Origin of the sequence: Flexivirga sp. (genome assembly GCF_035551235.1) — a bacterium.
Lineage (GTDB): Bacteria > Actinomycetota > Actinomycetes > Actinomycetales > Dermatophilaceae > Flexivirga.
The window spans coordinates 1-53,854 of record NZ_DASZNO010000003.1 but is presented as its reverse complement, the minus strand read 5'-3'; the positions used below and the strand labels follow the sequence as shown (position 1 = coordinate 53,854).

The 53,854-nt window shown below is 67.4% G+C and carries 46 protein-coding genes and 2 tRNA genes; 25 read left to right on the top strand and 23 right to left on the bottom strand.

Features of this window, described 5'->3' with window-relative positions; genetic code table 11:
• Positions 1-127 precede the first annotated feature (127 nt).
• Positions 128-1,447, bottom strand: coding sequence for an NADP-specific glutamate dehydrogenase (gene gdhA, locus VG502_RS00300; protein ID WP_325547623.1), 1,320 nt, complete (start codon positions 1,445-1,447; stop codon positions 128-130).
• Between the two features lie 160 nt (positions 1,448-1,607).
• Here gdhA and VG502_RS00295 point away from each other — a divergent pair, with 160 nt between their 5' ends.
• From VG502_RS00295 to VG502_RS00280, 4 genes are read left to right on the top strand one after another with little or no spacing between them, the layout of a single operon-like run.
• Positions 1,608-2,780, top strand: coding sequence for a sensor histidine kinase (locus tag VG502_RS00295; RefSeq protein WP_325547619.1), 1,173 nt, complete (start codon positions 1,608-1,610; stop codon positions 2,778-2,780).
• On the top strand, positions 2,777-3,439 hold the full coding sequence (locus tag VG502_RS00290) for a response regulator transcription factor (protein WP_325547618.1): 663 nt from the start codon (positions 2,777-2,779) through the stop codon (positions 3,437-3,439). Before VG502_RS00295 ends, VG502_RS00290 begins: the two co-directional genes overlap by 4 nt.
• On the top strand, positions 3,436-4,398 hold the full coding sequence (locus VG502_RS00285; protein WP_325547617.1) for a lanthionine synthetase LanC family protein: 963 nt from the start codon (positions 3,436-3,438) through the stop codon (positions 4,396-4,398). Before VG502_RS00290 ends, VG502_RS00285 begins: the two co-directional genes overlap by 4 nt.
• Complete coding sequence (locus tag VG502_RS00280) at positions 4,365-4,622, top strand: hypothetical protein (RefSeq protein ID WP_325547615.1); 258 nt, start codon at positions 4,365-4,367, stop codon at positions 4,620-4,622. Before VG502_RS00285 ends, VG502_RS00280 begins: the two co-directional genes overlap by 34 nt.
• A 305-nt stretch (positions 4,623-4,927) precedes the next feature.
• Here VG502_RS00280 and VG502_RS00275 read toward each other — a convergent pair whose 3' ends face one another.
• The 3 genes from VG502_RS00275 to rpsO all read right to left on the bottom strand — a co-directional run bounded on the left by VG502_RS00275 (position 4,928) and on the right by rpsO (position 8,933).
• Positions 4,928-5,878 carry a TRM11 family SAM-dependent methyltransferase gene (locus tag VG502_RS00275; protein WP_325547613.1) on the bottom strand — a complete coding sequence of 317 codons (951 nt, stop codon included), beginning with the start codon at positions 5,876-5,878 and terminating at the stop codon, positions 4,928-4,930.
• A gap of 161 nt (positions 5,879-6,039) precedes the next feature.
• Positions 6,040-8,487, bottom strand: coding sequence for a polyribonucleotide nucleotidyltransferase (locus VG502_RS00270; RefSeq protein WP_325547611.1), 2,448 nt, complete (start codon positions 8,485-8,487; stop codon positions 6,040-6,042).
• A 176-nt stretch (positions 8,488-8,663) separates the two neighbouring features.
• The gene (gene rpsO, locus VG502_RS00265) at positions 8,664-8,933 is read right to left on the bottom strand and encodes a 30S ribosomal protein S15 (protein ID WP_325547609.1); all 270 of its coding nucleotides are present in this window, start codon (positions 8,931-8,933) and stop codon (positions 8,664-8,666) included.
• 189 nt (positions 8,934-9,122) lie between these two features.
• Between rpsO and VG502_RS00260 the strand changes: the two genes are divergently transcribed.
• Positions 9,123-9,635, top strand: coding sequence for a MarR family winged helix-turn-helix transcriptional regulator (locus VG502_RS00260; RefSeq protein WP_325547607.1), 513 nt, complete (start codon positions 9,123-9,125; stop codon positions 9,633-9,635).
• Between the two features lie 86 nt (positions 9,636-9,721).
• Here the strand turns inward: VG502_RS00260 and VG502_RS00255 are convergent, their stop codons facing one another.
• The 7 genes from VG502_RS00255 to ileS all read right to left on the bottom strand — a co-directional run bounded on the left by VG502_RS00255 (position 9,722) and on the right by ileS (position 18,582).
• Positions 9,722-10,963, bottom strand: a complete 1,242-nt coding sequence (locus VG502_RS00255; RefSeq protein WP_325547605.1) for a prenyltransferase/squalene oxidase repeat-containing protein — start codon at positions 10,961-10,963, stop codon at positions 9,722-9,724.
• 307 nt (positions 10,964-11,270) lie between these two features.
• On the bottom strand, positions 11,271-11,687 hold the full coding sequence (gene ndk / locus VG502_RS00250) for a nucleoside-diphosphate kinase (protein WP_325547604.1): 417 nt from the start codon (positions 11,685-11,687) through the stop codon (positions 11,271-11,273).
• Positions 11,688-11,830: 143 nt separating this feature from the next.
• The gene (locus VG502_RS00245) at positions 11,831-12,670 is read right to left on the bottom strand and encodes an undecaprenyl-diphosphate phosphatase (protein WP_325547603.1); all 840 of its coding nucleotides are present in this window, start codon (positions 12,668-12,670) and stop codon (positions 11,831-11,833) included.
• Positions 12,667-13,089 (bottom strand): DUF4233 domain-containing protein, encoded by a 423-nt coding sequence (locus tag VG502_RS00240; RefSeq protein ID WP_325547601.1) that lies wholly within the window; start codon positions 13,087-13,089, stop codon positions 12,667-12,669. The genes VG502_RS00245 and VG502_RS00240 overlap by 4 nt, the downstream gene beginning before the upstream one ends.
• Positions 13,086-14,486: a bifunctional folylpolyglutamate synthase/dihydrofolate synthase gene (locus tag VG502_RS00235; RefSeq protein ID WP_325547599.1), complete on the bottom strand. Its 1,401-nt coding sequence runs from the start codon at positions 14,484-14,486 to the stop codon at positions 13,086-13,088. The genes VG502_RS00240 and VG502_RS00235 overlap by 4 nt, the downstream gene beginning before the upstream one ends.
• 69 nt (positions 14,487-14,555) lie before the next feature.
• Entirely contained in the window at positions 14,556-15,065 is a 510-nt protein-coding gene (locus VG502_RS00230) for a GNAT family N-acetyltransferase (protein ID WP_325547597.1), read from the bottom strand.
• 73 nt (positions 15,066-15,138) lie between these two features.
• On the bottom strand, positions 15,139-18,582 hold the full coding sequence (gene ileS, locus VG502_RS00225; protein WP_325547595.1) for an isoleucine--tRNA ligase: 3,444 nt from the start codon (positions 18,580-18,582) through the stop codon (positions 15,139-15,141).
• Positions 18,583-19,155: 573 nt separating this feature from the next.
• Between ileS and VG502_RS00220 the strand changes: the two genes are divergently transcribed.
• Together VG502_RS00220 and VG502_RS00215 are read left to right on the top strand one after the other, a co-directional pair.
• Positions 19,156-19,590, top strand: coding sequence for a hypothetical protein (locus VG502_RS00220; RefSeq protein WP_325547593.1), 435 nt, complete (start codon positions 19,156-19,158; stop codon positions 19,588-19,590).
• Positions 19,587-20,009 carry a hypothetical protein gene (locus VG502_RS00215; protein ID WP_325547591.1) on the top strand — a complete coding sequence of 141 codons (423 nt, stop codon included), beginning with the start codon at positions 19,587-19,589 and terminating at the stop codon, positions 20,007-20,009. The genes VG502_RS00220 and VG502_RS00215 overlap by 4 nt, the downstream gene beginning before the upstream one ends.
• A gap of 111 nt (positions 20,010-20,120) precedes the next feature.
• On the opposite strand, the gene VG502_RS00210 is transcribed toward VG502_RS00215, so the two are convergent.
• Positions 20,121-20,606: a hypothetical protein gene (locus VG502_RS00210; RefSeq protein WP_325547589.1), complete on the bottom strand. Its 486-nt coding sequence runs from the start codon at positions 20,604-20,606 to the stop codon at positions 20,121-20,123.
• 339 nt (positions 20,607-20,945) lie between these two features.
• On the opposite strand from VG502_RS00210, the gene VG502_RS00205 reads away from it, so the two are divergent.
• A complete protein-coding gene (locus VG502_RS00205) occupies positions 20,946-21,395 on the top strand; it encodes a GNAT family N-acetyltransferase (protein ID WP_325547587.1) in 450 nt (149 codons plus the stop codon).
• Between the two features lie 82 nt (positions 21,396-21,477).
• On the opposite strand, the gene VG502_RS00200 is transcribed toward VG502_RS00205, so the two are convergent.
• On the bottom strand, positions 21,478-22,236 hold the full coding sequence (locus tag VG502_RS00200; RefSeq protein ID WP_325547586.1) for a phosphotransferase: 759 nt from the start codon (positions 22,234-22,236) through the stop codon (positions 21,478-21,480).
• A gap of 130 nt (positions 22,237-22,366) precedes the next feature.
• Positions 22,367-23,929 (bottom strand): HNH endonuclease signature motif containing protein, encoded by a 1,563-nt coding sequence (locus VG502_RS00195; RefSeq protein ID WP_325547584.1) that lies wholly within the window; start codon positions 23,927-23,929, stop codon positions 22,367-22,369.
• A gap of 335 nt (positions 23,930-24,264) precedes the next feature.
• On the opposite strand from VG502_RS00195, the gene VG502_RS00190 reads away from it, so the two are divergent.
• Positions 24,265-25,107 carry a nitrilase-related carbon-nitrogen hydrolase gene (locus VG502_RS00190; protein WP_325547582.1) on the top strand — a complete coding sequence of 281 codons (843 nt, stop codon included), beginning with the start codon at positions 24,265-24,267 and terminating at the stop codon, positions 25,105-25,107.
• Positions 25,108-25,177: 70 nt separating this feature from the next.
• Here VG502_RS00190 and VG502_RS00185 read toward each other — a convergent pair whose 3' ends face one another.
• Positions 25,178-26,746 (bottom strand): PucR family transcriptional regulator, encoded by a 1,569-nt coding sequence (locus VG502_RS00185; protein ID WP_325547580.1) that lies wholly within the window; start codon positions 26,744-26,746, stop codon positions 25,178-25,180.
• 232 nt (positions 26,747-26,978) lie between these two features.
• Between VG502_RS00185 and VG502_RS00180 the strand changes: the two genes are divergently transcribed.
• The 3 genes from VG502_RS00180 to VG502_RS00170 are packed head-to-tail and all read left to right on the top strand — an operon-like array spanning position 26,979 to position 30,993.
• Entirely contained in the window at positions 26,979-28,568 is a 1,590-nt protein-coding gene (locus tag VG502_RS00180) for an NCS1 family nucleobase:cation symporter-1 (protein ID WP_325547578.1), read from the top strand.
• Positions 28,565-29,965, top strand: coding sequence for a dihydropyrimidinase (gene hydA / locus VG502_RS00175; RefSeq protein ID WP_325547576.1), 1,401 nt, complete (start codon positions 28,565-28,567; stop codon positions 29,963-29,965). The genes VG502_RS00180 and hydA overlap by 4 nt, the downstream gene beginning before the upstream one ends.
• On the top strand, positions 29,965-30,993 hold the full coding sequence (locus VG502_RS00170) for a TIGR03842 family LLM class F420-dependent oxidoreductase (protein ID WP_325547574.1): 1,029 nt from the start codon (positions 29,965-29,967) through the stop codon (positions 30,991-30,993). Before hydA ends, VG502_RS00170 begins: the two co-directional genes overlap by 1 nt.
• Here the strand turns inward: VG502_RS00170 and VG502_RS00165 are convergent, their stop codons facing one another.
• Positions 30,994-32,178 carry a sigma-54-dependent transcriptional regulator family protein gene (locus VG502_RS00165; protein WP_325547572.1) on the bottom strand — a complete coding sequence of 395 codons (1,185 nt, stop codon included), beginning with the start codon at positions 32,176-32,178 and terminating at the stop codon, positions 30,994-30,996.
• Positions 32,179-32,292: 114 nt separating this feature from the next.
• Between VG502_RS00165 and VG502_RS00160 the strand changes: the two genes are divergently transcribed.
• Positions 32,293-34,140, top strand: a complete 1,848-nt coding sequence (locus VG502_RS00160) for an NAD(P)/FAD-dependent oxidoreductase (protein ID WP_325547571.1) — start codon at positions 32,293-32,295, stop codon at positions 34,138-34,140.
• A gap of 152 nt (positions 34,141-34,292) precedes the next feature.
• Here the strand turns inward: VG502_RS00160 and VG502_RS00155 are convergent, their stop codons facing one another.
• Both VG502_RS00155 and VG502_RS00150 read right to left on the bottom strand, forming a co-directional pair.
• Complete coding sequence (locus tag VG502_RS00155) at positions 34,293-34,880, bottom strand: T6SS immunity protein Tdi1 domain-containing protein (RefSeq protein WP_325547569.1); 588 nt, start codon at positions 34,878-34,880, stop codon at positions 34,293-34,295.
• Positions 34,881-34,974: 94 nt separating this feature from the next.
• A complete protein-coding gene (locus VG502_RS00150) occupies positions 34,975-35,349 on the bottom strand; it encodes a nuclear transport factor 2 family protein (RefSeq protein ID WP_325547567.1) in 375 nt (124 codons plus the stop codon).
• A gap of 226 nt (positions 35,350-35,575) precedes the next feature.
• Between VG502_RS00150 and VG502_RS00145 the strand changes: the two genes are divergently transcribed.
• The 9 genes from VG502_RS00145 (at position 35,576) to VG502_RS00105 (ending at position 47,370) form a co-directional block, all read left to right on the top strand.
• A complete protein-coding gene (locus VG502_RS00145; protein WP_325547566.1) occupies positions 35,576-37,408 on the top strand; it encodes a lysophospholipid acyltransferase in 1,833 nt (610 codons plus the stop codon).
• Complete coding sequence (locus VG502_RS00140) at positions 37,405-38,850, top strand: HAD-IB family hydrolase (RefSeq protein ID WP_325547564.1); 1,446 nt, start codon at positions 37,405-37,407, stop codon at positions 38,848-38,850. Before VG502_RS00145 ends, VG502_RS00140 begins: the two co-directional genes overlap by 4 nt.
• The gene (locus VG502_RS00135; protein WP_325547562.1) at positions 38,850-40,292 is read left to right on the top strand and encodes a wax ester/triacylglycerol synthase domain-containing protein; all 1,443 of its coding nucleotides are present in this window, start codon (positions 38,850-38,852) and stop codon (positions 40,290-40,292) included. The genes VG502_RS00140 and VG502_RS00135 overlap by 1 nt, the downstream gene beginning before the upstream one ends.
• 201 nt (positions 40,293-40,493) lie before the next feature.
• Entirely contained in the window at positions 40,494-43,136 is a 2,643-nt protein-coding gene (gene valS / locus VG502_RS00130) for a valine--tRNA ligase (RefSeq protein WP_325547560.1), read from the top strand.
• 122 nt (positions 43,137-43,258) lie between these two features.
• Positions 43,259-43,987, top strand: a complete 729-nt coding sequence (locus tag VG502_RS00125) for a DUF4129 domain-containing protein (RefSeq protein WP_325547558.1) — start codon at positions 43,259-43,261, stop codon at positions 43,985-43,987.
• Positions 43,984-44,526: a hypothetical protein gene (locus tag VG502_RS00120; protein WP_325547556.1), complete on the top strand. Its 543-nt coding sequence runs from the start codon at positions 43,984-43,986 to the stop codon at positions 44,524-44,526. Before VG502_RS00125 ends, VG502_RS00120 begins: the two co-directional genes overlap by 4 nt.
• Positions 44,523-45,503 (top strand): AAA family ATPase, encoded by a 981-nt coding sequence (locus tag VG502_RS00115; RefSeq protein WP_325547554.1) that lies wholly within the window; start codon positions 44,523-44,525, stop codon positions 45,501-45,503. The genes VG502_RS00120 and VG502_RS00115 overlap by 4 nt, the downstream gene beginning before the upstream one ends.
• 8 nt (positions 45,504-45,511) lie before the next feature.
• A complete protein-coding gene (locus tag VG502_RS00110; protein WP_325547552.1) occupies positions 45,512-46,816 on the top strand; it encodes a DUF58 domain-containing protein in 1,305 nt (434 codons plus the stop codon).
• Positions 46,813-47,370, top strand: a complete 558-nt coding sequence (locus VG502_RS00105) for a hypothetical protein (RefSeq protein WP_325547550.1) — start codon at positions 46,813-46,815, stop codon at positions 47,368-47,370. The genes VG502_RS00110 and VG502_RS00105 overlap by 4 nt, the downstream gene beginning before the upstream one ends.
• Before the next feature lie 37 nt (positions 47,371-47,407).
• Here VG502_RS00105 and clpX read toward each other — a convergent pair whose 3' ends face one another.
• Positions 47,408-48,697, bottom strand: coding sequence for an ATP-dependent Clp protease ATP-binding subunit ClpX (gene clpX / locus VG502_RS00100; protein WP_325547548.1), 1,290 nt, complete (start codon positions 48,695-48,697; stop codon positions 47,408-47,410).
• A 250-nt stretch (positions 48,698-48,947) separates the two neighbouring features.
• Between clpX and VG502_RS00095 the strand changes: the two genes are divergently transcribed.
• Together VG502_RS00095 and VG502_RS00090 are read left to right on the top strand one after the other, a co-directional pair.
• On the top strand, positions 48,948-49,529 hold the full coding sequence (locus VG502_RS00095) for a TetR/AcrR family transcriptional regulator (protein WP_325547546.1): 582 nt from the start codon (positions 48,948-48,950) through the stop codon (positions 49,527-49,529).
• Between the two features lie 35 nt (positions 49,530-49,564).
• Complete coding sequence (locus VG502_RS00090) at positions 49,565-50,500, top strand: SDR family NAD(P)-dependent oxidoreductase (protein WP_325547545.1); 936 nt, start codon at positions 49,565-49,567, stop codon at positions 50,498-50,500.
• Positions 50,501-50,604: 104 nt separating this feature from the next.
• On the opposite strand, the gene VG502_RS00085 is transcribed toward VG502_RS00090, so the two are convergent.
• The 4 genes from VG502_RS00085 to VG502_RS00070 form a co-directional block, all read right to left on the bottom strand.
• On the bottom strand, positions 50,605-51,249 hold the full coding sequence (locus VG502_RS00085; protein WP_325547543.1) for an ATP-dependent Clp protease proteolytic subunit: 645 nt from the start codon (positions 51,247-51,249) through the stop codon (positions 50,605-50,607).
• A 20-nt stretch (positions 51,250-51,269) separates the two neighbouring features.
• Positions 51,270-51,857 (bottom strand): ATP-dependent Clp protease proteolytic subunit, encoded by a 588-nt coding sequence (locus VG502_RS00080; RefSeq protein WP_325547621.1) that lies wholly within the window; start codon positions 51,855-51,857, stop codon positions 51,270-51,272.
• 229 nt (positions 51,858-52,086) lie between these two features.
• Complete coding sequence (gene tig / locus VG502_RS00075) at positions 52,087-53,412, bottom strand: trigger factor (protein WP_414655684.1); 1,326 nt, start codon at positions 53,410-53,412, stop codon at positions 52,087-52,089.
• Positions 53,413-53,553: 141 nt separating this feature from the next.
• Positions 53,554-53,627 (bottom strand) — tRNA-Pro (locus VG502_RS00070).
• Positions 53,628-53,740: 113 nt separating this feature from the next.
• Between VG502_RS00070 and VG502_RS00065 the strand changes: the two genes are divergently transcribed.
• Positions 53,741-53,811 (top strand) — tRNA-Gly (locus tag VG502_RS00065).
• The last annotated feature ends 43 nt before the right edge of the window (positions 53,812-53,854 follow it).

Here is a 53,854-nt window from a genome sequence, read left to right as displayed (position 1 = left end):
CGCCCAAAAGCGCCTGTCCTCTCGGCAAACGGGTGTCCTCTCGGCAATAAGGTTGCCGAGGTCGCGAGGTGGCACGCTCGGTTTCGAGACGCGGCTCGTGCCTCACCGCTACTCGACCCGCAGAAGATCAGATGACGCCTTGGGCGACCATCGCGTCCGCGACCTTGATGTATGCCGCAAGGTTGGCACCCAGCACGTAGTCGCCCGGGTGTCCGACCTCCTCGGCCTGCGTGACACACGTGTCGTGGATGTCGCGCATGATCGCCTGCAACCGCTCCTCGGTGCGCGCGAAACTCCAGGAGTCGCGGCTGGCGTTCTGCTGCATCTCCAGCGCGCTGGTCGCGACGCCACCGGCATTGGCGGCCTTGCCCGGCGCGAAGAGCACCCCGGCATCACGCAGGATCGCGGCCGCAGGCGGAGTCGTCGGCATGTTGGCACCTTCGGCGACCAGCTGAACACCGTTTGCCACCAACGTTTTCGCGTCGGCTTCGTCGAGTTCGTTCTGGGTAGCACAGGGCAGCGCGACCTGGCACGGCACCTCCCAGATCGACCCGCCGGCGACATACCGCGCCCGGTTTCCGACCCGGTCGACATACTCCGAGACCCGTCCGCGACGGACCTCCTTGATCTCCTGCAGCACTTCCAGATCGATGCCCTGCTCGTCGACGACGTACCCGCCGGAGTCGGACACCGCGATGACCTTCGCTCCGAGTTGCTGCGCCTTCTCCACTGCGTAGATGGCGACGTTCCCGCTGCCGGAGACGACTGTCGTCATACCGTCCAGCGAGCTGCCCCTCGCGGCGAGCATCTCCTGGGCGAAGAAGACGGTGCCGTAACCGGTCGCCTCGGTGCGCACCTGCGAGCCGCCCCAGGACAGGCCCTTGCCGGTGAGCACCCCGGACTCGTAGCGGTTGGTGATCCGCTTGTACTGCCCGAAGAGGTAGCCGATCTCGCGGCCGCCGACGCCGATGTCACCGGCGGGCACGTCGGTGTATTCGCCGACGTGCCGGTAGAGCTCGGTCATGAAGGACTGGCAGAAGCGCATGACCTCGGCGTCGCTGCAGCCCTTGGGGTCGAAGTCCGAGCCGCCCTTTCCGCCGCCGATCGGCATACCGGTCAGGGCGTTCTTGAAGATCTGCTCGAACCCCAGGAACTTCACGATCGACAGGTTGACGCTCGGGTGGAAGCGCAGGCCGCCCTTGTAGGGGCCGAGCGCGGAGTTGAACTCGACGCGGAAGCCGCGATTGACGCGGACCTCCCCACTGTCGTCGACCCACGGCACCCGGAAGATGATCTGCCGCTCCGGCTCGCAGATGCGCTGCAGGATCGACCACTGCGTGTAGCGCGAGTGGTTGTCCGCGAGCGGCGTGAGGCTCTCCATCACCTCGTGCACGGCTTGCTGGAACTCCGCCTCGCCGGCATTGCGGGCGAGCACGTCGTCGAACATCGGGCGGAAGGTCGCATGCAGGGAACTCACGGGACCGCACTCTAGAACTTCCCAGGAAAGTGTGCTTACTGCGTCCACTAGCTGTCCGGCACGCCTCGCCCACCCGTCATCGTGACCTTCGGCACCTCTGCCGGCATACCCCCGGATCTATCGTCATGGGGTGCGACCCATCGAACGCCTGCAATTCGTCAATGGCTGCATCGCCATTGCGATCTTCACGGTCGCGCCGCTCTTCCTGGGCGGCCTGCCCGACCTACCCCCACCGTTCCCGCTCGTCTACTGGGCATGTGTTGCGCTGATCATCGCGATCTTCGTGCTGGTCGCCGGGACGCCGATCCGCTTCCCGCGCACTGCGCGAACGTTCGTGATCGTCGGAGCCTTCGTCGTAGCGTCGTACCTCGGTGCCGCGCTGGGCTCGACGTACGGGTTCAGCATCATGCTGCTGGCCGTGACGACGGCCGTATGGGCGAGCTTCGTCCCGCTGCGTGTCTCGGTCGCGACGATCGTCGTCCTGTTGCCGGCGAGCACCGCGCTGATGGCGCTGGTCAACGGCCAGGCGTCGCTGTTGGCCTGCACCTGGTATGCCGTGCTGACCCTCGTCGTCGACGTGTTCGTGCTGGTCGGGGTGGAGCAGACGGCGATGGTCGAGCGGGCGCGCGATGAGGCCGAGCAGGCGAACCACGCGCTGCGGGAGGCACAGGCGCAACTGCGGGAACACAGCGCCGCGGAGGAGCGGTTGCGGATCGCCCGTGAGTTGCACGATGTCGTCGGCCACCAGCTGGCCGGCCTCACCCTGACGCTCGAGACGGCCCGTCACCTGCCGCCCGACGAGGCCGTGCCCTATCTGGACACCGCACAGCGTGCCGGCAAGGAGCTGCTGGCACAGGTGCGCAGCGTCGTCAGCGCGTTGCGTGAAGGCGGCCCGGCGTCGGCGACTTCGCTCGCCGCACTGGGCGAGGCCTGGCCGGGAATGCAGGTCGAGGTCGACGGCTCCGAGGTGCTCGACCGGGTGTCCGCCGCGCTGCGGCACGCGACCATCCGGCTCGTCCAGGAATCATTGACGAACGCCGCGCGGCACGGCGCCGCGACCCGGGCCTGGGTAGCGTTGGAAGAGGCTGACGGCGCCCTGTCGGTCGCGGTGCGTGACAACGGCAGCGGGGCTGCCACCACAGTGGAGGGGAACGGATTGCGAGGAATGCGAGAGCGTTTCACGGCACTGGGCGGTTCGGTCGTATGGCGTGGCACCCCCGGTGGCGGCTTCGTCGTGCAGGCATCGGCGCCGCTGCACAGCACCGAGGACGCCGGCGCACACCGGGTCGAAGAGCAGGTATGACGGCAGCGGATCCGATCCGGGTGCTCGTCGTGGACGACCAGACGATCGTGCGCGACGGCATCGTGGGACTGCTGCGGCTGAGCGGGCGGATCGACGTCATCGGCGCGGCGGACGACGGCCGGAAAGCGTTGGAACTGCTGAAGATCGAGCGCCCTGACGTCATACTGCTGGACTTGCGGATGCCGGTGCTCGACGGCATCGCGGTGCTGCACGAGCTGGGTCGTCGCGAGGACCCGCCGCCGTGTCTCGTGCTGACTACCTTCCAGGACGACGAGCAGGTCTTGCAGGCGCTGCGCGCCGGCGCGCGCGGCTATCTGCTGAAGGACGTATCGCTGGACGATCTCGTCGCCGCAGTCGAGACCGTCGCGGCGGGCGGCTCCATGGTGTTCTCCTCGGTGACCCAGCGGTTGCTGGACCGCCTCGGCGCTCCTGACCCGGTCGCCGCCCCTACCGATCTGCCGGTGCACATCGAGCTCACCACCCGTGAGCGGGAGGTGCTGCGGATGCTCGTCGGTGGTTTCTCCAACAAGGAGATCGCATCCGCCATGCACCTGGCCCCCGGCACGGTCAAGAACCACGTGTCGACGTTGCTGGCCAAGCTCGGCGTGCGCGATCGGACTCGCGCCGTGCTGCGCGCCCTCGAATTGGACCTGGTGTGAACACCGACGAGGTCGAGGGTCTCGCACGGTCCGCGGCCGACTGGCTGGTTGCCGCTGACTGGCTGGCGTCGTCCGATCCGTCTCTTTACCACGGGGTTTCGGGCATCGTGCTCGCGTTGCACGAGGCTCGGGTGCACTTCGGCGATAAACGGTATGACGCCGAGATCGAGCGCGGACTCGACTTCCTGTCGGCGCAGGTCGGCCGGATTGACAACGCGTCGCTCTACTTCGGGCTCGCCGGTATGGCGCAGTGCCTGCACCAACTCGGACGTGCGGAAGCCGCCGCGCGTGCGCTGACCCGGGTCCGGGAGCTCTTCGACGGGGAGCGCTGGAATCCGATGTTCGAGTTGCTGATGGGCAACGCCGGCATCGGCCTCGGAGCGCTGCAGGCCGGGGATCTCGATCTCGCCATACAGGCAGTGCTTCCGTATGTCGAGAAGGCGGATCGCACGCCATACGGCGTCAACTGGGCGGTCCGGCCGACACCGCCACGGTCGCACCACATGGCCCACGGCACGCTCGGGATCGCGTTCGCGCTGGCTTCGATCGGCGATGCGGCCGGTCGTGCCGATCTCATCGAGCTCGCAGTGCTCGCCGCGGAAGACGTGGTCTCGCGCAACACCTCCGGCAGCGCGGATTTCCTTGTCCCACACTCGGATCCGCCGCACCGCCCGGACATCATCGAGCGCTACAGCTATGGCTGGTGCAACGGTCCGGCCGGTGATGCGCAGCTCTTCCGGTTGCTGGCGCAGGTCACTGGGGAGAAGCGGTGGACCGACCTGCAGGACCGGTGCTGGACGACCGTCGTGGGTCGGGTCTGCCGTCTCGGCTGCGACCGGGCTTCTGGGACAACAACGGGCGATGCTGCGGGACGGCCGGTGTCCTTGCGACGGCGTGCGACCGCATCGTCGAACGTGGCGACGACTTGGACTTCGCTGACGTCCTGGTCGGTGACCTGATCGCGCGGGCCACGGTCGACGCCGACGGAGCGCGCTGGTCCAACCACGAGCACCGGGCGGATCCGCCGGACCTGGCACCGCTGCCCGGCTGGGCGATGGGCAACGCCGGCATCCTGCGCGAGCTGCTGCGATACGTGCGATTGCGCCGCGGTGCGGGTACGGGCTACGCCATCGCGTGGCCTGACCAGGTACCGGCCCTCACCCCATCGCCACCCGCCGCGTAGCGGCTCTATGACCGAGAGGAGTACCAACCGATCGAGAGGAGTACGGATTCGGTCGAAATTCATACTCCGGTCGGTCGTTCGCTACTCCTCTCGGTCAGAGAACGAGCTCCAGTTCCCGGCGGAGGTTTCCGGCCCGGCGCGGTCGGTGCCGAAGATCAGGTTGTCCGCCCGAACGTCCCAGTGCAGCAACGCTTCTCCCGCGATCAGTACCAGGACCGGTCCGCATGGGCTGCCAGCTCATCGTGGTGTTTCGCCCACCACGGGTCGGCCTGATCGAGCCGATCCGCGCGCGTGCTGGTGCCGACTCATGCCCGGCGACGCTTCGGACGACGGCTGCGCCGCACGATGTATGCCGTGGGTGTGACGCCGTTGTAGCGGATGACCCGCTCCCCCGAGACCTTCAAACCCCTTGCGTGCGCGACGGATTCGGTGAAGACACGCTTGTCGTCCGACAGCAGCACGCAGCGCCCGTCCGCAGTCAGCACGCGCTCGATCTCGCGGAGGATGGCCGGGTAGAGCGTCTTGTTGAGCTCGTTGCTGCCGATCCGCTTGCCGAAAGGCAGGTCGCTGACCACCCGGTCGACGCTGGCATCTGCCAGCGGGAGGTCGGTCGCGTCCGCTTCAAGAACTGAAACCGACTGCTGCACCGACAGATTCGCCGCGTTCTCGGCGGCAAGCCGGGTCGCTTCCGGGTCCTGCTCGATGCTGTATGCCGGTCCCCCACGCAGCAGTGCGTCGACGATCGGCACCGTGCCGACACCGGCGCACGGGTCGAGCAACCGGTCACCGTCGCGCAGTTTCGCCATACGAAGAAGGCCCGCCGCCACCGGACCCGGAGTCGTCGCGGGCAGCCGCTGCAGCTGACCGATCCGACGTGACCAGTGCCACGGCCCGAGGTCGATGCGCCCGGTATCGACGTCGATGTTGAGCATCCACTCGCCGGGCTCGTTGACCCACCCGAGCGCCTCGATCCGCGCGATCCACTCCGACCGCACGGCCGCATCGGCCGCCTGCACCCGGAACGCCGGCGTCTCCAGACCTATCAGCGCCGCTGCGTCCGTCACGGACGCAACGTCGTCAAGGGGGACGCTCACCCGCTCGACCATCGCCGGCAACTGCTCACGTTCGACGCCGGTTTCGCAGCGGATGACTCCCGGCTCGAGCAGCTCGGACCGCAGATCATCGCGGTCCCGGAGGTCGCCGCGCACCAGATCCTCCAATCCCACCGGGCAGGTCAGCAGGAGAGGATTCGTCATACCGCGCAGCCTAACGGCGCCCGTGCCGGGCCAAACGTGCTCCATACAGCCCGATCGGCATGGCGGGAACTTCCCGGGACACCGGCGCCACCCCGAAACAGCGCAACGGCCCGGCCACACCAAGTGTGACCGGGCCGATGCTGGTGGCGTACGCCGGTGGATCAGTCCTGCGCGACGGGCTCGGCGTCGGCCGAACCCTCGCCGCTGTCGGCGCTGTCCTTGCCGCGACCGCGACCGCCACGACGGCGGTTGCGCTTGCGCGGCTCACGGTCCGACGAGTCGTCGGTCGATGAGGCATCAGCTGCCGGTGCGTCGCCGGCTGCGGCGTCAGCGTCCGACGCCAGGTCGGCCGGAGCAGCAGACGGCGCGTCGTCCGCGTCGGACGCGGCCTCGGATCCGGACTCGGACCCGGACTCGTTGTTCGCCTCGACAACGGCCAGCGACAGCTTGCCGCGCGGGTCGATCTCCTTGAGCTCGACCTGCACCTTCTGACCGATCTTCAGCACGTCCTCGACGGCGTCGATCCGCTTGCCGCCGACCAGCTTGCGCACCTCGGAGATGTGCAGCAGGCCGTCCTTGCCCGGCAGTAGCGACACGAACGCACCGAAGGTCGTCGTCTTCACGACGGTCCCCAGGAAGCGCTCGCCCACCTCGGGCATCTGCGGGTTGGCGATCGCGTTGACCGCGGCACGCGCGGCCTCGGCGGACGGACCGTCGGTGGCACCGATGTAGACGGTGCCGTCGTCCTCGATGGACAGGTCGGCGCCGGTGTCCTCCTGGATCTGGTTGATCATCTTGCCCTTCGGGCCGATGACCTCACCGATCTTGTCGACCGGGATCTTCACCGCGATGACCCGCGGGGCGAAGGGCGACATCTCGTCGGGAGCGTCGATCGCCTCGTGCATCACGTCCAGGATGTGCAGGCGCGCATCACGTGCCTGGGTCAGCGCACCGGCCAGCACGTCGGCGGGGATGCCGTCGAGCTTGGTGTCCAGCTGGATGGCGGTGACGAACTCGCGCGTGCCGGCGACCTTGAAGTCCATGTCACCGAATGCGTCCTCGGCACCCAGGATGTCGGTCATCGCGGCGTACTCGGTCTTGCCGTCCACCGAAGCGGACACCAGGCCCATTGCGATGCCGGCGACCGGAGCGCGCAACGGCACACCGGCGTTCAGCAGTGCCAGGGTCGAGGCGCAGACCGAGCCCATCGACGTCGAACCGTTGGAGCTCAACGCTTCCGACACCTGACGGATCGCGTAGGGGAACTCCTCACGCGTCGGCAGCACGGGCATCAGCGCACGCTCGGCGAGCGCACCGTGGCCGATCTCGCGCCGCTTCGGCGAACCGACACGGCCGGTCTCACCGGTGGAGTACGGCGGGAAGTTGTAGTTGTGCATGTAGCGCTTGCGCGACACCGGCGACAACGTGTCCAGCTGCTGCTCCATGCGCAGCATGTTCAGCGTGGTGATGCCCATGATCTGGGTCTCGCCGCGCTCGAACAGCGCCGAACCGTGCACCCGCGGCAGCACCTCGACCTCGGCCGACAGCGCGCGGATGTCCGCGAGCCCACGACCGTCGATGCGCACCTTCTCGCGCAGGATGCGCTCGCGCACGAGCTGCTTCTGCACCGAGCGGTATGCCGCGGAGATCTCCTTCTCGCGGCCCTCGAACGGCTTGCCCTCGCCGGCGAGCTCATCCTTGAGCTCCTCCTTGTAGGCGTCCAGCTGGGACTCGCGGTCCTGCTTGTCCGCGATGGACAGCAGGCCACGCAGCTTCTCGGTCGAGGCGGACTCGACGGCGGCGAAGCTGTCGTCCTCGTAGTCGAGGAACAGCGGGAACTCCTGGACCGGCTTGGCGGCTTCCTTGGCCAGCTTGTCCTGCGCCTCGCACAGGAGGCGGATGAAGGACTTCGCGGCCTCCAGGCCCTGAGCGACGATCTCCTCGGTCGGTGCCTGCTTGCCCTGGTTCTTGACCAGGTCCCAGGTCGACTCGTTGGACTCGGCCTCGACCATCATGATCGCGACGTCGTCCCCCACAACACGACCGGCGACGACCATGTCGAAGACCGAGTGCTCCAGGTCGGAGAAGTTCGGGAACGCGACCCACTGGCCGTCGATCAGCGACACGCGAGTGGCGCCGATCGGACCGGAGAACGGCAGGCCCGAGATCTGCGTCGACGCGGAGGCGCCGTTGATCGCGAGGACGTCGTACTGGTGGTCGGGGTTCTGGGCGAGGACGGTGATGACGACCTGGACCTCGTTGCGCAGACCCTTGACGAAGGCCGGGCGCAGCGGTCGGTCGATCAGTCGGCAGGTGAGGATCGCGTCGGTCGACGGGCGACCCTCACGACGGAAGAAGCTGCCCGGGATCTTGCCCGCGGCGTACATCCGCTCCTCGACGTCCACGGTGAGCGGGAAGAAGTCGAAATGGTCCTTGGGGTGCTTCCCCGCGGCCGTCGTCGACAGCAGTGTCGTCTCGTCATCCAGGTAGGCGACGACCGCACCGGCTGCCTGCTTGGCCAGCCGCCCGGTTTCGAATCGAACCGTGCGGGTGCCGAACTTGCCGTTGTCGATAACGGCTTCGGCGAAAGTGATCTCTGGACCCTCCATTGGGCCCTCCTGTTCTTCTACGGACCACGCATCGTCGTTGTGCGTGGTGCTCTTCTTCAATTACGGGGTGTATGCCGCGGTCGGCCGCATCCTTGTCGGGCCGGCGGGCAGCTCCCGCCTACGCCAACAAGGCGGCTACCGGTGGTAGCCGCCTTGCGGTCGTAAGTGTGGGGCGATCAGCGACGCAGACCGAGTCGCTTGATCAGCGAACGGTAACGCTCGATGTCGACGGTCTCGAGGTAACGCAGCATGCGCTTGCGCTTGCCGACCAGGAGCAGCAGGCCGCGCCGGCTGTGGTGGTCGTGCGGGTGCTGACGGGCGTGCTCGGTAAGATCGGTGATGCGCTGCGTCAGCATCGCGATCTGCACCTCGGGCGAACCGGTGTCGCCCTCTTTGGTCGCGTAGTCGGTCATGATCTGCGCCTTGGTGGCGGTGTCCAGCGGCATGAGTGGGCGAGCTCCGTTCGTGTCTTGATTGCGCGGTGCTCCTGGGCATGTCCACCAGGGCGCTCTTGGTCCGCGGCCGGTTTCACGGCGCTGCAAGGTTATCAGGACCGGCGGGTCCGCCCCTAATCGAAGCGCGCCCGGTCCGAGCCGCGCGAAGCGCGCCGGCGCCATACGTTCTAATTGTCGATCATGGATAGACCGGGAAAGTCCGAGCGGAGTCGCTACGAAGCCGAGGTCGCTGCGTATGTCGAGGCCGGTGGGAACGAGCAGGTGCAGCGCGTCGTGACCGCCGTCCACGGCCTGCACCGCCGCCTGTCGCAGTGGTACACCCAGAACCTGTCCGAGCTCGACCTGTCCCCCGGCGAGTGGGCCGTCATCCGGCACCTCGCGGCCGAGGCCGACGATCACATCTCCACACCGTCACAGCTGGCCGACACGGCGGCGGTGGCGCCGTCGTCGATGACCCACCGGCTGGACCGGATGGCCGAGCGGGGGCTGATCGAGCGCGAGCCCGACCCCGACAACCGCACCCGGATCCTGGTGCAGCTCACGCGCGACGGCTGGGAGATGTTCCGCCAGGTCATCCGGGAGTCGGACATGGTCGAGTCCGACGTGCTGTCACACGTGCCGGTGGGCCAGCGCGACAAGCTCGCGCAGCTCCTCGAACTCGCGATCGCCGGCTTGGACGACGACCTCGAATAGCCTGCAAACAAAGGAAGCCCGCGCCATGGACGCGGGCTTCCTTCGTTGTCGGTATATCGCGCAGGCTCAGCGCTGCGAGCGCAGGGTCAGCGCTGCGAGCGCAGCCGGCGACGCAGGCCGCTGCCGGCGAGTGCGACGCCGCCGAGGACGGCAGCACCCGCGAGGAGCACACCGGTGTTGCCGCCACCGGACGCGGAGCCGTCCGTGATGATCGCCGGACCGGTCGTCGTCGAGGTGGCGCTCGCCGTGCTCGTCGCCGAGGAGGTCGGGCCGCCCGGCGCACACGACGGCGCCGACGCCGTGGCCGAGCCGCCGGCACTGATCTTCAGGTAGGGCTGCTGGGTCAGCGCGAGCATCGCCTGCGCAGAGGCGCGGTGCTCCTTGTCGCCGGCCGTCGCCTTGGCGCCCTTGGTCAGCTGCGCGTCGAAGGACTTCCGGTCGAACGCGAACCCGCCGCGCAACGCCGCCGGGGCGGAGCAGCCGAACTGCAGGCCCGTGACGAAGCTCTTGGCCTTGGCAGCCTCCGCCGACCTGCCCGCCAGCGCGAATGCGACTGCGGCGAGACCGGTGCTGTTGGTGTTCGGAGCAGCTTGAGCAGCGGGCTCGACGACGCCGCCGTTGGCCCGCTGCTTGCCGGCGATGAAGTTCACCGCCTTGGTGAGTTGCGCCCGATGTCCGCCGGCTGCACTGAGCGCCTGCACGGCCAGCGAGGTCGCGTCCGTGTCGCCGGTGCACTTCTCGGTGAAGGTCATCCGGAAGCCACCGTTGGAGCACTGCTGCTCGAGCAGGAAGTTCACCGCGGCCGTGTCCGGCTGCCCCGCTCGGGTCAGGCCGACGATCGCGAGCGACTGGCCGATCGTGTTGGAGTAGTCGCCGGAGGCCGACTTGTCCTTGAACTGCCCGCTGGGCTGTTCCAGCGACTTCAGGTCCTTCAGGTAGCCGGCGGTCGGCAGGCCCTGTGCCTGCGCGAATACCAGCAGCTTGGCAGTCGCACCGGCATACACGTCCTTGCCGTAGCTGTTGTATGCCGCGGCGTTCTTGGTGATGTATGACGCCGCGCGCTGCGCTTCGGCCTGACCGGTCCGTGCCGCGTCGAGGCCGAGGATGCCGTCGATCGTCAGGCCGTAGTCGGCGTAACTGGCGCCACCGGAGCTGACCGAGAAGTGGTCACCGCCCGCCGCCAGCTCGGACGCGAGGAAGTGTGCGCCGGAGGTGGCATCGGGGGCGGCGGCATGTGCCGGAGCCGCGACGGCGATGCCGGTGAGGCCGGCGCAGGCGAGGGCTGCGATGCCCGCGAGACCCGCACGGGCGTGAGGTGAGGTGGTCATGGGTGGTGCCTTCCGCGAGGTGTCGCGACCCGCAGAGGTGAGGAGCCGGAGCACATCTCGCGGGGCCGCGACGAGATCGCCGGTGGACGCGCAGGTGCTCCGGCTCGCCATGCCCGGGTGATCACCGGGTGGCACACGGTTGCGGGTCAGCGCCGGAGTCACACCGGCTTCCCCTGCTGTTGTTGCGTCCGATGCGCAGCTTACCGGGTCTGCGAAGACGAGGTACGAGTCTCAGGACACGTCCGGTCCGGCCGAAGGACGGCCCAACAAGCACAGGTGAGACGAGCCCGGAGACGAGGTACGAGTCTCAGGACTCGTCGAACCAGATGCCGATCTCGCGTTCGGCGGACTCCGGCGAGTCCGAGCCGTGCACGATGTTCTGCTGGACGGCCAGCCCCCAGTCGCGACCGAGGTCGCCGCGGATGCTGCCGGGCGCTGCGGCGGTCGGGTCGGTCGCTCCGGCGAGTGACCGGAAGCCCTCGATGACCCGCTCGCCCTTGACGATGGCGAAGGTTGCCGGGCCACTGGCCATGAAGTCGACCAGCGGCTGGTAGAACGGCTTGCCCTCGTGCTCGGCGTAGTGCTGCGCGAGCCGCTCACGGTCGGCGGTCATGATCTGCAGCGTGTCGAGGACGTATCCCTTCGCCTCGATCCGGCGCAGGACCTCGCCGGTGAGGCCGCGGGCGAATCCGTCGGGCTTGACGATGACGAGGGTGCGTTCCATGACTCACATTCAATCGGACGGTGCGTATGGCGGGCACGCTGGGGCCGTGCACCACGTCGAATGACGGCTGCTTCGGCGATTGACGGCTGGATTGCACCGTCAATCGCCGAAGAAGCCGTCATTCGGCAAATTCAGGGGTGCGGCTAGGCTGCGACCTTGCCGAGCACGAGCAACCCGAAGAGGAAGACGGCCAGCGCGATCCGGTAGTAGACGAACGGCCGGAAGTTGTGGTGCGAGATGTAGCGCATGAACCACGCGACCACGGCATACCCGACGAAGAACGCGAGCACGGTCGCCACGATGATCTGGCCCCACCCGTCGCCGTCGCTGCCATGCAGGTCCTTCAGCTCGAAGAGGCCGGAGATGACGACGGCGGGTATGGCGAGCAGGAAGGAATAACGCGCCGCCGCGCTGCGGGTGTAGCCCATGAAGAGACCACCGGAAATCGTTCCGCCGGAACGGGATACGCCGGGGATCAGCGCCAGCGCCTGCCACAAGCCGAAGCGGACGCCGTCCTTGACGGTGAGTTCGTCCAGGGTCTTACGGTGCTCCGCGTCGGGGTCGTGATCGACGGTGCTGTCGGCCACCGCGATGACGATCGCGAAGATCAGCAGCATGCTGGCGGTCACCCACAGGTTGCGCAGCGGCCCCTCGATGAAGCCCTTGAAGACCAGCCCGAGGATGCCGATCGGGATGGTGCCGACGATCACCAGCCAGCCCATCCGCGCGTCCGGGTCGGTCTTCGGCACCTTGCCGGCGACGGAGAGCGCCCACTGCTTCATGATGCGGACGATGTCCCGCCAGAAGTAGACGATGACCGCCGTCTCGGTGCCCAGCTGGTTGACCGCGGTGAATGCCGAGCCGCCGCCGTCATTGCCCCAGAAGAGGCGCCCGACGATGAGTTGGTGGGCTGAGGAGGAGATCGGCAGGAACTCGGTCAGTCCCTGCACGATCCCCAGCACGATCGCTTCGATCCAGGTCATTCAGTGTGCTCCTGGTACTTGGAGGTCAAGGCGTCCATCTTGCGGCCCTGCACGAGTGCGGTGACCCACAGGGCGAGGAACATCAGGCCGACGACGAACATCATCGGCAGGACCACACCGGCCAGGACGGTCGCGATCTCGACCACCCAGCCGAGCGTCACACCCCAGGCACGCCGCAGCGTGCCGGCCGCGACGACACACAACACTGCCAGCACCAGCCCCACCACGAGGTATGACGTGTGGGCCGTGTCGTGCTGGGATTTGGCGATCGCCCACGCGACGAGCGCGCCGAGGAAGACCACCAGGCTCTGCGAACCGACCACCATGCCGGCGAACCGGCGCGTCATACGCTCACCGACGCCGTGGACGAGGACGGTCCCGATGACGGTGTTGTGGCCGTCTGTTTCAGCGTTGTTCATGCGTCGGTGACGCCGAGCAGGGCGCGCACGTCCGCCGCGGTGGTGATGGACCCGGTGGCCAGCACTCCCCCGGACACGCCACCCTCGTCGGCCAGCTCGGCGGCCCGGTCGATCGCATCGGCCATACCCGGCACGACGTCGACCCGGTCCTCACCGAAGATCTCCATCGCGAGCGCGCCGAGCTCTTCGGCGCGCATGCTGCGATGCGACGAATTGCGGGTGATGACAACGTGATCCAGCACCTGCTCGAGCGTCGAGAGCATGTCCTCGGCGTTCTTGTCGGCGAAGATCGCGATGACGCCCACGAGCTTGGCGAAGGTGAACGAGTCGTTGATCGCGTCGTGCAGCGCTCGCACTCCGGCGGCGTTGTGTGCGGCGTCGACCAGGACCGTCGGCGAGCGCCGGACGATCTCCAGCCGGCCGGGTGAGTCCACATCGGCGAGTGCAGCGCGCAGGACCTCGATGTCCAGCGAACGCTCGCCTCCCCCGAGGAACGCCTCGGCCGCGGCGATCGCGGTCACCACGTTGTGTGCCTGGTGCTCACCGAAGAGCGGCACGAAAAGGTCCGGGTAGACGGCCGACAGCCCTTGCACGGTCAGTTGCTGACCGCCGACGGCCTGGTCGCGCTCGAGCACGTCGAAGTCGACGGTCTCGCGCTTGGCCGCGCCACCGACCTCGGCGACGCGTTCGGCGATGAGTTCGTCCACCGTCGGATCCTGGATGCCGACCACGGTGATCGAACCGGGCTTGATGATGCCGCGCTTCTCCAGCGTGATCTCCTCGACCGTCGAGCCGAGCAGCCGGGTGTGGTCGAGCGAAACCGGGGTGATCACCGCGACGTCGCCGTCGGCGACATTGGTCGCGTCCCACTCGCCACCGAGGCCGACCTCGACGATCGCGACATCGACGGGCGCATCGGCGAAGGCCGCGTAGGCCATCACGACGAGGATCTCGAAGTAGGTCGTCGTCGGCTCGTCCGCGGCGCGTGCCTCGTTGTCGATCAGCTCGACGTAGGGCAGCACGTCGTCGTATGTCGCGATGAACCGCTCGGGGTCGATCGGCTTGCCGTTCAAGGCGATTCGCTCGCGGACGTTGTGCAGGTGCGGCGAGGTGAAGCGTCCCGTGGCCAGGCCCGTCTCGCGCAGGATCCGCTCGATCGCGCGGGTCGTGGTCGTCTTGCCGTTGGTGCCGGTCAGGTGCACCACCGGGAACGACCGCTGGGGGTCGCCGAGCAGCTCCATGATGCGGCGCACCCGCTCCAGGGACGGCTCCGGGCTGGACTCCGGCGTCCGCGCCAGGATGGCTTCCTCCACCTCGCGCAGTCGCTTGCGGATCGCCAGGTTGCGCTCGGCTTCGCGCTGCGCTGCGTCGGGTCGACCACTAGGCATGCGACTCATCCAACAACACTGCGGAGACCGCACACTGCGCGGCTCCTCCTTCATCGCCGCCGACAGCGTGCCGTCGCCTCACTGATCCCTGCTTTCCGAAAGTTCGAGGTGGATCCAGATGGAGTCGGGCACTCCACCGCCGGTGCTCTCGCGACCGGTCTCGGTGAAGCCGTAGTGCTCGTAGAACGAGCGCGCGTTGTCGTTGCCGTCCAGGTAGGACAGCACGATCTCGTCATACTCGTCGGCCTTGGCCTTGGCGATGGCGGCGCGCATCAGCATGCCGCCGATGCCGGCGCTCTGGAACTCCGGCAACACGTAGAGCTTCCACAACGCGAGGTGACCGTCCAGCGGCCCGACGGACGTCATACCGACGATCTCACCGTCATACTCGGCAACCGTCACCCGTCCGGCTCGTATGGCGGGGATCGTCGCATCCGCGGTCCACCACTTGGCCAGGCCCATCGCGACGTAGTCCTTGCCCGCGATGGGACCGTAGGTGGCCGGCCAGGTCTGCTGGCCCACCTCGATGACACCCTGCAGGTCGTCCCCGGTCGCCGCACGCAGCAGCACACCGCTGGCAATCTTCATCGTGAGGTCCTCTTCATCGCCTTCATGGCCATGTCTCCTCTGTCGCCCGCGCGCGATGTCGCCTCCGTTGGCTTCATCGCGCTGTCCCCTCTGTCGCCGACTCGACACGCTTCACCGAGATCGCCACGTGCTTGCCGCCGCCGAGATCCGCGTCGACGGCACCGGGCAGCTCGTGACCCGCGCCGGCGGAGCCGAACTGCACCGCCAGCGTCTCACGCATGATCAGCTGCTGGTGGGTGACCGTGGCCTGCCAGGCGTCGTCGTCCCCGGTGACGCCCAGGCTGATCCGGTCGCTGACCTCCAGGCCGGCATCACGGCGGGCCTGCTGGACCGCACGGATGATGTCGCGGGCCAGGCCTTCGATGCGCAACTCGTCTGTGACGTCGGTGTCGAGCACCACGAAGCCACCACCGGGCAGCATCGCGGCGACCTGGTGCGCCTGGGCCTGGTCGGTCACGACCGACTCAAGGCTGAATTCGCCCTCCTGCAGGGCCAATCCGCCACTGGTGACGGTGCCGTCCTCGGCCACCGACCAGTCCCCGGACTTGCTGCCCTTGATCGCCCGCTGCACGTCCTTGCCCAGCCGAGGGCCGGCCGCTCGTGCGTTGACGGTGAGCTTCTGCTCGATACCGAAGTCGGACTCGCTCGCCTCGGCGAGGTCGACCAACCGCACCTCACGGACGTTGACCTCGTCGGCGACGAGCGCGCTGAAGTCACCCAGCGCTGCCGCGTCCTTGACCACCACGGTCAGCGTCGCCAGCGGCAGCCGGACGCGCAGCTGCTGCGCCTTGCGCACCGACAGGGTCGTGGAGCAGATGGCGCGGGTGCGGTCCATCGCCGCGACGAGTCGGTCGTCGGCCGGCAGATCGGTCGAGTCCGGCCAGTCGGTCAGGTGCACCGAGCGACCACCGGTCAGACCCCGCCATACCTGCTCGGTGACGAAGGGCAGCAGCGGAGCGGCGACCCGGCATACGGTCTCCAGCACGGTGTAGAGAGTGTCGAACGCGGCTTGGGTGTCACCGTCGGCGCCGCCTGTTTCTCGGGGTCCCCGCGAAGTATCGGAGGGAGCTTGCGACCGGAGAACTTCGTGGGGTGAGGTCCCCCAAAAACGCTCCCGGGATCGGCGGATGTACCAGTTGGTGAGCACGTCCAGGAAGTTCTGCACCGCATCGCAGGCACCGGCAACGTTGAACTCGTCGAGGTCCATCCGGACGGTCTCGACCAGTTCGCGTGTCTTGGCCAGCACGTAGCGGTCCATCACGTTGGTCGAGTCGGTGCGCCAATGTCCTTCGGTGTCAGCCGCGTTCGCGTAGAGGCTGAAGAAGTACCAGCTGCTCCACAGCGGCAGCAGCACCTGCCGCACACCGTCGCGAATGCCCTGCTCGGTGACGACCAGGTTGCCGCCGCGCAGGATCGGACTGCTCATCAGGAACCACCGCATGGCGTCCGCGCCATCGCGGTCGAAGACCTCGGTCACGTCCGGGTAGTTCTGCAACGACTTGGACATCTTCTGCCCGTCGCTGCCCAGCACGATGCCGTGGCAGATGACGTTCTTGAACGCCGGTTTGTCGAAAAGCGCGGTGGACAGGATGTGCAGCATGTAGAACCAGCCGCGGGTCTGGCCGATGTATTCGACGATGAAGTCGGCCGGGAAGTGGTGCTCGAACCACTCGGCGTTGTCGAAGGGGTAGTGCACCTGGCCGTAGGGCATCGACCCGGAGTCGAACCACACGTCGAGCACGTCCTCGACGCGCCGCATCGTCGAATTCCCGCTCGGGTCATCGGGATTCGGGCGGGTCAGTTGGTCGATGCCGGGACGGTGCAGGTCGTCGACCTTCACCCCGAAGTCGCGCTCGAGCTCCTCGAAGGATCCGTAGACGTCGACGCGCGGGTACTCGGGGTTGTCGGACTTCCACACCGGCACCGGGCTGCCCCAGAAGCGGTTGCGGGTGATCGACCAGTCGCGGGCGTTGGCCAGCCAGGTGCCGAACTGCCCGTCCTTGACGTTGCCGGGCACCCAGTTGATCTCCTGGTTGTGCGCCAGCATGCGGTCCTTGAACGCCGTGACACTGACGAACCAGGAGCTGACTGCCTTGTAGATCAACGGGTTCCGGCAGCGCCAGCAGTGCGGGTAGGAGTGCTCGTAGGTCTCGCGGCGCAGCAACACGGTGCCCGGCGTGACGCTACTGCGGGTCGAGTAGGACGAGCCGCTAGCCGAGGAGGCCGGAATGACCGAGCTGGCCGAGGAGGCCGGAGCGCTAGCGGAGGCCGTCTCGAGGTCGCGAGTCGCTGCCTTGAGGTCGTCGATGATGTGCGGGTTGGCGTCGAAGACGAGCATGCCTTCGTACTCCGAGACCGGGTAGGTGAAGCGGCCGTCCGGGCCGACCGGCATGACCGGCACGATGCCCTCGCGGTCGGTGACGACCATGTCGTCCTCACCGAAGGCGCCGGCGGTGTGCACCAGCCCGGTGCCGTCCGTCGTCGTGACGAAGTCGGCGGGCACGACACGGAACGCCTTCTCGTGCCCCTCGTAGTAGCTGAACGGCGGGGCGTAGACCGAGTCGAGCAGGTCCGCACCGGACAGGCGCGCGACGACATACGGCTCCGGGTCGGCCTTGGCGTCGCCGAACAGGTCCTTGGCGTATGCCGCCAGCCGCGCGTGCGCGATGACGTAGCGCTCGGCGGTGCCGGTCGGCACGTCGGTCTCCACCACGACGTAGTCGATGTCGGGTCCGACCATGATCGCGAGGTTGGCCGGCAGCGTCCACGGCGTGGTCGTCCACACCAGGAACAACGCGTCCTGCAGCGCCTCGAGTTTGCTGCTGGTGCAACGCAATCCGACGGTCACCGCCGGGTCCTGCCGCATCTGGTAGACGTCCTCGTCCATGCGCAACTCGTGATTGGACAGCGGCGTCTCGTCGTTCCAGCAGTAGGGCAGCACGCGGAAGCCCTCGTAGATCAGGCCCTTGTCGTAGAGCTGCTTGAACGCCCAGACGACCGACTCCATGAAGTCGGGGTTGAGCGTCTTGTAGTCGTTGTCGAAGTCGACCCAGCGGCCCATCCGCTCGACATACTCACGCCACTCGTCGGTGTAGCGCAGCACCGAGGCGCGCGCGGCGTCGTTGAACTTGTCGACCCCCATCTCGAGGATCTCGTCCTTGGTCTTCAGGCCGAGCTGCTTCATCGCCTCCAACTCGGCGGGCAGCCCGTGGGTGTCCCAGCCGAAGCGGCGCTCGACGCGCTTGCCGCGCATCGTCTGGTAGCGCGGGACCAGGTCCTTGACGTAACCGGTGAGCAGGTGTCCGTAGTGCGGCAGGCCGTTGGCGAACGGCGGGCCGTCATAGAAGACGAACTCGTTGCTGCCGTTCTCGCCCGCGTCACGCTGCTCGACCGAGGCACGGAAGGTGTCGTCGGCGTCCCAGTACTCCCGCACGGCCTTCTCGATCGACGGGAAGTCCGCGGACGACGAAACTCCATGCGGATCGGATGAGGTCAGATCGACCTTCGGGTAGGTCATGCGGTGCAGCTCTCTTCGCGGTCGGCTCGTCCTGCTCGAGGACGACGCCTGCCCGGTCGGGCCGACACCGCGGTACCACCTCGCTTGTCGTATGACGGAGGGGTTTCGTCATACGACCGCTCATGCATGAGCTGTGACGGGCTCGTCCCGTCCGGTTCTACTGAGCGCGTGCGCTGTTCTTCCGGAAGCTCGCCGCTGATGACGGCTCGAACGCTGCTGCACCTAGTCTATTCGCCCCCGCTGCAGGTCTCCAACTCGATTGCGCGCCGAACCCATCGGCGCGTGGAGCCGAGCCGAGACGGTCGAACTCCTGGCTGAGTGATCTGGATCGTTCATCACGCAAACCTGCTCCCGAGGTCGAGCCTGTCGATGCCACAAGACGCCCCTGTCCCGGCGAGGAGTCCGGACGGCTCTTACGGGACTGGGAGTCGCCATGCACGGCGAGGGCGCCCGTTGACCTGCAGTGTCACCGCTCAAGGAACGTCCTGTGGGCCGACCAGTCGACGTACTCCGAGTTCACCGAGTTTTCCTCGTCGCTGCACGTCGACGACCCGGTCGCGGGATACTGGGTCGATGGGAACAATCCCGTGCCGGGCAAACGACGGCGAATGCGCCATTCCGGGCCGTGCGCTGGTAGTGACGGAGGGCCAACTCTCAGTCGTGACTGCCCGTGCCGCCGAACGCATGTTTCCGGACGGCAACTTCGCCTCCACGGCCGATGACGCTATACAGCTCACGCGCGAATTTGGCGCCGCCATTGAGTCATTGGGCGATCGCTACCAACGAACCGATAGCCCCTACGACAGGTTGGTCGATCTTGTTCTCGCTGCCAGACTGGCTGAAAGTCCAATCGCGGACTTGAGTGACGCCGAGGCTCGCCAATATTTTGCTCGCGAGCAACTCGCGATGGTCGAAAGCGCGTTTGCTCGCGAGTCGAGCGATGACGGAGTCATTGTCTACTGCACGCCGTGCGGTCACATCTGGAAACTGCTGGAGTCCAGGTCATGATTGACCCTCCCGGCGATGATCCTCAGCTCGCCCCCATCTCTTGGCAGCAGAAGGTGTTCATCGACACCCACAAGGCGGCTATTGAGAAGGCGATCGAGTCCGCTGATGATGCGTGCGGGGCCATAGTCACTGCCTGCTTTGCTCTCGCGACTGCCTATGGTGCTGCGATCACGGTCTTGACTCCGAAGGACAGCCAACCACCGGCCGGCGTCGTCATACTTCCCCTTCTTTCGCTGGTCCTCGGTGCGATGGCAGCGCTAATCGGCAAATCGACAGGTATCTCGCTGAAATCGTTCAGTACCACCGGTGACGTAAGAGAGGCAGTCAAAAACACTGTCAAGTGGAAACGGATCCTGAGCATTTCCGGAGTGGTCGCAGCCGGTGTTGGGGTCGTGGGAGGGCTCCTCGTCTTGATCTAAAGCAGCGTGGCCCGCCACGGATTCATCGAACGCCCCCGCGTCACGATCGCCAATCGAGCTCCTGCGCCAAATCCTCGGTCACCGCATGTTTGGCAAGTCGCGCCGTTCTGGTCAGTGACGTCGGGCCCGTCGAGCGACCTGTCGCATCCGGCGCTCTACGGTGGACTTGCGCCCCGGGTCGGTCTCGCTGTCTCGTTCGGCGAGCATCGTCACCAACTGTTGGTCCAGTGGCCCCTGTGATTCCCAGGCTGGAAGGCGTTCATAGAACCAAAGTTCAAACTGACCGATGGTGAGCAGACGGTTCCCGAAGGCGTCGATCCAGATCCAATAGGGATCGTCGGCACTCCCGTGGATCGGCATGCCCTGCTCGATGAGCATGTCAATCAGCATGGCCCGCGACTCCCAGAATGAAGCAGCTGGGCGAAGGCGCGCGACCTCCACCGTGGCCGGAGTGTCCGAACCGGTGGCCAGCAAAGCGACCGCGACGGCGATCGCGTCACGCATCTTCGGAACACGCATCGTCTGCTCATCGGCGGTTACGACTTGCAGAGCAAGCTGCCGGAGACGAGCTTGAAGGTCGTCGGCGTCACTGCTCACAGGCTAAGCATGCCGCAGTTGACAAAGCCCCATCCGCAGTCCGGTAGGCGATCGTCTTGCGGGACAGGCCGTTCGGCGGAGGTCTGTGCTCGTAAGGCGTGGATCCAGGGAGACGGTTGCCGGGCGCGCTACGAGATAAATCAAGTGCCCATCGCAGCGATCAGAGGTACCTTCACCCCCATGCAATACGCATGTTTCGCGAGCGGCCGTACCCGCGACTGAGCACGCGGCCTTCCTGGCCGCAGACGCGCTGCCCGACCATCAGGGGTCCGGCAGCTTTGCTCTCCTGCTCACGAAGGACATGCTCAAGTGCAAATCCGTACGTTTCATCCATCAGACTTGCCTGCCCTGATCGACCTCACGATCGAGACATTCCGCGTGCTGTTCGAAGACGACCTCCCTGATCTCCTCGGCCCCGGAGTCTTCGCACACGACCACGGCGACTGGCAGAACGACTACCGGCACGAGGTGCCAACACTGCACGATCCAGGTAACGACAAGTTCGTCATCGTCGCCGAAGAGGAGGGGCAGATCCTCGGGTATGTCGGCTGGCAGCTCGACGACAACCGATCAGGTCGCCTCGAAATGGTCGCCGTTCACCCGAACGCGCAACGACGTGGGGTAGCCACAGCCCTGTGCCGCCGCGCGGTCGAAGAGTTGAGACGGCACGGCGCGGCGGTTGTTCATATCGGCACTGGCGGAGACGCCTTCCACGCACCGGCGAGACGGCTGTACGAATCGCTCGGATTCGTTGGCTGGCCAGTCGTGGATTACGCGAAGGCGGTGTAGTCCAGCGACGTGCGGCGGATGCGGGCAGGCTTCTTTGCCAGCTGCGTCCGCCGCACGCCGATCGCTACTCGGGCATGTTGGGCTATTCGATCCTGCTTGCCCGGCGCCACTCCGAGATGTATTTGGCGGCGTAGTCAGCGGCGGCCGACCAGTACGCGCCGTGGCCGGAGGCAAACATGGCGCACCAAGGTTGCCGCCCGGTCTTGGCAGACATCCGGAGCAAGTCGTGCATCGCCTTGGTTCGCTGGACGATGGCGTCGGAGAGTGCTTGTCGGAGCTGGTCGCTGGGCGCGTACCCGTCAAGGACGCAGCGCAGCCGTCTCCCGGCGATCTCAGGTGGTGCGGATGGGTCGATGCCGGCGAACGACTGTGCGGCGTATGCCAGATCCCATTCGCGGGTGCTCGGGCCGGCGCCGTCCCAGTCGATGAACGTCATGCTGTCACCGTTCAGCACGAGGTTCCAGGGCGCTAGGTCGTTGTGACACAACAGGTTCGGTGGTTTCGGAGATGGGATCAGCACCCATTCGCCACCGACAACCGGTACGGATTCGCTGGCGTCGTGGATCCGGCGAATGAGCTGTCCGACTGCGATGAGTTGGTCATCGTTCAACGGGCCATGATCGTGAGCAAGCGTGCCAGGGATGAACTCGATCACCTGACGGCCGCGGTCATCACAGCCAAAATGTCGCGGCACGGGTACTGCGCGATCAGCCAGCTCGCTCATGTATCCACGGACCAGGTCGGTGCTAGCGAGCCATGGTTTGCGAACGGTGTCGCCATGACGGACGGCCCCACCGGGAGTCGCGTTACCGCCGGTCAGCGGTTGCTCACCCTCATGCATGCTGCCCACTCTAGGCAGGGACTTGGTTCGGAACAGCGCTCAGATTGCTCACACTCAATCCACGTGATGGGAGGCCCGTATGACGATCGGCATTCGGGCAGCTTGATGGGTCCGGTTCTGCCGGGTGTCGTCAGGCTGCTGCGGTGTGGTGGCCTTGCATGAGTCCGGGTGTCAGGTCCCAGTGCACGCCGTCGGCGTCGATGGTGGCGGTGTAGCCCTGGCGGTGCACGACCTGGTGATGCCGGCCGCACAGGAGGGCCGAGTTGATCAGTGAGGTTGGGCCGCCGGCCCACCAGGGTTGAACGTGGTGGGTTTCGCAGAAACCCGGTGGCCGGTCACAGCCGGGGAACGTGCAGCCGCCGTCGCGCAGGATTGCGCCGGCTCGGATCGCTTTGGTGGCCAATCGTTCTCGGCGTCCGACGTCCAACGGTTGGCTCGGCCCGCCCAGGACTGCGGGGATGAGGTCGGCGGCACACGCGAACCGGCGGGCGGCGCCGGCGTCGACGAGGTCGCCGGTGCTGGTGGTCGCCCCGCGCCCGGCCCGGAGGTCCTGCAAACCCATCGTCAGCAGCACCGTCGCGGCACCGGCTTGGACGCCATCCCCCTTGGCGGTCCGTGCTCCAGCGCCGACCAAGTCCATCAGCGCATCCAACCGGCGTTTGCCCGGAGTCCGCTCATCACGCACCGACTCGGCCGACTTCTCGGAGTTCTCGGAGTTCTCGGAGTTCTCGGAGTTCGCGGAGTTCGCGGAGTTCTCGGGTGCGTCGGCTTCGTGTGCGCCGTGGTCATCGCCGAGGTCATCGCCGAGGTCGTTGCCGAGGTCGTTGCCGAGTCCGAATGCTGCACCCGTCGATACACCTGGTCTCGATACACCTGGTCTCGATACGCCTGGTCTCGATACACCTGCTCCGCTGCGCTCCCCCGGCACTCGACCACCCTTCGCGAGTTTGTCGGTGGGCTTGTCGGTGGGCTTCGTCGGTTGTGGTGCGGATGTGGCGTTGATCGCTTCTTTCAGGATCGCCGCGTTCGCCGGCGACAACTCGGCCACCAGTTTGGTCATGCCGGTGGCGGTCGTGGACCAGGTCAGCGACTCGGTCTTCTCGAGTTTCTCGTCGTCCGTGGACAGTCGGTCCGGGTCGAACCGGTCGATGATCGCCCGGGTGAGTTTGGTCAGCCCGTCGGTGCCCAGGGTCGGATCGACTTGCAGGAACCAGCCGAGGATCTCGTCCCGGCCGGCGGTGGGTATGACGGGTGCGACCTTGTTCGCCTGGGTGAGTGCGGTGCGGGCGGACTCGATCGAGCAGGACCCGTCGACGAGCGCGGCCGTGATCACGTGGTTCTTGCGTTCCCGGCAGGCGTCGGCCACCGAAGCCATGGCACGGATGGTCTTCGGTTCGATCGGGACCTGGTCGAGGTGCTGGGTGATCCATTGACCGGTGCTCGCGGCGTTGGACCCGGCTACGGCACCTTCGTCGACGGCGACAGCGGCTTGGAGAGTGGCCAGCTGAGCCGACCGGCCATGCAACGTCAACAAGGCCGACATCATCTGGCTCTGCTGATCCTGACCGAGTTGGCGCAGCGCACCGGGGACTTCGTCCAGCAACCCCAGGAAGGTCTGTGCAGCGGCCAACAGTTCCGGTCCGCGACCGGGCGCAGCGGGGGCGTCATACGTCATGCCCGGATCAGTGATCATGACGCGAACCCCGTTCTCCTAGTTGGTTTTTCGTCTGGTGACAGCTTACTGGAGGGCACTGACAACGGCTAGCATTTCATCGAACACATTTCGGGTAATCCGTACCGCCGACCTCAGTGGTTGGGGCGCGGGGACCGGGCGCTCGAAGAGCACGCGCGACCTCGAGACGGTCGCTCGTCCCGGGTCGGCATGGCTGAGGGCACTCTCGACACGGTGTAACACCGGCGGACATTCTCGTGACATCGCGACGGGGCGCGACGTGAGCACGCCGGTCTAGCGTCAGTGCCATCACCGTTCCGGCGACCAGCCGTCCCAGCGACCGTGGAGGCAACTCGATGACCACCGTCAAAGCCGCTCTGTTCCAGACTCATTGGCGCGGAGACAAGGACAAGATGCTCGATGCCCACGAGGAGATCGCGCACACCGCGGCTCAGCAGGGCAGCCAGGTGATCTGCTTCCAGGAGCTGTTCATGGGCCCGTTCTTCGCACAGGTCCAGGACAAGGCCTGGTACGAGTATGCCGAGGCGATCCCGGACGGCCCGATCGTGCAACGCTTCAGCTCGATCGCCAAGGAGACCGGCCAGGTGATGATCCTGCCGATCTACGAGGAGGTGCAGCCCGGTGTCCTGTTCAACGCCGCCGCGGTGATCGACGCGGACGGGAAGTACCTCGGCAAGTACCGCAAGACGCACATCCCGCAGCTGCACGGGTTCTGGGAGAAGTTCTACTTCCGCCCCGGCGCGAACGACGGCTGGCCGGTCTTCGAAACCGCGGTCGGCAAGGTCGGCGTCTACATCTGCTACGACCGGCATTTCCCCGAGGGTTGGCGTGGCCTCGGGCTGGCCGGCGCGGAGATCGTCTTCAACCCGTCGGCCACTTCCCGCGGGCTCTCGAACCACCTGTGGAAGCTGGAGCAGACCGCAGCCGCGGCGGCGAACATGTACTACGTCGGTGCGCTCAACCGGGTCGGCATCGAGCCGCTCGGGGACGACGATTTCTACGGCACGTCATACTTCGCCGACCCGCGTGGTGCGTTCGTCGGTGACGTCGCCTCCGATCAGGTCGAGGAGCTGGTCGTGCGCGACCTGGACCTCGATGCCATCCGGGAGCAGCGCGCGACCTGGGCGTTCTACCGCGACCGCCGGCCGGACACGTACACCTCGATCACGGAGAAGTGAGGCGTATGGGGAGGGCGCGGGTCTCGATACGCCGGCTCGTTCCTCACCGGCTACTCGACCAGCTTGTGGGTCACTGACCCCGTGCGCGCAACGCGAGCAGGGCGACATACAGCCCGGCAACCGCACGTACGTCGTCCAGGTCGATACCGAGCCGCTCGGTGATCTGCTCGAGCCGGCGATAGACCGCCGGCCGGGACAGGTGGTGCGCTTGCGCGGTCGACGACTTGTTCAGACCGTTGGCGATGAAGGTCTCCAACAGGTCGATGAGGTCCGGGCTGTCCAGCAGCGGTCCGAGTTCCCGGTCGACGAAATCCTGCACGTCGTGACTGGCCGCGAGCGCCTCGACCAGACCGGGCAATCGCAGATCGGCGAGCCGGACCACGACGCTGTCCTGCCAGCCGACGCGCGCGGCCGCCCGTAGGGTCTGCCGGGCCCGGGCGAACGACCGCCCGAGCCCACTCAACCCGTCGACGACGGGTCCGGCCGCGATGAGTTCGATCCGGCAGTCGGACTCGGCGGCCAGCTGCTCGGCGAATTCGTCGACCCTGCGGATCGGGTCGTCGGACTGACTGCTCGAGACGAGCATCCGCACGGTGCCGTGCTCGATGGGGCCGAGCAGTGCACCGACGCCACACCGGCCCGCGACGGACCGGACCTGTTCCAGCAACATCGCGCACTGGCGCTCGTTCCTGCCCAAGCGGACCACCAGCGGTGTCAACCGGCAGTGCCGCACCCGGAACCCCGACGCCCGGGCTCGCAACTCCAACAGGTCTGCGCCGCCGTGCCCGCCGAGCAGGTCGGTCAGCAGCACCTCCTGTGCCTCACGCTGCCAGTCGCCACCGCTGGGCGCGACGAGCTTGTGCAGATTGAGCGCTTCGACCCCGCGCCGTGCCACGACCTCCGAGCGTTCAGCGGGCTCACCGTGGGCGAACAGGATCAGCGTGCCCCACGGTCGTCCCTCCTGTGTCAGGGTCGCCGCGACGATCCCGTCCGGCGTGATGTGCACGTCGTCGTCCCCGGCGAACCGGGACACATACTGCGACAAGCGGGTCCAGTCGCGCAGCACCTCGCGCAGGCCCGCCTCGCCGGCGGCGAGCTGCACCTGCCGGGCGGTGTTCTCCACGACCACCGGGCACCCGGCGAGTCCGGCGAGCTCGTCGACCAGCGATTGCATCGGAGCACGTTGAATCGTCAACTGGTGCAACGTGTCCCGCACGTTCTCGGAAATGGTGGAGCGACTCGTCGTGCGGGCCAGGATGGTGGTCTGCACCTGCTCGGTGATCGTGACGAACGCGACCGGACGCCACATGACGATCAACGGCAGATCCGCGGAGCGGCAGGCCTTGAGCATGGCGCGTGGCACGTCGTCGAAGGCACGGCCGATGCCGAGGAAGACCGCGGTCGCACCGGCCTCGGCGATCTTCTCGACATACTCGATCTGATCGCGCTCCTCGGCCAGCATGACACCGGTGGTCAGCACCACTTCGCCGCCGGTGAGCATCGTGCCGATGTCCGGCACCTCGCCCACGTGACACCAGCGGACCGGATCCGAGAGGTGCTCGTGACCGTGCAGCACCTCCGGCTGGCCCTCGCGGCTGGCCGCGAGCTCGATCACCTCGGCCAGGGTCATCAACTGCATCGGACCGCCTCTCTGACGGAACTGGTCATGGTCGCGCTGCGTCCGGAGAGCCGGTTCTGCCCATTGCTCTCCCTGACACTCTCCCTGATCCGTCGCTCGCATGCAGCCGAAAGACGCCGATACAACACGCAACGCGGCAGCTGTGATGCGTGACACAGTGAACGAGTTCGAGCGCTCCGAGCGCGGATACTGTGACCGGCATTCTCCAGTTCGTTCTGCCGAGGAGCCGCGTATGACGATCGAGTCCGCACCAGTTGCCCGCGACGGTCAAGTGGCGAGTGCCGACGGGCGGGTCGAACTGCAGGACACGCGGGTCCTCTCGGATCCATCGCTGGCCAATGAGGACCTGGTGCCGGTGCCGGTGGCGCAGCGCAACTGGCACACCTACAACTACACCGCCCTCTGGGTCGGCATGAGCCACAACATCCCGTCCTGGCTGCTGGCGTCCGGCCTGGTTGCCGCCGGAATGTCCTGGCAGCAAGCGGTTTTCATCATTCTGCTGGCAAACGTGATCGTGCTGATCCCGATCCTGTTGAACGGCCACGGCGGCACGAAGTACGGCATACCGTTCCCGGTTCTCGCCCGCTCGTCGTTCGGCATCTTCGGCGCCAATCTGCCGGCACTCATCCGTGCGCTCGCCGCCACGTGCTGGTTCGGCGTGCAGACCTGGATCGGCGGCGAGGGCATCTTCCTGCTCGCCGGCAAGATGTTCGGGGACAGCTGGGCGAACGCCGGTCACATCGGCGACTTCGCCTGGACCCAGTGGCTCAGCTTCATCCTCTTCTGGCTGCTCGAGATCGCGATCATCGTCCGCGGCATCGACACGTTGAAGCACTTCGAGAACTGGGCCGCTCCGGTCGTGCTCGTCGCCGCGGTCGCGCTGCTGATCTACATGTGGAGCAAGGCCGGCGGTGTCGGCGACATCCTCTCCCAGCCGGGAACGCTGCACGGCCACGATTTCTGGAAGGCGTTCGGACCGTCCCTGATGGGGATGATCGGCTTCTGGGCGACGTTGTCGCTGAACATCTCCGACTTCACCCGGTTCGGTGGTTCACAGAAGCAGCAGGCGCTCGGCCAGACCTACGGCCTGCCGACCACCATGACGTTCTTCGCGTTGCTGTCGGTGTTCGTCACGTCCGCCTCGGAGAAGGTCTACGGCGAGGTCATCTGGGACCCGATCAAGCTGGCGGCGCGCATCGACAACTGGGTCGGGACGCTGCTCGCGCTCGCCACGGTCATGGTCGCCACGCTCGCGGTGAACATCGCCGCCAACCTGGTCAGTCCGTCATACGACTTCGCCAACGCCGTCCCGAAGCACGTCAACTTCCGCCGCGGCGCCCTGATCACCTGTGTGCTGTCGGTGCTGATCATGCCGTGGAAGCTGGTGTCGGACCCGAACATCTACATCTTCACCTGGCTCAACTTCGTCGGTGCGATCCTCGGCCCGGTGGCCGGAATCCTGCTCGCCGACTACTGGTTCGTACGGCGCACGAAGCTGGTCGTGCGTGACCTCTACACGCGCGGCCGGGGCCTCTACTGGTACCGCGGCGGCTGGAACTGGATCGCGGTCGGGTCCTTCGCGGTCGCGGCCATCCTGGCCGGCGGCGGGTCCTACTCGGGCGTCGACGCCAAGGGCAACAAGACCGGACCCTTCCCCGTTGACGGAATGATCCCCTTCCTCAAGCCCTTGGCGGACTACGGTTGGATCATCGGTCTCGTCGCCGGCGCCGTCATACACACGGTCCTGATGAAACTGCTGAAAGCACCTGTCACGTATGACGATTCGGCTCAAGAACCCGAGGACGAAGGAGTCACAGTATGACGACAACACTCATCACCGGCGGCAAGGTCGTCTCACCACAGGGCGCCGCGTCCGCCGACGTGCTGATCGACGGGGAGACCGTCTCGGCGGTGCTCGCGCCCGGCGCGGCGGGGATCCTCGGGATCGCGGCTGACCGCACGATCGACGCGACCGGCAAATACGTGTTGCCGGGCGGGATCGACGTGCACACCCACATGGACATGCCGTTCGGTGGCACGTTCAGCGTCGACGATTTCGAGACCGGCACCCGCGCAGCCGCCTGGGGCGGCACGACCACGATCGTCGACTTCCCGGTGCAGAAGAAGGGCGGCTCCCTGCAGGAGGCCGTGGACACCTGGCACGCGAAGGCCGAGGGAAAAGCCTGCATCGACTACGGATTCCACGCGATCCTCGCCGACGTCAACGAGACGTCGCTGAAGGAGATGGACGGTCTGGTCGACCAGGGCGTGACGAGTTTCAAGCTCTTCATGGCCTACCCCGGCGTCTTCCTGTCCACCGACGACCAGATCATCCAGGCCATGTATCGCGCGAGCGACAACGGCGCGACGATCATGATGCACGCCGAGAACGGCACCGCCATCGACCAGATCGTGCAGCGCGCGATCGCGGACGGTCACACCGAGCCGAAGTATCACGGACTGACCCGACCGATCGCCCTGGAGGCGGAGGCGGTCAACCGGGCCACGCAGATGGCCGACGTCACCGGCGCCCCGCTCTACTTCGTCCACCTGTCGAGCGGCGCCGCCGTCGATGTGGTGACGGAGGCGCGCGACGCCGGCCGGAACGTCTTCGGGGAGACCTGCCCGCAATACCTGTTCCTCGACGAATCCGATCTGGCACGACCGGATTTCGAGGGCGCCAAGTATGTCTGCACGCCGGCGCTGCGCCCGCAGGAGGAGCAGGCCAAACTCTGGCGCGGCCTGCGCACGAACGACCTGTCGGTGGTCGCCACCGATCACTGCCCGTTCTGTTTCGTCCCCGACAAACAGCTGGGGAAGGACGACTTCCGCGCCATACCCAACGGATTGCCGGGTATCGAGCACCGGATGGACCTGTTGCACATGGGCGTCACCAAGGGCGAGATCAGCCTGGCCCGCTGGGTCGAGATCTCCGCGGCGACGCCGGCGCGGATGTTCGGCATGTACCCCAAGAAGGGTGTCATCGCTCCCGGGTCCGACGCCGACATCGTCCTCTACGACCCGAAGGCCACCCAGACCGTGTCGGCCAAGACCCATCACATGAACGTCGACTACTCGGTCTACGAGGGGTGGGAGTTCACCGGGAAGGTGGAAACAGTGTTGTCGAGAGGCGAAATCGTGCTGAATGCAGGCGAATTCACCGGCAAGCCCGGTCGCGGCCAGTTCATCAAGCGCTCCCTGTCGCAGTACCTCATCTGATGGACTTCGGCGTCGTTCTGCAGACCACTCCCCCGTCGGCACGGGTGGTCGATCTCGCGGTGCAAGCCGACCGGTGCGGGTTCGACTACGTGTGGACCTTCGACAGTCACATCCTGTGGCAGGACCCCTACCCGATCTACGGCCAGATCCTGGACCGCACGCGACGCGTCGTCGTGGGTCCGATGGTCACCAACCCCACGACCCGCGACTGGACCGTCACGGCGTCCCTGTTCGCCACCCTCAACGAGATGTACGGCAACCGCACCGTCTGCGGCATCGGGCGGGGCGACTCCGCGGTGCGGGTCGAGGGCGGCCGCCCGAGCACGCTGGCCGCGTTGCGTGACGCGGTCGGCGTCATCCGCGGTATGGCGTCCGGCGAAGCGGTCGAATACAACGGCGCGACACTGCGATTGCCGTGGGCGAGCGCGTCGCGACTCGAGGTCTGGACGGCGGCGTACGGGCCGAAGGCACTCCAACTGACCGGTGAGGTGGCGGACGGTTACATCCTGCAGTTGGCCGATCCGCAGATCACCGCATGGATGGTCGGCGCGGTGCGAGCCGCCGCCAGTGCCGCGGGTCGCGATCCGGACTCCATCACGATCTGTGTGGCGGCTCCGGCATACATCACCGACGGCACCGCCGAGGCGGCTGCGCATGCGCGCGACCAGTGCCGCTGGTTCGGCGGCATGGTCGGCAATCACGTGGCCGACATCGTCAGTCGGTATGGCGAATCCTCCGGTGTGCCAGCGGCATTGACCGATTACATCGCCGGCCGGAAGGGCTACGACTACAACCAGCACGGCCGGGCCGGCAACACGCACACCGAGTTCGTGCCGGACGAGATCGTCGACCGGTTCTGCATCATCGGGCCGCCGGAGGAGCACATCAAGCGCATCGAGGAACTGCGCGACCTCGGCGTCGATCAGTTCTCCGTCTACCTGCAGCACGACGACAAGGAGCACACGCTCGCGTCATACGCCGATCACGTCATACCCCAGGTGAACGTCGCGACGGACGCGCGTTCCTGACTACATACCGACGGTGAGTTGCACACCGTCGGCGATCCGGTAAGGGCTGCCATCGACGATGGCGCCGAGGGTGCGGCGCAGCCGCGACACCTCCGCGCGCGCCGCGACGAGGTGCTCGCCGTCGCCGAACAGCTCCACACTCAGGTCGTATGGCGTCAGGCCCTCCCGCCCCGCCGTCGCGAGCCGCTGCAGGATCTGCGCGTGCCGGCGTGACAGGGCGACCCGCCAGGGATCGGCATCCGCCCGGATCTCCACGACCGGCTTGCTGCCGAGCTCGAGGTGCGCGGTGATGCGGCGCTCGGTGGCGGCGGGCCGGACCAGCCAGCCGACATCGAGTCGTTCGGGCAGGCAGAGGCCGAGCCCCGGGACGGCGAGGGGCTTGTCCTCCCGCGGCGCTGCGATCCGATCGCGGGTGCTGACACCGGCGCTGTGCGCGACCCACCCGGCGTCATCCACCACCAGCGCCGGCCCGCCGGCAGCCGCCACCAGCGGCTCGGCCGCGATCCGCAGGCGCTCCAACGCCGCCTCGTGATGCCGGCGCAGCAGAGACTCGGCGAGCAGCACCCCGGTCTCCACCAGCGCGCTGATCGCCGGATGCAGAGTGAGCGCCGGGCCGCTGATGTCGACGATCCCCAGCAACTCGCCCGTGCGCGGGTCGTGGATCGGGAAAGCCGTGCAATACCAAGGGTGTTGGGCCTGCTCGAAGTGCTCGCCGGAGAAGAGCTGGACCGGGCTCGCCTCCTGTAGCGCGGTGCCGATCGCGTTCGTCCCGACGTCCCCCTCGGTCCACCGGGCACCCTCGCTGAAGCCCAACGCATCGGCCCGCCGCCGCACCCGTGAGTCGCCTCTGCGCCACAGGATGACGCCGTCGCCGTTGGTGACCACCATCAGGAAGTGCGACGCGTCGGCGACGCTGGAGATCACCCTGGCCAGGTCGTCGATCACCAGCCGCAACGGCGACTGCGCGCGCAGTTGCTCGACGCGCGCCAGCGGCAAGGGATCGCGGGCGCCGGAGCGATCCGGGACGAGCCCGAACCCGAGCACGCGCTGCCAGGACCGGGACACCAGTGGGCGCGGTTGCATGGCCGGCCGGCCACCGCCGATCAGGGTCTCGTGCATGCGCATCAGCTCACGCGCGTACCGAGCAAGATCGGTCCCGGGGGTGATCGCGTTGTAATCGGCCACCAGGGGCAACTCCTTCAGCGTCGCTCGGAGAGATTGCAACGTGTTGCAACGCTTCCGATCAGCCTAGCCGCGGAGTGTGCTGTGAGTCACAGTCGCTCAACGAAAGGACGCGCGATGACCGACATACTGGACCCGCAGACCGTGGCTGCGGACCCGACCACCACCGCCTCTCCCCGGCAGCGCGCCGAGGCCTGGCTGACCGACTTCGATGCCGCGTTGCGTGCGCGTGACGTGGACACGGCCGCAGGCCTGTTCGCGACGAGCAGCTTCTGGCGTGATCTGGTGTCGTTCACCTGGAACCTGCGGACCGTGGAGGGCCACGACGGCATACGCGATCTGCTGCAGCACACGCTCGATGCGGCGGACCCCACCGACTGGACGCTCAGCGAGGAGCCGGCCGAGGCCGGCGGCGTCATCGAGTGCTGGATCACCTTCGAGACGGCAGTCGGGCGCGCCAAGGGCCATCTGCGGCTGAAGGAGGAGGACGGCGAGACCCGTGGCTGGACGCTGCTCACCAGCCTGCGCGAACTGAAGGGCCACGAGGAGGACCAGGGCACCCGCCGCCCGCAGGGTGTCGAGCACGAACTGGCCCGTGGCCGGAAGTCCTGGCTGGAGAAGAAACAGGACGAGGAGTCGTCCCTCGGCCGCACCGCGCAGCCGTATGTCGTGGTCATCGGCGGCGGCCAGGGTGGCATCGCCCTCGGTGCCCGCCTGCGACAGCTCAAGGTGCCGCATGTCGTCATCGACAAGCACGACCGGCCCGGGGACCAGTGGCGCGGTCGTTACAAGAGCCTGTGCCTGCACGACCCGGTCTGGTACGACCACCTGCCCTACCTCCAGTTCCCTTCCAACTGGCCGGTTTTCGCCCCGAAGGACAAGATCGGCGACTGGCTGGAGATGTACACGCGTGTCATGGACGTGCCCTACTGGTCGCGCTCGTCGGTCACGTCCGCGACATACGACGAGGACAGCAAGACCTGGCGCGTCGTGGTCGACAGGGACGGCGAAGAGGTCGTCCTGGAGCCGAAGCAACTCGTTTTCGCGACGGGTATGTCGGGCAAGCCCAACCTGCCGATCTTCCCCGGCATGGACGTGTTCGAGGGCGAGCAGCAGCACTCCAGCCAGCACCCCGGTCCGGAGGCCTACACCGGCAAGAAGGTCGTGGTCATCGGCTCCAACAACTCCGCGCACGACATCTGCGGAGCGCTCTGGGAACACGACGCCGATGTGACGATGGTGCAGCGCTCGTCGACCCACATCGTGAAGTCCGCGTCACTGATGGACATCGGCCTCGGCGACCTCTACTCCGAGCGTGCGGTCGCGAACGGTGTGACGACCGACAAGGCGGACATGATCTTCGCCTCGCTCCCCTACCGGATCATGCACGAGTTTCAGATCCCGCTCTACGAGCAGATGGCCGAGCGCGACAAGGATTTCTACGACCGGCTGGAAAAGGTTGGTTTCCAACACGATTGGGGCGACGACGGGTCCGGGCTGTTCATGAAGTACCTGCGACGCGGGTCCGGCTACTACATCGACGTGGGCGCTGCCGAGCTGGTGTGTGACGGCAAGGTCAAGCTCGCCCACGGCAACGTCGACCACCTGACGAAGAACTCCGTGATCCTGGAGGACGGCACCGAGCTCCCGGCCGACCTCGTCGTCTACGCCACCGGTTACGGCTCGATGAACGGCTGGGTCGCCGACATCATCGACCAGGAGACCGCCGACAAGGTCGGCAAGGTCTGGGGCCTCGGCTCCGACACCACCAAGGACCCGGGACCCTGGGAGGGCGAGCAGCGCAACATGTGGAAGCCGACCCAGCAGGAGGCGCTGTGGTTCCACGGCGGCAACCTGCACCAGTCACGGCACTACTCGCTCTACCTGGCGCTGCAGCTCAAGGCGCGCTACGAGGGCATCCCGACCCCGGTCTACGGCCTGCAGGAGGTCCATCACGTCGCCTGATGCTCCGACTCCTCGCAAGGAGGCGCTGGGACGCAGCGAACAAGTTCGCTTGCGTCCCAGCGCCTCCTTGGTCGTCGTCTCCGCGGCCGTCCGCCTGTCGTTCAGTGACGTTCTCCTCGCCCGACGCCTGCCGGAACTGATCGTCCGGTGCGTCAGCGCGGCTGGCGCGCCGCGATCTGCCGGTGTATGTCGCTCACGTGCTCGGGTCCGTTGCCCTTCTGCAGGTTGTCCAGGTTGACCTGGCCACCGAGCGCGAGGATCGGCTCGAAGTAGTAGACCTCGTCCGTGGCGAGGTCGCCCTGTGCGTCACGGGCAGCCTTGTGCAGGTCACGCAGGTCGGCCAGGTGCGACGTCGAGCCGGTCAGGTGCTCGGTGAAGAACGCCGTGCCGTCCTCCGAGACGATCGCGTTGTGCTGGAAGTGCGGGTCGAGGCACTGGATGCGGTCCCGGCCACCGACGCGGTCGAAGTGGTAGATGTGCCCGAAGCTGGTCACCGCGAACGGCACGCTGGTCACGCCGGACCCGAACCACGTCTGCAACACCGGCATCCAGGTGCCCGGGTCGACGAGCGCGACACGTCCCCCGCCATACCAACCAAGACCGTGGGTGCGCCACAACTGGATCAACGCCGGTGGAAGCTGCCCCTCGCCATAGGTGATGAACTCCTCGTCCGGGACACGTGTGCCGGCGTCCGGCGGGAAGGTGTCGATGAACGGCTGCACCGTAGTGGTGTCGGGCATTACTCACTCCCCAGTGATCCGGTGTTCCTGATTCGTAACCCGACGTTAGCGCCCGTTGGCGCCAACATGCGGTATTGCCCCGACGTGCCGTCGCTCACGCCCCACCCCCATCGGGTATGTCGGCGCTGCCCTCGCGGTAGATCTTGGCGCCCACGATCAGGCCGTCACGCACCGTGTAAAAGCCGGCGATCGGCGCCCGCACGGGCCGGCCGTCGATCGTCATGTCCTCGACGAGTTCGGCAGCCACCACGCCGTGGCCACCGACGACACGCACTATCCCCAGCCGCGGAGCTATCGCCGCGAACGCACCGGTGAACAGCTCTTCCAGCTCTGTACGCCCCGCACACCGGTAATGCCCGGTCACCCACTCGGCGTCCTCGGTGAAGCCGTCCAACAGCCCCCGCACGTCGCGGTCGTTGAACGCAGCCACGTGTGCTTCCAACACGGCCCTCGCATCGTCGGTTGCCATGCCTGCACCCTAAGCAGCCGAAATCCTGCTGATGTACTCCGTGCTCCGACCCGACATGTACGGCGAGACGACCACTGACCGTTGCAGTACTTCTCGGTAACATCTCGCAGGTCGCACGCACGCACACACGCGTGGAAGTGTGCGAAGGTTCGGTCGACCCGCAAAGGAGACCACTGAGATGAGCCTCGGTTGGCGTACACGCGACCTCCTCGGTCGCGGACTGCCCATGCCCGCCCCTCCTCAGGAGGCGGACGAGCTGATCCATGACCAGTCGTTCGCCGACCGGCTGAGCGCGGCCGCGGCGCAGGAGGGTCGGCCGGTGGCGGACGTCCGCGCCGAGGCGGCGGACTATCTGCAGGAGATGGCCGCGAGCCACGGGGCGTTCACGACGAAGAACTGGAGCCGCGTCGGCGACTGGTTCCTCCGGGCGTATGACGTCCTGGTCGACGAGGACCAGATGGCGAAGCTGAAGAAGCTGGACCGCACCAACAGTCTCGCGCTCGCCTTCAGCCACCGCTCCTATCTCGACGGGGTCGCCGTGCCGAACGTGCTGCGTGCCCGGCGATTCAGTCCGACCTTCACCTTCGGCGGCGCGAACCTCGACCTGCCGATCCTGGGTCAGGTCGTCGCCCGCAGCGGCATGGTCTTCATCCGCCGGTCCACCGGCGATCTGCCGATCTACCGGATGACGCTGAAGGCCTACGTCCGACAGCTGGTCAAGAACAAGCGCAACCTCGCGTGGTCCATCGAGGGCGGGCGGACCCGCACCGGCAAGCTGCGACCGCCCGTGCACGGCATCCTGAAATACATCGTCAATGCGGTCGAGGGAGCCGACGGGATCGACGCGCAGGTCGTGCCGGTGTCGATCGTCTACGACCAATTGCACGAGGTGGCCGGTATGACGGCCGAGGCGACCGGCGGTCGCAAGAAGCCGGAGAGTCTCGGCTTCGTGGTGCGGTTCGCCGCCCTGCAACGCGCCCGGATGGGCCGCGCCTACCTGACCGTCGGTGAGCCGTTCCCGTTGCGTGAACGACTCGAGGCGTTGCATGCGGACGGCCTGACGACTCCCCAGGCGGTCGAGCGGATCGCCCTCGACATCAGTCACCGGCTCAACCGGGCCACACCGGTCACCGTGACCGCGATCGTCTGCCTGGCGCTGCTCGGGGAGGACCGGGCGCTCAACCTCGACGAGGTGCTGGAGACGGTGCAACCGCTCGCGTCATACATCGAGGCCCGGCGCTGGCCGGTGGCCGGTGCCGCGAACTTGCAGGACCGGTCGACGGTGCGCAGGGCGTTGCAGGACCTCGCCATGGGCGGGGTGCTCACCGCCTACGACCGGGGCACCGAGCCGGTATGGCGGATCAGCCCCGACCAGCACCTGGTCGCCGCGTTCTATCGCAACACCGTCATCCACATCCTGGTGGACCGCGCCATTCTGGAACTGGCGATGCTCACCGTCTCCGAACTCGACCCGGACACCGAGCTTCCCGAGGGCGGCCTGCTGCGGGTCGGCTGGGAGGAGGCCAAGCGGCTGCGCGACCTGTTGAAGTTCGAGTTCTTCTTCCCCGGCCGGGACCAGTTCGAGCAGGACCTGCGCGGGGAGCTGCGCATCACGGCCGGTGAGGAGATCGACGCCATCGACCCGGACGCCGCCGCACGCATGCTGGCTTCTGCCAGGCCGCATGTCGCGCATCTGGTGTTGCGGCCGTTCCTCGACGCCTACCTGGTGCTGGCCGACCGGCTCGCCGAGCAGGGTGATGCAGCCGTTGACGAGAACGACCTGCTGCAGGAGACGCTGGCGGTGGGCAAACAATGGGCACTGCAGCGACGGATCGCCTCGGCGGAGTCGGTGTCGCTCGAGCTCTACAAGACCGCGCTCGCCCTCGCGCGTCACCGTGGCCTGCTGGAGGCCGGTGACGACGTGGCCGCCCGGCGGCAGGCGTTCGCCGCCGAGATCGCCGACTCGGTGCGCCGGGTCGCACTGATCAGCCAGTTGGCCGGGCAGGACGGCGGCGTCAATCTGCCCAACCATCTCGAGCGGAGCGAGCTACAACCATGAGCGACCTGTCCCAGCCGGTCCAGGACGCGATCGAGCGGATCGCCTCCGGCCCACACGGTCCGCAGGTCGGAGCATTCTTCGACCTGGACGGCACGCTGGTCGCCGGTTACACCGGCACCACGTTCTTCGGTGAACAGGTGCGCAAGCGCGAGATCACGCCGATCGATCTACTGCGCAGCATCGTCGACGTCGTCGACGGCGAAGTCCTCGGTGGGGACCCGACGAAGATCTCGCAGCGGTTCTTCGCGTCGCTGCGTGGTCAGTCCGAGGAGGCCTACGTCGCCGCCGGTGAACGCCTGTTCCTGCGCAAGATCGCCGGAACGATCCGAGCCGAGTCCCGCGCGCTCGTTCGAGCGCACTTGGCAGCGGGCCACACGGTGGCGGTCGCCTCGGCTGCGACGCCATACCAAATCGCCCCGATTGCAAGGGAACTCGGCATCGAGCACCTCGTCTGCACCCGGCTCGCCGTCGAGGACGGTGTCTTCACCGGGGAGACCGAGGGGCCGATGTTGTGGGGCCGTCACAAGGCCGCGGCGGTGCGCGCCTTCGCCAAGCAGCACGCACTCAAGCTGCCGCAGTCCTACGCCTACGGCAACGGATATGAGGACGTCGCGTTCCTGTCGTCGGTCGGCTCACCGGTCGCGCTCAACCCACACCGTGGGCTGCAGGCGGCCGCGGAGCGCCTCGGCTGGCCGATCCTGAACCTGCGCGACCCGGCCAAGGGATCCCTCACGTCGATCGCCCGGACGGCGGCCGCCCTCGGCGGGCTGAACGCCGCGGCGTCGACGGGTATGGCGATCAGCCTGCTCAGCCGAGACCGCCAGCGCGGGCTCAGTACGACCACCGGGCTGATCAACGGACTACCGCTGGCCCTGGCCGGTGTCTCGCTCAACGTGCTCGACGAGGAGCGGCTGTGGTCGCACCGCCCGGCGGTCTTCGTCGCCAACCACCAGAGCTCGCTGGACCCGGTCGTCCTGGGTGCGCTGCTCAAGCGGGATTTCACCGTGGTCGCCAAGAAGGAGGCCCGGCTCGACCCGCGCGCGCTCGCCGGCAGCCTCCTGCTTGACCCGGTCTACATCGACCGGTCCAACTCGGCGGAGGCTCGCGCGGCGCTGGAGCCGGTCATCGAGCGCATCCGCTCCGGTACCTCGCTGATGATCTTCCCGGAGGGGACCCGGTCGGCCACGGGCGCACTCGGCCGCTTCAAGAAGGGCGCCTTCCACATGGCGGTCCGGGCGGGCGTGCCGATCGTGCCGATCGTGCTGCGCAACACCGGTGAACTGCTCGGCAAACATTCGTTCGTACTCAAACCGGGACGCATCGACGTCGCGGTGCTGCCACCCGAGACCGACTGGACGCTGAAGACGATGGATCGGCGAATCACCAAGCTGCACAAGACATTCGAGCAGACCCTTGCGAACTGGCCGGGGCAGGAGGACTGATGGCGAGCGGTCACATCGACGACCGGACCGACCGCGAGCGCTGGGCTGCGGCGGCCGCCTGGTCACACCGCCCGACGTTGGATCCGGTGGAGACCATCCTGTGGCGATCCGAGCGGCACCCCGCCATGTCGGCGACCAACTGCGTGGTGATCCTGCTCGACGAGGAGCCGGACTGGGAGCGTTTCCACGCCGCCTACGAATGGGGCACGGCGCTGGTCCGCCGGTTGCGCCAACGGGTCATGGAGCCGGTCGTGCCGACGACCCGCCCGGCCTGGGTCGATGACGACGACTTCGACATCGACCGGCACGTGCATCGCCGCGACCTCGGCGGCGACGGTCGGACCGAGGACGTCATACAGGCAGCCGAGTCGATCGCGCTGGCGCCGATCGACCGCCACCGACCACTGTGGGACGCCACGCTGTTCACCGGGCTGGCCGACGGGAGCGCGGCGTGCGTGCTGCGGGTCCATCACACCTTCGCCGACACTCCCGGCACCGTGCAGCTGCTGTCGATGCTGCTGTCACGCACCCGGGAGCACACCCCGGACAAGCCGACCGCCTCGACCGATCGGCCGCAACCGACGCCGAGCGACCCGGTCAGCCTGAGTGCACTCGGCAGCATCGGCGGCCTGGTCGCTGCCCCGCGCCGCGCCCTCACCGTCGCCGGCCGTGGGCTGGCCGCCATCCGTGATCCGTTGGGCGCCGTGTCCGAGGGCATGCGGTATGCCGCATCGGTCCGTCGCCTGACTGCCGCAGCGCCGGCGCTGCCCTCACCGCTGCTCGCCGACCGAGAGGGCACGGACTGGCAATTCCTCACGCTGACAACGCCGCTCGCGGGTCTGACCACGTCGGCCCGCGCCGTCGGTGGCTCGCTGCAGGACGTGTTCATCGCGGCAGTTCTGGGCGGGCTACGGCGCTACCACCAGGAGCACGGCGTCGAACTCGAGGACCTGTCGATGAGCGTCCGTGTCTCGCTCAACCGCGCAGAGGACCCGAGCAGCGGCAATCGCTTCGCCGGGGCGTTGATCGCGGCGCCGATCGGCATCGCCGACCCAGCCGACCGGATCGCCGCCGTACGTGGCGAGGTGTTGTCCCTGCACACCGAAGAGGCGTTGGACGCGTTGCGTGCCGCTGCGCCGGTGACCGATGTCCTGCCGTCGCAGGTGCTCGTCGCGCTGCAGCGGTCCGGGGCAGTCGCCGACGCGTCGGTGGCCGTCAATTCCGGGCCCACCCGGACGTCATACATGGCGGGTGCTCAGGTGACCGGCATCTTCGCCTTCGGCCCCCTGCCCGGCGTGGCGATCTCGGCGTCCCTGCTCAGCTGCGTCGACACCGCGTGCATCGCGGTCAACGTCGACGGGCGGGCGGTCAAGGACCTGCCGTTGCTGCGCCGTTGCCTGCAGGAGGGTTTGTCCGAGACGCTCGTCCCGGCGGACGAGTAGCCCGGCCGCTGACGACAGCGCGGACGGGTCGACCTGCTCATGTACTCCCTGCTACGACCTCGCGAATGACGGCTTTCTCGCCGAGTGACGGTCTGATCGCGCCGTCACTCGGCGAAGAAGCCGTCACTCGGCAGAATGGCTGCGACGAGGAAGGTGAAACCGATTGGTCACTCCGCGCGCGCGGATGGGATCATGTGCGGCATGACTGACGCCGCCGATCAGAAGACCCCTCGGATCCCCGACAAGCCGACCGTGGACGGCTTGGAGGACAAGTGGGCTGCTGTATGGCGGGAGCAGGACACCTACAAGTTCGACCGCGAGCGCGCACTGTCACTCCCCCGCGACCAGGTGTTCTCGATCGACACGCCGCCGCCGACCGCGAGCGGCAGCCTGCACGTGGGCCACGTGTTCGGTTACACCCACACCGACGTGGTGGCGCGTTACCAGCGCATGCGCGGCAAGGAAGTGTTCTACCCGCTGGGCTGGGACGACAACGGCCTGCCCACCGAGCGGCGCGTGCAGAACTACTACGGCGTGCGCGGCGACCACTCCGCGGCATACGACCCCGACTTCACGCCCCCGCTGCGCGGTGCCGAGGGCAAGTCGGTCAAGGCGGCCGACCAGGTGCCGATCAGCCGCGCCAACTTCATCCCGCTGTGCGATGAGCTGACGACCGAGGACGAGAAGGCCTTCGAGTCGCTCTTCCGCCGGCTCGGTGTGTCGGTCGACTGGGGTCAGACCTACCGCACGATCGACGACCGCTCGCGTGCCGTGGCGCAGGAAGCGTTCCTGCACAACCTGGAGCGCGGCCAGGCCTACCAGGCCGAGGCCCCGGGCCTGTGGGACGTGACCTTCCAGTCAGCCGTCGCCCAGGCCGAGCTCGAGGCCCGCGACTACCCCGGCGCCTTCCACCGGGTGGCGTTCCACCACGGCGACGAGAAGGTCCACATCGAGACCACGCGACCGGAGCTGATCCCGGCCTGTGTCGCGCTGATCGCCCACCCCGACGACGAGCGCTACCAGGCGCTCTTCGGATCCACTGTGACCTCACCGCTTTTCGGCGTCGAGATCCCCGTGGTGGCCCATCACCTGGCCGAGCCCGACAAGGGCGCCGGCATCGCGATGTGCTGCACCTTCGGTGACCTCACCGACGTGACCTGGTGGCGCGAGCTGCAGCTGCCGACCCGCTCGATCATCACCCGCAACGGCCGGCTGCAGGGCGAGACGCCGGCATGGATCGCCGGCGGCCCCGGTGAGCAGTTGTATGCCGAGGGCCTGGCCACCAAGACCGTGCACTCGGCCCGGGTCGCGATCGTCGATGCGCTGCGCGAGTCCGGCGACCTGGACGGCGAGCCGAAGCCGACCCAGCGCAAGGCGAACTTCTTCGAGAAGGGCGACAAGCCGCTGGAGATCGTGACCAGCCGCCAGTGGTACCTCACCAACGGCGGCCGCGACGCCGACCTGCGCAAGGCACTCGTCGCGCGCGGCGAGCAGATCGACTTCCACCCGTCGTTCATGCGTAGCCGCTATGCCAACTGGGTCGACGGCCTCAACGGCGACTGGCTGATCAGCCGCCAGCGCTTCTTCGGGGTGCCGTTCCCCGTCTGGTATCCCCTCGACGCCGACGGTGAGCCCGACCACGAGCACCCGATCCCGGCCGCGCCCGAGACGCTGCCGATGGACCCCGCGACCGATGTGCCTCCGGGCTACACCGCCGAACAGCGAGGCGTGCCAGGCGGATTCGTCGGCGACCCGGACATCATGGACACCTGGGCGACGTCATCGCTCTCCCCGCAGATCGCCACGGGTTGGCCGGTGGCCGGCAATGCCGGTGGACGCAACGACGCCGAGCTCTTCGCCAAGATCTTCCCGATGGACATGCGCCCGCAGGGCCACGACATCATCCGCACCTGGCTCTTCGCGACCGTGGTGCGCAGCCACTTCGAGCACGACACCGTGCCGTGGACCGACGCCGCGATCAACGGCTGGATCCTCGACCCGGACCGCAAGAAGATGTCCAAGTCCAAGGGCAATGCCGTCACCCCGGAGGACGTGCTGACCCAGCACAGCGCCGACGCGGTGCGCTACTGGGCCGCCTCGGGACGCCTCGGCATGGACGCGGCATACGACGAGAGCCAGATGAAGGTCGGCCGTCGGCTGGCGATGAAGCTGCTCAACGCCAGCAAGTTCGCGCTCGGCATGGGTGAAGTGGAGGGCGACCTCGCCGCTGCGGTCACCGATCCGCTCGACCTGGCGTTGCTCGCCGGGCTGCACACCCTGGTGGAGCAGGCGACCAAGTACTTCGAGTCGTGGGACTACACGCGCAGCCTGGAGCTGACCGAGGCGTTCTTCTGGACCTTCTGCGACGACTACATCGAGCTGATCAAGGACCGTGCGTATGGCGGTCAGGGCGACGCCGCCGCAGCGAGCGCCCGCGCGACGTTGCGGATCGCGCTCGACGTCCAATTGCGTTTGTTCGCACCGTTCCTGCCCTACTCGACCGAAGAGGTCTGGTCCTGGTGGCACGAGGACTCGGTGCACCACGCGTCGTGGCCGGTGACGGACGAGTGCGGGCCGGCGACCGGCGATCCGGCGGCGCTGCGGGCGGTCGGCGAGGCACTGGCCGGCATACGCAAGGCGAAGTCCGACGCCAAGCTCGGCATGCGCGCCGAGGTGACCGCGTTGACCCTCGCGGCACCGGCGGACACCCAGGAGTTGGTGCGTGCGTCCGAGGGCGACCTGCGGGCAGCGGGCAAGCTCACCGGGTCCCTGGAGTATGCCGACGGCGACTCCCTCGAGATCCGCGACGCGCAACTGGTCCCGCCGCCACCGCGCAAGAAGTGAGTCCCGCCCGGGCACACTGAACCGCCTCAGGCCGCGCGGAAATCACGCCCGGCCGCGGACTACTCGTAACGAAAGGGTTGCGTTCGAGCGCGCCTCGGACGATCGAGTCCTACGTTGGAGCGGTGAGTTCTGGGGAGGACCAACCGCCGAAGGGGCGGGACCGTCGCCTGCTGCTCGTCGCAGCAGGCACGGCCCTGTCCCTCATGGTGCTGATCGTCATCACCACGGCGCGGAACACACCGATCCTGCACGCTCCGGATCGCAACCCCAACATTCACATCAGGTACGGCACCTACACCCCGCCAACCCCTCCGGGCGGCACCGGGAGCTACCCGACTCGACCGTCCAGTGAGCACAGCGCGAGTGCCCTCGGCACAGTTCTGACCGACATCATCCTGGGCATACTCCTACTCGGCGTGCTGTGGGTGCTGGCCGCCATCGTCGTCTCCCTGATCCGCCGGTGGCAGCACCGGCGTCACGTCCAGCACGCGGGTCCGTTACCCGATGTCGACGACGCGGTGCTCGATGCCGTCACGGAAGCGACGCACCGGCAGCGGCAGCGGCTGCACGAGGGCACGCCGTCGAACGCGATCATCGCCTGCTGGGTCGATCTCGAGCAGTCGGTCGCCGCGGCCGGTGTCCGCCGACGCCCCAGTGAGACCTCGGCCGAGTTGACCATCCGGGTGCTGGACGCACTGGACATCGATCGTCCTTCCCTCCGGAAGCTCGGCGCGCTCTACCGGGAGGCTCGCTACTCCCAGCACCCGGTGTCGGAGACCGACCGTGCGGCCGCACTCACGGCGTTGCACACCCTGCAGCGCTCGCTGCCCACCGCCCAGGAGCGGGTATGACGTCACCGCACGACGACCCCGTGGAGGGGCGGCAACGCCAATGGATGCGGCGGGTCGCGATCGTCGTGGCCTGGTGGCTCGGGCTGTGGGTCGTCACCTCGTGGCTGCAGTTTCGTCCCGACCCACTCGGCCTGTTGGCCGCGGTCGGCGCCTTCTTCGCGATCTGCTGGTGGGCGGGTGACCGCCGGGACCAGTGGGATCCCACCGAGTGGGAGGGCGACCCGATCGGGCGACGGATGCGCACCAGCCCGGATTCCCGCATCAGCTACTTGCGGCGGCTGATCGACGACGCCGCCGTCAGCAAGGACAACGGCGCGCCCAACGCCAGCGCCGCAGGACTTCAAGGCATCCTGCGTGATGTCTCGCTGGACCGTCTGCGGATGCGCGCCGCGGAGAGCGGCGCGGCGCATGTCCCGGGCGACGCCGAGCTGCTCGCCGGCACCGATCCCGTGCTGGCCGATTTCCTCTCCGCCCAACCGGCTCCGCCGGCCAGCCGACAGACCGTGACCGACATCATCAACCGCATCGAGGCACTGTGACCGAGCAATCCACCGCCATACCGACGATCGCCGAGACCACCCAGCGTGCAGAGCAGATCCTGGACAGCATCGAGCTGGCCGTCGTCGGCAAGCGCCGCGCGCTCGAGCTCCTGCTGGCGACCGTCCTCGCCGGCGGTCACGTGCTGCTGGAGGACAACCCCGGTCTGGGCAAGACGCTCGCGGCCCGGTCGCTGGCGCAGACCCTCGGGCTGGACTTCGCACGGGCGCAGTTCACCCCGGACCTGCTACCGGCCGACCTGACCGGATCCTTCATCTTCGACCAACGGAATGCGACCTTCGACTTCCGCAAGGGACCGCTCTTCACCGGCCTGCTGCTGGCCGACGAGATCAACCGGACACCGCCCAAGACGCAGGCAGCGCTGCTGGAGGCGATGCAGGAGCGCCAGATCACCGTCGAAGGACAGACCTTCCACCTGCCCCATCCCTTCCACGTCATCGCGACCGCGAATCCGGTTGAGTACGAAGGCACCTACCCGCTCCCCGAGGCACAACTGGATCGCTTCCTCGCCCGGGTCAGCTTCGGCTACCCCACCGAGGAGGAGGAGATCGACGTGCTGCAGCGACGCATGCAACGCCAGCAGGAGGACATCTCCCTCAACCCGGTCACCGATGCGGCCGGGTTGCTCGGGATGCAGGCTGCGATCGAGCGACTCCAGGTGGAGGACTCGGTCGTGGACTATTGCGTGCGCCTGGCAGCCGCGACCCGCGACCACGCTCAGGTGCTCATCGGTGCCTCTCCCCGTGGCTCGCTCGCGCTGCTCCTGGTCGGCCGTGCTCTCGCGGTGGTCCGAGGCCGCGACTTCGTCACCCCCGAGGACATCAAAACCGTTGCGCTGGCGGTGCTTTCGCACCGCGTCACGATCAAACCGGAGCTCTGGATGAGCGGGGTGACCGCCTCCTCCGTCGTGCGCGGTCTCCTCGGCACCGTGCCGGCGCCGGCGACGGCGAAGGACTGATCGCTGCGATGGCATCGCGCACGGTTCGCCCGCAGACCGATCCCGGGTGGCACATCACCCCGGTGTTCCTGCGTGCTGCCACGCTGGCCGCGGTCCTGCTCGGCGCCGCCGTCGTCTTCGGCCGGTCGGACCTGGTCGTGCTCGGCACACCCCTGCTGATCGTGACGGTATGGAGCCTGGCGACGCGCCCTCGCGCCATACCGACGATCAGTGGCACGGTGTCGGCGACCTCACCGCTGGAAGGCAGCACGGAGGCCTGGACGCTGCGCATCGACTGCACCGACGCCGAGCAGTTCGCCGCGTATGTCGGTGACCGACGCATGCTCACGATGACCCCGGAGTCCGGAGCGGTCGCCGGCACCCTCGACGACGGACACGTCACCACCACGCTGCGGTGGCGCCCGCAGCGATGGGGCACCCGGGAGATCCTCGGCACGCGCATCGCGGTGTTCGGCCCGTGGGGCGGCTACCGCTACGGCACGGTGCGGGTGCCCGCGGTCCGGGTCACCACCCGACCGGACACGGCGGCCTTCGACAGCGAGCGCGCGCTGCCGCACCCCCAGGGCCTGATCGGTGTCAACCGCAGCAACACCAAGGCCGAGGGCACCGAGTTCGCCGACATCCGTCAGTTCCAGACCGGCGATCGGCTGCGCCGGATCCACTGGCCGGTCTCGGCCCGCACCGGCACACTGCACGTGCGGACCTCGTTCGCCGAGCAGGACACCGAGGTCCTCGTGGTGCTCGATGCCTCCGCCGACTTCACCGCCTCCGATGCCGAGCCCGAGCACGCCAGCTCGCTGGACCTCGGCGTGCGGGCATCCGCGGGCGTGGCGACGCACTTCCTCGGCCGTGGCGACCGGGTCGGCCTCGAAGTGGTCGGCGGGATGCAACCCGTGCGCGTGCCCATGGGCATGGGCACGCTGCACAGCCGCCGGGTCGTCGACTGCCTTGCCGGCATCGAGCGCGGCGTCGGCACCGGTTTCCGCACGGCATCCGTCCGCACCCGTATTCGTCCCGGCGGTGTGCTGCTGCTGGTCAGTCCCCTGCTCAGCCCGATGCCGCTCACGCTGGCCGCGAAGCTGGCGCAGCGCGGTATGACGGTCCTGGTCATCGACTGCTTGCCCGGCGAGTTGCCGACCGCCGACGCCGGCATGGCACTCGCCACTCACCTGCGGTTGCTGGAGCGGGACCGTGAGATCCGCGCCATCCAACGGCTCGGCGTGCCGGTCACGGCGTGGCGTGGCCCGGGCAGCCTCGATCCCGCACTGTCCCGCCTGTCCGCCCGACCGCAACCACGGGTGGTGCGGCGATGAACCTCCTCCCCCGCATGGAGCGGATCGTCCAGCTGCACCGGGACCGCGTGAACGCCATGGCGACCGCGCTGCTCGCAGCGTTCCTGCTGCTGGTCATCACCGACGTCGCCGGCACGATGTCGTGGTACGGCCTCGCTGCGACGCTGGTCGCCGGCCTGGTCGTCCTCGGCAACAGCGACAGCTTCTCGGGGCTGTTGCTGCTTGCCGCGATGGTCCTGCAGTGGCTCACCAGCGGGATGGACGCCGGGTCGTGGTGGGTGATCCCGGCGGCGTGGCTGCTGCTGGTCGCGCACGTGGCGGTCGCGCTGGTTGCCAGTGGACCGGATCAGGCACCGATCCCTCGCGCCATACTCGCTGTCTGGGTGCCCCGCACCATCCTGGTCGGCCTCGCGACGACGCTCGTCGCCGCCCTCACGCTGCTCATCGAGCCGACGAACAACGAGCTCATGCCGTATGGCGCCACGGCCGCCCTCCTCGCGCTCATCGTCGCGGTCCTGGTGATGATCCGCCTCACCGGCGACGAGGACAAGGAGACGCCCGGCACCGATCGATGATCGGTGCCGGGCGTCTCCGACGTTGCGTCGGATCCCGTCAGGCGGATTCCTTGCGCTGCGTGCGCTTGCGGGTGGGTGGGGCTTCGCGCCGCACGATCGTCGGGTTGACGTTGTCGAGCACGACTTCCCGGGTGATCACCACGCGGGCGATGTCGTCGTCGCTGGGGACGTCGAACATCACCGGCAGCAGCACCTCTTCGAGGATCGCCCGCAGCCCGCGAGCACCGGTGCCGCGTAACATCGCCTGCTCGGCGACGGCCTCGACGGCGTCCTTGGTGAACTCGAGCTCGACGTTGTCGATGTCGAACATCTTCTCGTACTGCTTGACCAGGGCGTTGCGCGGCTCGGTCAGGATCGAGACCAGGCCCTCGCGGTCCAGCGGCTCGACGGAGGTGATGACCGGCAGGCGGCCGATGAACTCCGGGATCAGCCCGAACTTCATCAGGTCCTCCGGCAGCACGTCGGAGAAGCCGGTCATCGGGTCCTTGGCGGTCTTCAGGTCGGAACCGAAGCCGAGCCCCTGACGGCCGGTGCGCCCCTCGATGATCTTCTCCAGACCGGCGAACGCGCCACCCACGATGAAGAGCACGTTGGTCGTGTCGATCTGGATGAACTCCTGGTGCGGGTGCTTGCGTCCACCCTGCGGCGGCACACTCGCGGTGGTGCCCTCAAGGATCTTCAGCAGCGCCTGCTGCACACCCTCACCGGACACGTCACGAGTGATCGACGGGTTCTCGCTCTTGCGCGCCACCTTGTCGATCTCGTCGATGTAGATGATGCCGGTCTCGGCCTTCTTGACGTCGAAGTCGGCGGCCTGGATCAGTTTGAGCAGGATGTTCTCGACGTCCTCGCCGACATACCCGGCCTCCGTGAGCGCGGTGGCATCGGCGATCGCGAACGGCACGTTGAGCATCCGGGCCAGCGTCTGCGCGAGGTAGGTCTTGCCGCAGCCGGTCGGGCCGATGAGCAGGATGTTGGACTTGGAGATCTCGACCGGCGGCCCGTCCTTCTTGGTCGCCGCGGGCTGGTCGGCGGCCTGGATCCGCTTGTAGTGGTTGTAGACGGCCACGGACAACGCGCGCTTGGCGTCGCTCTGGCCGATGACGTACTGCTCGAGGAAGTCGAAGATCTCGCGCGGCTTGGGCAGCTGCTCCAGGCCGAGCTCGGAGGTCTCGGCGAGCTCCTCCTCGATGATCTCGTTGCACAGGTCGATGCACTCGTCGCAGATGTAGACGCCTGGTCCGGCGATGAGCTTCTTGACCTGCTTCTGGCTCTTACCGCAGAAAGAGCACTTCAGCAGGTCGCCGCCTTCTCCGATGCGTGCCACGTGCCCTCCAGTCGTGTGCCGTGCCCGTATGTCGTGGTCACCCGCGTCGCGGGTCCCGATCAGTTCGTCCGGCCGACGCTACCGCGCGCCGACCGTCGCAGGTTCCATTGAAACCCGGTGTTGCGCAACAAGTCACGCCTGTCCGCTGACAGCGGAATCGGCAGCCGAAGGTGTGCGGCAACGACTCGTAATCGTCCCGCCCCGGCACTCGTTATTGACTGACTAGCCACTCTTTTATTACGGTGAGGGCATGGCGAGACCCAGAAGCGAAACACGACGCGCGGCGATCCTGACGGCGGCCGCCTCCGTCATCGCAACGGAGGGACTGACTGCGCCGACGGCGGCCATCGCGAAGCAGGCCGGGGTGTCCAACGGCTCGCTGTTCCTCTACTTCGACACGAAGACGACCCTCTTCAACGAGCTGTATGTCGCGCTCAAGACGGAGATGGGCGAGGCGGCCGTGGAGGGACTTCCCGAGACCGGAGATGCGCGAAAACGCTTGCGGCACTTGTGGACCCGGTGGCTGCGTTGGGCAACGAGCAACCCGGAGAAGCGGCGTGCGCTCGCCCAGCTCGAGGTCGCCGACGAGGTCACCGCCGAGAGCCACCGGCTCGTTCGCGACACGCAGCGCGACATGGCCGAGCTCCTGGAGACCTGCCGCGAAGGCGGACCCGTTCAGGACGTTCCGCTGTCGTTCGTCCTCATCCTGACCGGCGCGATCGCCGACGCCACGATGGACGCCATGATCCGCGAGCCGGGGAACGCCGACTCGCACAGCGCCACCGCGTTCGAGGCCGTATGGCGCGTGATCGCCGGACCCACCGCGCACTGAGACCCCCGCCGCCACCCACCACGAAGGAGCCACCCATGTCCGCTTCCGCTGCCCGCCCCGACACGTCCACCACGGCCTGGATCGTCACCGGGCCCACCTCCGGGATCGGTCACCGCACTGCACTCGAACTCGCCCAGCGCGGCATCGTCGTCCTGGTCGGACGCAGCCCCGACAAGCTGGATGCCGTGCAGCAGGAGATCGCCGCCAGGGGCGGTCGGGCCGTCCCGGTCATGGCCGACCTGTCCGACATCACCAGCGCCCGCCGGGCGGCCACCCTGATCACCGAGCTCGACCTGCCGATCGGTGGCGTCCTGAACAACGCGGGGATCATGCCGCTGCGTGCCTTCACGACGGCACAGGGCTGGGACGGCGCCTTCGCGACGAACCATCTCGGGCCGTTCGCGTTCACCGAGGCGCTCATCCCGAGCCTGCCCGACCGGGCGAACATCGTGTTCGTCTGCTCGGCTGCGGAGGATCCCGACCGCAAGATCGCCGTGCAGGCCGGATTCCGCGGCAGCCGGTACATCTCGGCCGAGGCCAGTGCGCGGGGCGAGTGGCTCCCGGGCGGGTCCACCCATGCCGGCTTCGACGCCTACGCCACCTCCAAGCAGGGCAACCTCGCCACCGTGTTCGCCCTGGCCCGCGAACACCCGCGGCTGCGGTTCCGCGCGGTCGAGCCGGGCGTCACGCCCGGCTCCAACCTCACGCGGGAGATGAGCGCCCCGATGCGCGCGTTCAGCAGGATGGTGTCGCCGTTCGCGCCGCTGATCCCGCACTACAGCACCCCCAAGCGTGCCGCCCGCCTCATCACGCAGGTGCTCACGGATCCGGCGGAGGCCACCGGGACCTATTGCGATGAGAACGGCCGGCCGATGCGCGCCTCGACACAGGTCAGCGAGCCTGACTACAGCGATCGGTACGTCGCCGAGACCCGTGCGCTGCTGGCAACGACTCCCGCGGCCACCCGCTGACGGAAGCAGCAACCCACTGAAAAGCCGAGTGACGGCTCCCTCGGCGAGTGACGGCCGGAACGGACCGTCGGTCGCCGAGGAAGCCGTCACTCGGGATGGTTCTATTACTGGGCGGACGCCTTGCGGCTGCTCAGCACCTGGTCGATGAGGCCGTACTCCTTGGCCTCCTCGGCCGTCAGGATCTTGTCGCGCTCGATGTCCTGCTTGACCTGCTCCGGCGTGCGGCCGGTGTGCTTGGCCCAGGTGTGCTCCAGCCACTCGCGCATCCGGAACACCTCGTTGGCGGTGATCTCCAGGTCGGAGGCGGTGCCGCCGGCGCCCTCCATGGCGGGCTGGTGGATCAGGATGCGCGCGTTGGGCAGCGCGAACCGCTTGCCCGGCGAACCGGCACCCAGCAGCACCGCAGCTGCCGAAGCAGCCTGACCGATGACGAACGTCTGCACGTCGGGCTGGATGTACTGCATGGTGTCGTAGATCGCCGTCAGCGCCGTGAACGAGCCACCCGGGGAGTTGATGTACATCAGGATGTCCCGGTCGGGATCCTGGCTCTCGAGCACGATCAACTGGGCGATGATGTCGTCCGCGGATGCGTCGTCGACCTGCACGCCGAGGAAGATGATGCGGTCCTCGAAGAGCTTGTTGTAGGGGTCCGAGCGCTTCATGCCGTAGGACGTGCGCTCCTCGAACTGAGGCAGGATGTAGCGGCTGCTCGGCTGCGGGGCACTCACCCCGGCAAACGGCGAATTCATGTGTGCTCCAAAGCTGTTGGTCATGAGTTGCTCCGGCTCGGCGCGTCGGTGGACCGCTCGAAGACGTGGTCGACGAAGCCGTACTCGAGGGCTTCCTGTGCCGAGAACCAGCGGTCCCGGTCGGAGTCCTTCTCGATCTGCTCCACCGTCTGGCCGGTGTGCTCGGCGATCAGCTCGGCCATCTGCTTCTTGATGAAGACCAGCTGCTCGGCCTGGATCTTGATGTCCGAGGCCGTGCCGCCGATGCCGCCCGACGGCTGGTGCATCATCACGCGGGCGTGCGGCGTCGCGTAGCGCTTTCCGGGCGTGCCCGCCGACAGCAGGAACTGGCCCATGCTGGCCGCCATACCCATGGCGACCGTCGCAACGTCGTTGGGGATCCAGTTCATGGTGTCGAAGATCGCCATACCCGCGGAGATCGAACCGCCGGGGCTGTTGATGTAGAGCCAGACATCCTTCTCCGGGTCCTCGGCCGCGAGAAGCAACAGCTGCGCGCAGATCGCGTTGGCGTTGTCGTCGCGGACGTCGGAGCCGAGGAAGATGATTCGTTCCTTGAGCAGCCGGTTGTAGATCTGATCGTCCAGGCCCATCTGTCCTTCGGTGGCCATGGACACCTCCTGTGCGTTGCTCACCGCGTCTCCATCGTTCGTTGGTGATGATGTGTCATCTCACTGGACCCTAACGCCCGCACCCCTGAACTAAGTCCCCGGTTCGGACGATGTTCGCCCACGGCGGAATTGTGGCTCGGGCGATGCGTGCGAAACCCCTCCCACGCCCGTTGGCGCGGAAGGGGTTTCATCGTTTTCGTCATACCTGTCCGGTATGCCGGAAGGCTGCTCAGACGGTTGCGTCGTCCTTCGAGCCCTCGGTGTCCTTCGCCTCGTCGGTCGCGTCCTCGGTGGACTCGTCGGTGACGGTCTCGCCCTCGACGTCCTCGCCCTCGCCGTCCTCGTCGAGCGCGCTCAGGTCGACCTCATTGCCGTCGGTGTCGACGACCTTGATCTCGTCGAGCACCGACGCGAGCGCCTTGCGGCGAGCGACCTCACCCATGATCGCCGGCACCTGACCCTGCTGGTCGAGCATCTGCGCGAACTGGTTGGGGTCCATGCCGTACTGCTGCGACGACATGACGATGTACTCGATCAGCTCTTCCTGGGACACTTGGACCTCGTCGCGCTCGACGAGCTTGTCCAGGATCAGCTGGGTCTTGATCGACTTGCGGGTCGACTCGTCGACCTCCGCGCGGTGCTCGTCGTCCTCGAGGCGGTCTTCGTTCTCCAGGTGCTGGTGCACCTCGTCCTCGATGACCTTGTCCGGCAGCGGGAGGTCCAGGGTCTCCAGCAGGTGGTCGAGCGCCTTGTCGCGCGCCTGCACACCCTGCTCGAAACGCTTGCCCTTCTCGACCTGCTCGGTGACGTCGGCGCGCATCTCCTCGAGAGTGTCGTGCTCGGACGCCATCTGCGCGAAGTCGTCATCCAGATCGGGCAGCTGACGCTCCTTGACAGCCTGCACCGTCACGGTCACCTCGGCGTCCTCGCCCTCGTGGTCGCCACCGGCCAGCGGGGCTGAGAAGGTCTTGGTCTCGCCGGCCGACAGCCCGGTCAGGGCGTCGTCCAGGCCCTCGAGCATGTTGCCCGAGCCGATCAGGTAGTTGATGCCGGAGACGTCGTCGATCTCCTCGTCACCGATCGTCGCCTTCAGGTCGATGGTCACCGAGTCGCCGTCGGCGGCCGGGCGCTCGACGCCGGCCAGCGTGCCGAAGCGCTCACGCAGCGCGTCGAACTCCTTGTCGACGTCCTCGTCGGAGACCGTCAGCGGGTCGACCTCGACGGTGATCTGCGAGAAGTCGGGCAGGTCGAACTCCGGGGCGGTGTCCAGCTCGGCGTCGAACTTCAGCGGCTGCTGGTCATCGACGGGCACCTCGGTGACCTCGACCTCCGGCTGGCCCATCGGACGCAGCTCGTTCTCTGCCAGCGCCTGGCTGTAGAAGTTGGGCAGCGCCTCGTTGATCGCTTCCTGCAGCACGGCGGGGCGGCCGATGCGCTGGTCGATGATCCGGGCGGGGACCTTGCCCTTGCGGAATCCGGGCACCTGGATCTGCGAGCCGATGGCCTTGTAGGCCTCGTCGACGCTCGGCTTCAGCTCCTCATAGGGAACCTCCACGGAAAGCTTCACGCGGGTCGGACCCAACTTCTCGACGGCACTCTTCACTGCAAGGACTCCAAAATGGTGGTGGTTCGGCTCCGCCGCACGGAGCCCGTCATCTGCGGCAACATGCACCGCGCTAACTGAACATGCTAGCTGTCGGGGTAGCCGGATTCGAACCGGCGGCCTTCCGCTCCCAAAGCGGACGCGCTACCAAGCTGCGCCATACCCCGTGCTGTGATCAACCAACTTCGCCACGCGCGTGCCGGTTTTGGCGCACATGCGGGCGGGCAGTAGGCTAACGCCTCGGCGAGGGCCACCGCACATCGGTGGTCGCGCCAGCCACGCGGGCGTAGCTCAATGGTAGAGCCTCAGTCTTCCAAACTGATTACGCGAGTTCGATTCTCGTCGCCCGCTCGATACAAGGAGGAGGGCTCCGAGCGCATGCGCTCGGAGCCCT

Bases quoted from the DNA above. Each gene is read 5' to 3' on its own strand.
- VG502_RS00270 (WP_325547611.1), bottom strand. From the start codon at position 8,487: ATGGAGGGTCCAGAGATCACTTTCGCCGAAGCCGTTATCGACAACGGC.
- VG502_RS00245 (WP_325547603.1), bottom strand. From the start codon at position 12,670: ATGACCTGGATCGAAGCGATCGTGCTGGGGATCGTGCAGGGACTGACC.
- ndk (WP_325547604.1), bottom strand. From the start codon at position 11,687: ATGGAACGCACCCTCGTCATCGTCAAGCCCGACGGATTCGCCCGCGGC.
- VG502_RS00150 (WP_325547567.1), bottom strand. From the start codon at position 35,349: ATGGCAACCGACGATGCGAGGGCCGTGTTGGAAGCACACGTGGCTGCG.
- VG502_RS00275 (WP_325547613.1), bottom strand. From the start codon at position 5,878: ATGACGAATCCTCTCCTGCTGACCTGCCCGGTGGGATTGGAGGATCTG.
- VG502_RS00260 (WP_325547607.1), top strand. From the start codon at position 9,123: ATGGATAGACCGGGAAAGTCCGAGCGGAGTCGCTACGAAGCCGAGGTC.
- rpsO (WP_325547609.1), bottom strand. From the start codon at position 8,933: ATGCCGCTGGACACCGCCACCAAGGCGCAGATCATGACCGACTACGCG.
- VG502_RS00220 (WP_325547593.1), top strand. From the start codon at position 19,156: ATGGGAACAATCCCGTGCCGGGCAAACGACGGCGAATGCGCCATTCCG.
- VG502_RS00080 (WP_325547621.1), bottom strand. From the start codon at position 51,857: ATGGCCACCGAAGGACAGATGGGCCTGGACGATCAGATCTACAACCGG.
- VG502_RS00190 (WP_325547582.1), top strand. From the start codon at position 24,265: ATGACCACCGTCAAAGCCGCTCTGTTCCAGACTCATTGGCGCGGAGAC.
- VG502_RS00230 (WP_325547597.1), bottom strand. From the start codon at position 15,065: ATGAAGATTGCCAGCGGTGTGCTGCTGCGTGCGGCGACCGGGGACGAC.
- VG502_RS00110 (WP_325547552.1), top strand. From the start codon at position 45,512: ATGGCATCGCGCACGGTTCGCCCGCAGACCGATCCCGGGTGGCACATC.
- VG502_RS00085 (WP_325547543.1), bottom strand. From the start codon at position 51,249: ATGAATTCGCCGTTTGCCGGGGTGAGTGCCCCGCAGCCGAGCAGCCGC.
- VG502_RS00170 (WP_325547574.1), top strand. From the start codon at position 29,965: ATGGACTTCGGCGTCGTTCTGCAGACCACTCCCCCGTCGGCACGGGTG.
- VG502_RS00095 (WP_325547546.1), top strand. From the start codon at position 48,948: ATGGCGAGACCCAGAAGCGAAACACGACGCGCGGCGATCCTGACGGCG.
- VG502_RS00135 (WP_325547562.1), top strand. From the start codon at position 38,850: ATGGCGAGCGGTCACATCGACGACCGGACCGACCGCGAGCGCTGGGCT.
- VG502_RS00180 (WP_325547578.1), top strand. From the start codon at position 26,979: ATGACGATCGAGTCCGCACCAGTTGCCCGCGACGGTCAAGTGGCGAGT.
- VG502_RS00215 (WP_325547591.1), top strand. From the start codon at position 19,587: ATGATTGACCCTCCCGGCGATGATCCTCAGCTCGCCCCCATCTCTTGG.
- VG502_RS00145 (WP_325547566.1), top strand. From the start codon at position 35,576: ATGCCCGCCCCTCCTCAGGAGGCGGACGAGCTGATCCATGACCAGTCG.
- VG502_RS00090 (WP_325547545.1), top strand. From the start codon at position 49,565: ATGTCCGCTTCCGCTGCCCGCCCCGACACGTCCACCACGGCCTGGATC.
- VG502_RS00105 (WP_325547550.1), top strand. From the start codon at position 46,813: ATGAACCTCCTCCCCCGCATGGAGCGGATCGTCCAGCTGCACCGGGAC.
- VG502_RS00240 (WP_325547601.1), bottom strand. From the start codon at position 13,089: ATGAACAACGCTGAAACAGACGGCCACAACACCGTCATCGGGACCGTC.
- VG502_RS00200 (WP_325547586.1), bottom strand. From the start codon at position 22,236: ATGCATGAGGGTGAGCAACCGCTGACCGGCGGTAACGCGACTCCCGGT.
- VG502_RS00155 (WP_325547569.1), bottom strand. From the start codon at position 34,880: ATGCCCGACACCACTACGGTGCAGCCGTTCATCGACACCTTCCCGCCG.
- gdhA (WP_325547623.1), bottom strand. From the start codon at position 1,447: ATGTTCGACGACGTGCTCGCCCGCAATGCCGGCGAGGCGGAGTTCCAG.
- VG502_RS00140 (WP_325547564.1), top strand. From the start codon at position 37,405: ATGAGCGACCTGTCCCAGCCGGTCCAGGACGCGATCGAGCGGATCGCC.
- hydA (WP_325547576.1), top strand. From the start codon at position 28,565: ATGACGACAACACTCATCACCGGCGGCAAGGTCGTCTCACCACAGGGC.
- VG502_RS00120 (WP_325547556.1), top strand. From the start codon at position 43,984: ATGACGTCACCGCACGACGACCCCGTGGAGGGGCGGCAACGCCAATGG.
- ileS (WP_325547595.1), bottom strand. From the start codon at position 18,582: ATGACCTACCCGAAGGTCGATCTGACCTCATCCGATCCGCATGGAGTT.
- VG502_RS00160 (WP_325547571.1), top strand. From the start codon at position 32,293: ATGACCGACATACTGGACCCGCAGACCGTGGCTGCGGACCCGACCACC.
- VG502_RS00195 (WP_325547584.1), bottom strand. From the start codon at position 23,929: ATGATCACTGATCCGGGCATGACGTATGACGCCCCCGCTGCGCCCGGT.
- VG502_RS00255 (WP_325547605.1), bottom strand. From the start codon at position 10,963: ATGACCACCTCACCTCACGCCCGTGCGGGTCTCGCGGGCATCGCAGCC.
- VG502_RS00235 (WP_325547599.1), bottom strand. From the start codon at position 14,486: ATGAGTCGCATGCCTAGTGGTCGACCCGACGCAGCGCAGCGCGAAGCC.
- VG502_RS00185 (WP_325547580.1), bottom strand. From the start codon at position 26,746: ATGCAGTTGATGACCCTGGCCGAGGTGATCGAGCTCGCGGCCAGCCGC.
- valS (WP_325547560.1), top strand. From the start codon at position 40,494: ATGACTGACGCCGCCGATCAGAAGACCCCTCGGATCCCCGACAAGCCG.
- VG502_RS00290 (WP_325547618.1), top strand. From the start codon at position 2,777: ATGACGGCAGCGGATCCGATCCGGGTGCTCGTCGTGGACGACCAGACG.